The 56,598-nt window shown below is 66.6% G+C and carries 49 protein-coding genes and 2 riboswitches (2 of these 51 only partly in view); of the genes, 30 read left to right on the top strand and 19 right to left on the bottom strand.

Translation table 11 applies throughout. The features are described 5' to 3' along the window. Together DTPSY_RS08885 and DTPSY_RS08880 are read left to right on the top strand one after the other, a co-directional pair. Positions 1–1,318 carry the 3' portion of a DUF4384 domain-containing protein gene (locus DTPSY_RS08885; RefSeq protein WP_015913301.1) on the top strand. It extends 428 nt beyond the left edge of the window, so the window shows 1,318 of its 1,746 coding nt (coding positions 429–1,746); the start codon falls outside the window, past its left edge; the stop codon is at positions 1,316–1,318. A 35-nt stretch (positions 1,319–1,353) separates the two neighbouring features. Then, positions 1,354–2,607: an SEL1-like repeat protein gene (locus DTPSY_RS08880; RefSeq protein WP_015913300.1), complete on the top strand. Its 1,254-nt coding sequence runs from the start codon at positions 1,354–1,356 to the stop codon at positions 2,605–2,607. Positions 2,608–2,670: 63 nt separating this feature from the next. Here the strand turns inward: DTPSY_RS08880 and DTPSY_RS08875 are convergent, their stop codons facing one another. The 6 genes from DTPSY_RS08875 to DTPSY_RS08850 form a co-directional block, all read right to left on the bottom strand. Further along, positions 2,671–5,856 carry an error-prone DNA polymerase gene (locus tag DTPSY_RS08875; RefSeq protein WP_015913299.1) on the bottom strand — a complete coding sequence of 1,062 codons (3,186 nt, stop codon included), beginning with the start codon at positions 5,854–5,856 and terminating at the stop codon, positions 2,671–2,673. Beyond that, a complete protein-coding gene (locus tag DTPSY_RS08870) occupies positions 5,853–7,262 on the bottom strand; it encodes a Y-family DNA polymerase (protein WP_015913298.1) in 1,410 nt (469 codons plus the stop codon). Before DTPSY_RS08870 ends, DTPSY_RS08875 begins: the two co-directional genes overlap by 4 nt. Continuing rightward, positions 7,228–7,995, bottom strand: a complete 768-nt coding sequence (imuA, locus tag DTPSY_RS08865; RefSeq protein ID WP_015913297.1) for a translesion DNA synthesis-associated protein ImuA — start codon at positions 7,993–7,995, stop codon at positions 7,228–7,230. The genes DTPSY_RS08870 and imuA overlap by 35 nt, the downstream gene beginning before the upstream one ends. A gap of 115 nt (positions 7,996–8,110) precedes the next feature. After that, positions 8,111–9,424, bottom strand: a complete 1,314-nt coding sequence (locus tag DTPSY_RS08860) for an HD-GYP domain-containing protein (RefSeq protein WP_015913296.1) — start codon at positions 9,422–9,424, stop codon at positions 8,111–8,113. Between the two features lie 150 nt (positions 9,425–9,574). Beyond that, positions 9,575–10,213, bottom strand: a complete 639-nt coding sequence (locus DTPSY_RS08855) for a 3-oxoacid CoA-transferase subunit B (protein WP_011805210.1) — start codon at positions 10,211–10,213, stop codon at positions 9,575–9,577. A 3-nt stretch (positions 10,214–10,216) separates the two neighbouring features. Next, the gene (locus DTPSY_RS08850) at positions 10,217–10,924 is read right to left on the bottom strand and encodes a CoA transferase subunit A (protein ID WP_011805209.1); all 708 of its coding nucleotides are present in this window, start codon (positions 10,922–10,924) and stop codon (positions 10,217–10,219) included. A gap of 82 nt (positions 10,925–11,006) precedes the next feature. On the opposite strand from DTPSY_RS08850, the gene DTPSY_RS08845 reads away from it, so the two are divergent. Then, positions 11,007–11,552, top strand: a complete 546-nt coding sequence (locus DTPSY_RS08845) for a PAS and helix-turn-helix domain-containing protein (protein WP_011805208.1) — start codon at positions 11,007–11,009, stop codon at positions 11,550–11,552. 119 nt (positions 11,553–11,671) lie between these two features. Here DTPSY_RS08845 and DTPSY_RS08840 read toward each other — a convergent pair whose 3' ends face one another. Beyond that, positions 11,672–12,952: an NAD(P)/FAD-dependent oxidoreductase gene (locus DTPSY_RS08840; protein ID WP_015913295.1), complete on the bottom strand. Its 1,281-nt coding sequence runs from the start codon at positions 12,950–12,952 to the stop codon at positions 11,672–11,674. 175 nt (positions 12,953–13,127) lie between these two features. Between DTPSY_RS08840 and DTPSY_RS08835 the strand changes: the two genes are divergently transcribed. The 3 genes from DTPSY_RS08835 to DTPSY_RS08825 all read left to right on the top strand — a co-directional run bounded on the left by DTPSY_RS08835 (position 13,128) and on the right by DTPSY_RS08825 (position 15,967). Next, positions 13,128–14,579: a catalase gene (locus DTPSY_RS08835; protein WP_015913294.1), complete on the top strand. Its 1,452-nt coding sequence runs from the start codon at positions 13,128–13,130 to the stop codon at positions 14,577–14,579. A 106-nt stretch (positions 14,580–14,685) separates the two neighbouring features. Continuing rightward, on the top strand, positions 14,686–15,369 hold the full coding sequence (locus tag DTPSY_RS08830) for a tRNA-uridine aminocarboxypropyltransferase (RefSeq protein ID WP_015913293.1): 684 nt from the start codon (positions 14,686–14,688) through the stop codon (positions 15,367–15,369). A 16-nt stretch (positions 15,370–15,385) separates the two neighbouring features. Next, a complete protein-coding gene (locus tag DTPSY_RS08825) occupies positions 15,386–15,967 on the top strand; it encodes a peroxidase-related enzyme (RefSeq protein WP_015913292.1) in 582 nt (193 codons plus the stop codon). Positions 15,968–16,030: 63 nt separating this feature from the next. On the opposite strand, the gene DTPSY_RS08820 is transcribed toward DTPSY_RS08825, so the two are convergent. After that, positions 16,031–17,683: a phosphoethanolamine transferase gene (locus DTPSY_RS08820; protein ID WP_015913291.1), complete on the bottom strand. Its 1,653-nt coding sequence runs from the start codon at positions 17,681–17,683 to the stop codon at positions 16,031–16,033. Between the two features lie 163 nt (positions 17,684–17,846). Next, positions 17,847–18,548 carry a phosphatase PAP2 family protein gene (locus DTPSY_RS08815; protein WP_015913290.1) on the bottom strand — a complete coding sequence of 234 codons (702 nt, stop codon included), beginning with the start codon at positions 18,546–18,548 and terminating at the stop codon, positions 17,847–17,849. Between the two features lie 141 nt (positions 18,549–18,689). Here DTPSY_RS08815 and DTPSY_RS08810 point away from each other — a divergent pair, with 141 nt between their 5' ends. Together DTPSY_RS08810 and DTPSY_RS08805 are read left to right on the top strand one after the other, a co-directional pair. Then, complete coding sequence (locus tag DTPSY_RS08810) at positions 18,690–19,370, top strand: response regulator (RefSeq protein WP_011805201.1); 681 nt, start codon at positions 18,690–18,692, stop codon at positions 19,368–19,370. After that, positions 19,367–20,722, top strand: a complete 1,356-nt coding sequence (locus DTPSY_RS08805; RefSeq protein WP_015913289.1) for a sensor histidine kinase — start codon at positions 19,367–19,369, stop codon at positions 20,720–20,722. The genes DTPSY_RS08810 and DTPSY_RS08805 overlap by 4 nt, the downstream gene beginning before the upstream one ends. A gap of 68 nt (positions 20,723–20,790) precedes the next feature. On the opposite strand, the gene DTPSY_RS08800 is transcribed toward DTPSY_RS08805, so the two are convergent. Next, entirely contained in the window at positions 20,791–22,362 is a 1,572-nt protein-coding gene (locus tag DTPSY_RS08800) for a methyl-accepting chemotaxis protein (RefSeq protein WP_015913288.1), read from the bottom strand. 516 nt (positions 22,363–22,878) lie between these two features. Between DTPSY_RS08800 and DTPSY_RS08795 the strand changes: the two genes are divergently transcribed. The 4 genes from DTPSY_RS08795 (at position 22,879) to DTPSY_RS08780 (ending at position 27,576) form a co-directional block, all read left to right on the top strand. Continuing rightward, the gene (locus DTPSY_RS08795; protein WP_015913287.1) at positions 22,879–24,585 is read left to right on the top strand and encodes an electron transfer flavoprotein-ubiquinone oxidoreductase; all 1,707 of its coding nucleotides are present in this window, start codon (positions 22,879–22,881) and stop codon (positions 24,583–24,585) included. Positions 24,586–24,803: 218 nt separating this feature from the next. Beyond that, the gene (locus DTPSY_RS08790) at positions 24,804–25,772 is read left to right on the top strand and encodes an ABC transporter substrate-binding protein (protein WP_015913286.1); all 969 of its coding nucleotides are present in this window, start codon (positions 24,804–24,806) and stop codon (positions 25,770–25,772) included. Between the two features lie 105 nt (positions 25,773–25,877). Next, on the top strand, positions 25,878–26,765 hold the full coding sequence (locus DTPSY_RS08785; RefSeq protein WP_015913285.1) for an ABC transporter permease: 888 nt from the start codon (positions 25,878–25,880) through the stop codon (positions 26,763–26,765). Between the two features lie 16 nt (positions 26,766–26,781). Continuing rightward, entirely contained in the window at positions 26,782–27,576 is a 795-nt protein-coding gene (locus DTPSY_RS08780) for an ABC transporter ATP-binding protein (protein ID WP_011805195.1), read from the top strand. A 90-nt stretch (positions 27,577–27,666) separates the two neighbouring features. On the opposite strand, the gene DTPSY_RS08775 is transcribed toward DTPSY_RS08780, so the two are convergent. Further along, positions 27,667–28,611 (bottom strand): helix-turn-helix transcriptional regulator, encoded by a 945-nt coding sequence (locus DTPSY_RS08775; protein ID WP_238526588.1) that lies wholly within the window; start codon positions 28,609–28,611, stop codon positions 27,667–27,669. Between the two features lie 182 nt (positions 28,612–28,793). On the opposite strand from DTPSY_RS08775, the gene DTPSY_RS08770 reads away from it, so the two are divergent. Next, positions 28,794–30,800 carry a TonB-dependent receptor domain-containing protein gene (locus DTPSY_RS08770; protein WP_015913284.1) on the top strand — a complete coding sequence of 669 codons (2,007 nt, stop codon included), beginning with the start codon at positions 28,794–28,796 and terminating at the stop codon, positions 30,798–30,800. Positions 30,801–30,822: 22 nt separating this feature from the next. Here the strand turns inward: DTPSY_RS08770 and DTPSY_RS08765 are convergent, their stop codons facing one another. Then, a complete protein-coding gene (locus DTPSY_RS08765; RefSeq protein WP_041836275.1) occupies positions 30,823–31,281 on the bottom strand; it encodes an Lrp/AsnC family transcriptional regulator in 459 nt (152 codons plus the stop codon). Between the two features lie 293 nt (positions 31,282–31,574). Here DTPSY_RS08765 and DTPSY_RS08760 point away from each other — a divergent pair, with 293 nt between their 5' ends. The 12 genes from DTPSY_RS08760 to DTPSY_RS08705 all read left to right on the top strand — a co-directional run bounded on the left by DTPSY_RS08760 (position 31,575) and on the right by DTPSY_RS08705 (position 46,004). Then, positions 31,575–32,546, top strand: a complete 972-nt coding sequence (locus DTPSY_RS08760; RefSeq protein WP_015913283.1) for a TRAP transporter substrate-binding protein — start codon at positions 31,575–31,577, stop codon at positions 32,544–32,546. A gap of 77 nt (positions 32,547–32,623) precedes the next feature. Next, complete coding sequence (locus DTPSY_RS08755; RefSeq protein WP_015913282.1) at positions 32,624–33,118, top strand: TRAP transporter small permease; 495 nt, start codon at positions 32,624–32,626, stop codon at positions 33,116–33,118. Positions 33,119–33,200: 82 nt separating this feature from the next. Beyond that, positions 33,201–34,478 carry a TRAP transporter large permease gene (locus tag DTPSY_RS08750; protein WP_015913281.1) on the top strand — a complete coding sequence of 426 codons (1,278 nt, stop codon included), beginning with the start codon at positions 33,201–33,203 and terminating at the stop codon, positions 34,476–34,478. A 10-nt stretch (positions 34,479–34,488) separates the two neighbouring features. Continuing rightward, a riboswitch (glycine riboswitch) is annotated at positions 34,489–34,585 on the top strand. A gap of 15 nt (positions 34,586–34,600) precedes the next feature. Next, a riboswitch (glycine riboswitch) is annotated at positions 34,601–34,715 on the top strand. Positions 34,716–34,759: 44 nt separating this feature from the next. Then, entirely contained in the window at positions 34,760–35,890 is a 1,131-nt protein-coding gene (gene gcvT / locus DTPSY_RS08745) for a glycine cleavage system aminomethyltransferase GcvT (protein ID WP_015913280.1), read from the top strand. Between the two features lie 103 nt (positions 35,891–35,993). Then, on the top strand, positions 35,994–36,368 hold the full coding sequence (gene gcvH, locus DTPSY_RS08740) for a glycine cleavage system protein GcvH (protein WP_011805186.1): 375 nt from the start codon (positions 35,994–35,996) through the stop codon (positions 36,366–36,368). 68 nt (positions 36,369–36,436) lie between these two features. After that, a complete protein-coding gene (gene gcvP / locus DTPSY_RS08735) occupies positions 36,437–39,331 on the top strand; it encodes an aminomethyl-transferring glycine dehydrogenase (RefSeq protein WP_015913279.1) in 2,895 nt (964 codons plus the stop codon). A 70-nt stretch (positions 39,332–39,401) separates the two neighbouring features. Next, positions 39,402–39,803: an FKBP-type peptidyl-prolyl cis-trans isomerase gene (locus tag DTPSY_RS08730; protein WP_015913278.1), complete on the top strand. Its 402-nt coding sequence runs from the start codon at positions 39,402–39,404 to the stop codon at positions 39,801–39,803. A 75-nt stretch (positions 39,804–39,878) separates the two neighbouring features. Then, positions 39,879–42,041 (top strand): PAS domain-containing hybrid sensor histidine kinase/response regulator, encoded by a 2,163-nt coding sequence (locus tag DTPSY_RS08725; RefSeq protein WP_015913277.1) that lies wholly within the window; start codon positions 39,879–39,881, stop codon positions 42,039–42,041. Positions 42,042–42,096: 55 nt separating this feature from the next. After that, entirely contained in the window at positions 42,097–42,765 is a 669-nt protein-coding gene (locus DTPSY_RS08720; RefSeq protein WP_015913276.1) for an RluA family pseudouridine synthase, read from the top strand. Between the two features lie 31 nt (positions 42,766–42,796). Beyond that, complete coding sequence (locus DTPSY_RS08715) at positions 42,797–43,579, top strand: SDR family NAD(P)-dependent oxidoreductase (RefSeq protein ID WP_015913275.1); 783 nt, start codon at positions 42,797–42,799, stop codon at positions 43,577–43,579. A 109-nt stretch (positions 43,580–43,688) separates the two neighbouring features. Beyond that, positions 43,689–44,873 carry a beta-ketothiolase BktB gene (bktB, locus tag DTPSY_RS08710; protein ID WP_011805180.1) on the top strand — a complete coding sequence of 395 codons (1,185 nt, stop codon included), beginning with the start codon at positions 43,689–43,691 and terminating at the stop codon, positions 44,871–44,873. Positions 44,874–45,011: 138 nt separating this feature from the next. Next, complete coding sequence (locus DTPSY_RS08705; RefSeq protein WP_015913274.1) at positions 45,012–46,004, top strand: Bug family tripartite tricarboxylate transporter substrate binding protein; 993 nt, start codon at positions 45,012–45,014, stop codon at positions 46,002–46,004. A gap of 93 nt (positions 46,005–46,097) precedes the next feature. Here DTPSY_RS08705 and DTPSY_RS08700 read toward each other — a convergent pair whose 3' ends face one another. The 3 genes from DTPSY_RS08700 to DTPSY_RS08690 form a co-directional block, all read right to left on the bottom strand. Further along, the gene (locus DTPSY_RS08700) at positions 46,098–46,538 is read right to left on the bottom strand and encodes a universal stress protein (protein ID WP_015913273.1); all 441 of its coding nucleotides are present in this window, start codon (positions 46,536–46,538) and stop codon (positions 46,098–46,100) included. A 94-nt stretch (positions 46,539–46,632) separates the two neighbouring features. Then, entirely contained in the window at positions 46,633–47,385 is a 753-nt protein-coding gene (locus DTPSY_RS08695) for a 2OG-Fe dioxygenase family protein (protein WP_015913272.1), read from the bottom strand. 135 nt (positions 47,386–47,520) lie between these two features. Further along, entirely contained in the window at positions 47,521–48,033 is a 513-nt protein-coding gene (locus DTPSY_RS08690) for a hypothetical protein (RefSeq protein WP_015913271.1), read from the bottom strand. Between the two features lie 261 nt (positions 48,034–48,294). Here DTPSY_RS08690 and DTPSY_RS08685 point away from each other — a divergent pair, with 261 nt between their 5' ends. Continuing rightward, on the top strand, positions 48,295–49,302 hold the full coding sequence (locus DTPSY_RS08685) for a D-2-hydroxyacid dehydrogenase family protein (protein ID WP_015913270.1): 1,008 nt from the start codon (positions 48,295–48,297) through the stop codon (positions 49,300–49,302). Between the two features lie 84 nt (positions 49,303–49,386). Here the strand turns inward: DTPSY_RS08685 and DTPSY_RS08680 are convergent, their stop codons facing one another. From DTPSY_RS08680 to DTPSY_RS08665, 4 genes are all read right to left on the bottom strand, one after another. Further along, the gene (locus tag DTPSY_RS08680; RefSeq protein ID WP_015913269.1) at positions 49,387–50,514 is read right to left on the bottom strand and encodes a branched-chain amino acid ABC transporter substrate-binding protein; all 1,128 of its coding nucleotides are present in this window, start codon (positions 50,512–50,514) and stop codon (positions 49,387–49,389) included. A gap of 139 nt (positions 50,515–50,653) precedes the next feature. Continuing rightward, positions 50,654–51,085, bottom strand: a complete 432-nt coding sequence (locus tag DTPSY_RS08675; RefSeq protein WP_011805173.1) for a hypothetical protein — start codon at positions 51,083–51,085, stop codon at positions 50,654–50,656. Beyond that, the gene (locus DTPSY_RS08670; RefSeq protein WP_015913268.1) at positions 51,082–51,522 is read right to left on the bottom strand and encodes a DNA polymerase III subunit chi; all 441 of its coding nucleotides are present in this window, start codon (positions 51,520–51,522) and stop codon (positions 51,082–51,084) included. Before DTPSY_RS08670 ends, DTPSY_RS08675 begins: the two co-directional genes overlap by 4 nt. A gap of 25 nt (positions 51,523–51,547) precedes the next feature. Beyond that, positions 51,548–53,038: a leucyl aminopeptidase gene (locus DTPSY_RS08665; RefSeq protein ID WP_015913267.1), complete on the bottom strand. Its 1,491-nt coding sequence runs from the start codon at positions 53,036–53,038 to the stop codon at positions 51,548–51,550. A gap of 23 nt (positions 53,039–53,061) precedes the next feature. Here DTPSY_RS08665 and lptF point away from each other — a divergent pair, with 23 nt between their 5' ends. The 4 genes from lptF to DTPSY_RS08645 form a co-directional block, all read left to right on the top strand. Continuing rightward, positions 53,062–54,153 carry an LPS export ABC transporter permease LptF gene (gene lptF / locus DTPSY_RS08660; protein WP_015913266.1) on the top strand — a complete coding sequence of 364 codons (1,092 nt, stop codon included), beginning with the start codon at positions 53,062–53,064 and terminating at the stop codon, positions 54,151–54,153. Then, complete coding sequence (gene lptG / locus DTPSY_RS08655; protein WP_015913265.1) at positions 54,150–55,259, top strand: LPS export ABC transporter permease LptG; 1,110 nt, start codon at positions 54,150–54,152, stop codon at positions 55,257–55,259. The genes lptF and lptG overlap by 4 nt, the downstream gene beginning before the upstream one ends. Positions 55,260–55,277: 18 nt before the next feature. Continuing rightward, the gene (locus DTPSY_RS08650; protein WP_015913264.1) at positions 55,278–55,661 is read left to right on the top strand and encodes a sirohydrochlorin chelatase; all 384 of its coding nucleotides are present in this window, start codon (positions 55,278–55,280) and stop codon (positions 55,659–55,661) included. 74 nt (positions 55,662–55,735) lie between these two features. Beyond that, on the top strand, positions 55,736–56,598 hold the 5' portion of the coding sequence (locus tag DTPSY_RS08645; RefSeq protein WP_015913263.1) for a CysB family HTH-type transcriptional regulator. It continues 79 nt past the right edge of the window; only the first 863 of its 942 coding nucleotides appear in the window; its start codon is at positions 55,736–55,738; its stop codon lies beyond the right edge, outside the window.

Raw genomic sequence — 56,598 nt, 5'->3', positions numbered from 1 at the left:
CATCTTGCTCAACAACAACCTCATGCAACTGCAGCGCCCCGCGCTGTACGTGTCGGGTGCCATTGCGTTCGTGGACCAGAACGTGGCCACCAACCGCTTCGACGCCGGCACCTCCGCCAGCCGCCTGGACACAGGCTACAGCCGCAACCGCTCGGCCACCGTGATCGGGCTGGAGATGCACCTGGGGGACTTTCGCACGCGCACGCTGATTCCCGGACTGGACTCAGCCAATGAGGTGGTCATCGGCAGCGGCAGCCAGGGCCTGGACGTGGCCGGGCGCATCGGCAGCTACGGCGTCAACTTCAACGTGGGGCGCGACTACGCGCTGGGCGCCGGCGGCGCCATGCGCACGCTGATTGACCTGGCCACCATCGAGCTGGTGGGCAAGTGGGCGCGCGTGCCCTACTGGCAGTGCCTGACGCTGGAACAAACGCATCCCGACTTTCAGCGCCAGATGCGCGACTGGTTCGACGAAAGCGGCGGCGTAGGCCAGGCCACGCTGGTGCAGAACTCGCTGATCGCCCAGGGCTACCTGCAGGCGGGCACCGACCTGCTGGCGCTGGACTCGCCTGCGCTGCGCACCGCGCTCACGCAGTTCCAGATCGACAGCCTGCTGGTGCCCACTGGCGTGCTGGACTTCTCCACCTACGAGCGCGCGATGCGCCACTTCGTGACGTTGGCACCCGACGGCTCCCTGCAACGGGTGGGCTGGGGCCCGTCGGGCCCCACCGGCAGCATGGCCGAGAACAAAGGGGATTCCACGCCGGTGCGCACCTCGGGCCTCGTGCTCACCTCCACCACGCCCCCGCCACGGCGCATCGACATGCAGATCGAGAATGCGCTGCCCCCGGGCATGGAGCCTACTTTCGAAGTCGGCGAGCAGGTGTTCGTGTCGGCCACCGTGTCGCGCACCTCACACATGTACTGCTACTTTGCCGACCCCTCGGGCAACGTCATGCGACTCACGCCCAACCAGGTCACGCCGCATTCGCTGGTGGCGGCGAACCAGGCGCTGCGACTGCCCGACTGGCTGGTGCCCAACCCCGCCTTCATCATGGACGCGAGCCGCCCTGGCACCGAGCGCGTGGCCTGCTTTGCCGCCGAAACCGACGTGCTGCCCCGGCTGCCCGCGCCACTGCAAGGCGCAGGGCTGGTCAACATTCCCGGCTACCGCACCATCGAGGACATCGACAAGGCCTTCCAGCAGGGCGTGGGCACCAGTGGCTACGTGAAGTCCGAGGTGTACTGGAAGACCCAACCCAAGAAGGCCCAGCCCTCGGTGGCCGCACCTGCCGCCCCGCAGCCCGCCAAGCGCTGAGGGCGCGGCCCGCCCCACTTCGCCAGGACGCCGCCATGACGCCCCTGCTCCGCCCTTTCGCGCCCCGGGCCGGTGCCGCCCTGCCGCCCGGCGGCAGACGGCTGGCCCTGCCGGCCGTGCTGCTCCTGGCGTGCACGCTGCTGGCTCCGGCCCAAGCGCGCATCGAAGCGCTGCCGCAGCCCGCCATCCAGCCCAGCCAGGGCGGCGGCGACTTCACGCCGCCGGCGGTGCAGCCCACGGCCCCGCTGATCGAGCCATCCGGCTCCTCCAGCGTGCCGCGCATCCAGCCCTCCGGCCAACCTCAGGCCGAACCGTTGCGCCTGCCCCAGCCCGAGGACGAGGCCACCCTGGCGCAGTTGCGCCGGTTGCGCGCCACGGCCCTGGCGCCAGCGCGCAAGGGCAGCGCAGCGGAAAAGGCCGCCGCGCGCAGCGCCTGGGTCCTGGGCTTGCTGTACCTGCACGGCGAGCGTGTGCCCCTGGACCGCACGCAGGCGCGGTACTGGTTCGAGCGCGCCCGCACGCTGGGTGAGCCCCACGCCAGCGCCGGCCTGGCCTGGTGCGAGATCGATGGCTGCGTGGGCCCGCCGCAACCTGCGGCCGCGCGCCCGTGGATCGCCCAGTTGCGTGCGGTGGACGCGCCGCTGGCGCTGCTGCTGGAATGGTGGGCGCAGGAGCGCCTGGCCCCGCTGCCGCCATCCGCCGCCGCACCGCGCGCGCCGGATGCGCCCCCGCAGGAGAACGGACACGCAGCTCTGCTGCAGCGCGCCGCCCAGGCCGGCAGCGCCCAGGCGCTCAACGAACTGGGCCTGCGCCAGATCGCCGCGGCGCGCCTGCCCGATGCGCTGGCACAGTTCCGCGCGGCGGCGCCGCGCTCGCCCGCGGCAGCCTCCAATGCCCGGCTGCTGGCCAGCCGCATGGAGCAGACCATCAGCGCACAGCCCGCCCCACACACGGCCGACGAATGGCTGGCGCAGGCGCGCCGCTACCACCGCGGCGACGGCGTGCCGTCCAATTACACCGAAGCCATCCGCCTGTACCAGATCGCCGCCGCCAGCGGCAGCCGACCCGCCAAGCGCATGCTGGAGCTGATCTACTCCCGCCCCGCGCCCGACGGCACGATCGATGTGGCCTGGATGCGCCAGCTCTCCACCATGGAGCTGTCGCCCGAGGGTTCGGTGCTCACCCTGCAGCCGCCGCCCACACCGCAGCTGTTCGTGCGCGACCCCACGCCGCTGTACGCGCTGATTCCACAGGAATGGCGCTCGGGCCGGCCCGTGGGGCCACGTTGACTATTGTTTTGATAGCTGCCAGCGCTTGTCAAATAAGCGCCAGAGCCCGATTTCTCTTGAAACTCAATGGAAATCGCGGCTGCCGTCCAGCGCCTGCGCCAGGCGGCCCAGCAGCGGCGTGAGGTCCTTGAACCGCTCGCCCACCAGGTGGCGCACGGCCGTGTCCGCACCCGGTGAGCGGGCACACTGCCACACGCCCTCCACCGCCAGCAGGCGCGAGCGCAGCAGCGCGCTGCGCCAGCGCTCCAGCCGCGCGGGCCACACGATCACATTGACCGAGCCCGTCTCGTCCTCCAGCGTGACGAACATCGTGCCGTTGGCCGAGCCCGGCCGCTGGCGCACGGTGACGATGCCGCAGGCACGCACGCGCCGCCCATGGGGCGCCGATTGCAACTGCTGCGCCGTGGCCAGCCGCCAGCGCTGCAGCTTCTCGCGCAGCAGCGCCAGGGGGTGGCGCCGCAGCGTCAGGCCCGTGGCGGCGTAGTCCCACAAGATGTCTTCGCCCTCTGGTGCGGCGGGCAACTGCGGGGCGGCCTCATGCACGGGCGCGTCCTGCAGCAGCGGCGGAGCACGCAGCTGGGCCGCGGCGTCCCACATCTGCTGGCGCCGGTGGCCCGCCAGCGCGCGCAGCGCATCAGCCGCGGCCAGAGCCTGCAGATCCTGCCTGTCCAGCCGCGCGCGCAGGGCCAGGTCTTCGCTGTTGACAAAGGGGCCGCTGCCGCGTGCCTGCACCAGCCGCTCGGCCGCCGCCGCGCCCAACCCCGCCACCAGCCGCAGGCCCAGGCGCACGGCCGGCTGCGCCAAGGACACGCCGGCAACGGGTGCCAGGGGCTCCTCCAGCGTGCAGTCCACGTCGCTCGTCGCCACGTCGATGGGCAGCACGCACACGCCATGGCGGCGCGCGTCCTGCACCAGTTGCGCCGGTGTGTAAAAGCCCAGCGGCTGCGCATTGAGCAGCGCGGCCAGGAAGCACGCAGGCTCGTGCCGCTTGAGCCAGCTGCTGGCGTAGGCCAGCAGCGCAAAGCTGTAGGCATGGCTTTCGGGAAAGCCGTATTCGCCAAAGCCCAGGATCTGCTGGAACAGCCGGTCGGCAAATTCCGGCGGGTAGCCGTTCGCCAACAGACCGTCCTTGAAGGGTTTCTCGAAGCGGTGCACCTCGCCCTTGCGCCGCCAGGCGGCCATGGAGCGGCGCAGCTCGTCGGCCTGGCCCGCGCTGAAGCCCGCGCCGTCGATGGCGATCTGCATCACCTGTTCCTGGAAGATGGGCACGCCCAGCGTGCGCCGCAGGGCGTTGCCGAGCCTCGGGTATTCAATGGGGAACGGCTCCTCGCGCTTCGTGCGCTGCCACTGGCGCCGGCGCTCGCGCGCCTGCAGGTAGGGGTGCACCATGCCGCCCTGGATGGGCCCGGGCCGCACGATCGCCACCTGCACCACCAGGTCATAGAACTCGCGCGGCTGCAGGCGCGGCAGCATGCTCATCTGCGCGCGGCTCTCGATCTGGAACACGCCCACGGTGTCAGCGCGGCAGACCATGTCGTAGGTGGCCGGGTCTTCGGGCGGGATGTCGGCCAGGTCCCATGATTCGCCCCGCAGCGCGGCACGCATTTCCAGGCAGCGGCGCAGCGCGCTGAGCATGCCCAGCGCCAGCACGTCCACCTTCAAGAGGCCCATGGCGTCCAGATCGTCCTTGTCCCACTGGATGATGGAGCGCCCGTCCATGGCGGCCGGCTCCACGGGCACCAGGCGCGTGAGCTTGCCCTCGGTGAGCACGAAGCCGCCCACGTGCTGGCTCAGGTGGCGCGGAAAGCCGCGCAACTGGCGCGCCAGTTGCAGCCACAGCGCGGCCGTGTGCGCGCCCAGCGGCTCGCCCAGGCGCTCGGCCAGCGCCAGCAGGTGCTCCGTGGCCAGCACGTCGTCGAACCAGTGGTGCTCCTTGGCGAACGCATCCACCAGCGCCGGCGCCACACCCAGGGCCTTGCCCACGTCGCGCAGGGCGCTGCGCGTGCGGTAGCTGATGACCACCGCGGTGATCGCGGAGCGATCGCGCCCGTACTTGTCGTAGATGTACTGGATGACGGTCTCGCGCCGGTCGTGCTCGAAGTCCACGTCGATGTCGGGCGGCTCGCTGCGTTCGCGGCTGATGAAGCGCTCGAACAGCAGGCGCGTCTTCTGCGGGTCCACCGCCGTGATGCCCAGGCAATAACACACCGCCGAGTTGGCCGCCGAGCCCCGCCCCTGGCACAGAATGCCCTGGCTGCGCGCATAGCGCACGATGTCGTGCACCGTGAGAAAGTACATCTCGTACCCGCACTCGGCGATCAGCGCCAGCTCCTTCTCGACCTGCGTCACCACCGCTTCTGGCACGCCATCGGGGTAACGGACACGCGCGCCCTCCCAGGTGAGGCAGGCCAGCGTCTGGCTTGCCGTCATGCCGGGCTGCACGGTCTCCAGCGGGTAGCGGTACTTGATCTCGTTCAGGCTGAAGGTGCAGCGCGCCGCCACCTGCAGCGTGGCCGCCAGCAGCGCGGGCGGGTACAGGCCCGCCAGCCGGCTGCGCGGGCGCAGGCGCTTCTCGGCATGCGGCTGCAGCGCGAAGCCGCACGCGGCCACGCTGCGGCCCAGGCGCACGGCGGTCAGTACGTCCTGCAGCGGCTTGGCCGCGCGCGAGTGCATGTGCACGTCACCCGCGGCCACCAGCGGCAGGCCCAGCTGTGCGCCGGCCTGCGTGAGCGTGCGCAGCCACAGGCCGTCGTCCGGTGCGGTGTGCAGCTCTACCGCCAGCCAGCAGTTAGAGGCAAATAGGCCTCTAACGCTTTCCAGACAAGCGCTGACAGCTATTAAATCAGAAGCATCGACAAACGCCTCGCGCCGCGGCGCCAGCAGCACCTCGCAGCCCTGCAGCAGCGCCCAGGGCGACTGGGCATCCACGCGGTAGCCGCCCTTGCCGGCACGCTGGCGCGCGGCGGTGATGAATTCGCACAGGTCGCCCCAGCCCTGCACGTCGCGCGCCAGCGCCACGATGCGCACGTCGCCCCAGCAGAACTCGCTGCCCACGATGAGCGGCAGTCCCAGCGCCTGCGCCGCGCCATGGGCGCGCACCACGCCGGCGACGGAGCATTCGTCGGTCAGCGCCAGGGCGCTGTAGCCCAGTTTGTGCGCGCGCTGCACCAGTTCCTGCGGATGCGAGGCGCCGCGCTGAAAGCTGAAGTTGCTCAGCGCGTGCAGCTCTGCGTAGGCGGGCAGCATCATCCGTACACCCCCTGCAAGAACCAGCCGCCCGTCGCCCGGTCGCGAAAGACCCAGACGGTGCCCGCCGCCGGGTTGTGGGCAATGAAATAGTCGCGCCGCACCAGGGCCGAGCCACCGTCCTGCGCGCCATTGTGTGCACTGACCTGCACATCGCTCTCGTCGTCGTTCAGGTCCGCTGCGGCCTCCCACCAGCCGGTTTCCACGCGCTGCGGCCCGTCCAGCAAGCGCAGCGGCTGGCCGTGCAGGCAAGGCCGGCTGCCGCGCAGGGCCAGCGGCCGCGGAGGCCGCACGAGCCAGGGCGGAAGCAAGGGCGCGAGGGTGCAGTCCTGTGCGGGCGCCGGCGGCGCGGCGCGGGCCGCCAAGGCCGGTTGCCACTGTTGCATGCATTCGGGACGGTGGTCTGCCTGGGACCGCGGCACCCGCAGACTGTCCGCGCCCAGGCGGGCCGAGAGGCGCTCGACGAACTGGTGCCAGGGCTCGCCCTGCCCCGCCCCCGCGTCGCCTGGCTGGGGCGGCAGCAGGTCCGCGCTGGCCTGTGGCATGGGCGCGGTTTGCAGGCTGCGCAGCGCCAGCCGGCTCACGGGCGCGGCCAGGCGCTGGTGCGCCAGGCGCTCGGCCAGCAGGCGGCGCAGGTGCGCCATGCCCTGCAGCGGCTCGGCCGTGCGCAGCGTGAGGCTCTGCCAGGGGGGCAGGTCCACGCCGTCGATACGGCGCAGGTCATGGCGCCAGGCCAGCTCCAGCGCCTGCACGCCCTGGTGGCGCGCGCGCAGCCAGCCCTGCAGTGCATCCAGCAGGCGCTGGCCGGCCCACAGCAGCGCGGGGGCCGATTCGGCCAGCGCGGGCAGTTCCAGCTCCAGCGCGAACTGCTCGGGCAGCGTGATCCAGTCCAGGCCATGCGGTGCGTCGCCCCAAGCGCGGTCCAGCGCCGCCAGGGGTTCGGCGCCGAAGCGCCGCGCCACCCCGGCGCGCGGCAGCGCACGCACGGCGCCCCAGGTGCGGCAGCCCAGCTGCTGCAGCGCCTGGGCATGCGGGCGCAGCGCCGAGAGGGTGGCAACCGGCAGATCGTGCGGCAGCCGCCGCGGCACGGGCCGGCCCTGGCGCTGCAGGCGCAGCAGGGCCAGGGCTTGCAGCGCCGTGGGCGCACTGGCCCAGAGAGACCCGCCCTCCAGGGTTTCGGGCCCGGGGGGCGCGTGGTCACGCAGCAGGCTTTGCAGAGCGGCGCGCCCGCCCCACAGGCGTTCGGTACCGCTCACCTCCAGCAGCAGCGCTTCGTCCACAAGGGCCACGCGCGGCGTGAAGCGCAGCGCCCACCAGCCCTGCGCGGCAGGCGGCAGGCCGATCACGGACCCGGTGGCGGGCCCGGTCGTGGCCTCAATGGGTGGCAAGTGCCAGGCAAGCCAATGCATCCTCCACCTCCTGCGGTGTGCGGCCCCCCATGCCCCAGGCGGCCGCCTGCACCTGGCGGCGCCATTGGGCCTGTGCCTGCAGCGCCGCGGCCAGTACCGGCGTGCGTGCGGGCAGTGCCACGGGCTGCGCCAGCGGCGGGCCGCGCCGCTTGACGACATGGACGTGCAGCTCCTCGCCCTGCGGTTGCAGCCACAGGCGCAGCGGCGCGGGCGATGCCTGCGCGCGCGAGCGCTCGGGGCGCATCACCCACAGCAGTTGGCGGTGCTGCGCGGCCGCCAGCTGCAGCCGCCGCAGCACGGCGGCAGGCACCTGCGGCAGCCAGGCCAGCACGGCGCGCACGTCGCGGCAACGCAGCGCCTGTTCGCAGGCCCATGCCGCGGCCATGTCCGCACGCGGGCTGGGCGGGTGAATGCAGCACAGCCGGTCGGCGGCAAGCCCCAGGGGTTGCAGCGCCGGCAGGAAGGGCTCCAGCGGCGGCGTGACCAGTACCGCGCGTCCCGGGCCTTGCGCCAGGTGCGCGGCCAGGGCCGGCATCACCAGGGTCCACTCGGGATGGGCCTGGGGAGGCAGCAGCAACTCGCTCATGCACCCCAGCGGCCACCCCCCACCGGGCAGTTGCGCATCCAGCGGCGCATGGCCCGTGGCCACCGCCGGCTGCGGCGCGTGCGCCCAGGCATCGCCCTGCCAGACGCCGGGCAGCGCGTTCAGGGAAGAGGAAAGAAAAGCCGCCATGCGAACCGCCGATGAATACTGTTCAAATATACAGTAATCATCGGCGGTTGGCGGCTCCAACCCAGCCGGCGTCAGGGCTTAGCGTCTGATCCGGGGGTGCGTCAGGGAACGAATCTCAGCGCTGCGCCAAGCGCACCGCACAGGCATCGCGCCACTGCACGACCGCCTGGTCGCCCACCTGCGGGCTGTGTTGCAGCGTGAGCCAGCGGCTGTGGGTGGCATCCACGATGCCCTGCAGTTGCCACAGGGCTTCCCGCCCCAGCAGAGCCAGTTCGGCCAAGCCTTGTTCATCGCCCTGCAGGTATTGCAGGGCCTCAGCCTGCTGCTGGGGATGGGAGCCAGCCTCGAACAGGGTTTTTTGCAGCGCGGAAAGCCGCTGCTCCACGAAGGCGCAGGCCTCGGATTCCGCAGCCTCTGGCTGCAGCCCGGCGCGGCGGGTGTCCCAGTCGCCGAAGGCCGTGGACAACTGCTCAATCAGCCGCTCCACATCTGCCGGCGTGACCTGTACATCGGTTTGCACGGCGCGTATCTGCAGCACGGGCAGCAGACAGGCGATGAGCGCTGCGGGGAACTTGCGGTGGTTCAGGCGCAGCGTGAGCGACAGGCGCTGGGCCGCAGCCTCGTTGGCGTATTTCTCGAAGAAGGCGGCCACCACCTCGGCCACCATCAGGATCTGCCCCATGAGCGAGATCTGGTCCCCCTGCAGGCCGCGCGGATAACCGCTGCCATCCATGCATTCATGGTGTTCCAGCACGGCCTGCTCCACCAAGCGCGGAAACATGTTCTGCCCCCGGATGATCAACATGGCCGTGATGGGGTGCGCCATGAGCTGCTGGCGCCCGACGGCCGTCATCTTGTTGGCCGGGTCGTGCCAGACGGGGTCCATGTGCAGCACGCCGATGTCGTGCAGCAGCGCCGCCGTCGCCAGAGGCACGCATTCGCGGTCGCTCCAGCCGCTCTTGATGCCCAGGTACACGGCCGCCAGCATCATGCGCACGCTGTGCTCGAACAGCACCGGATGCTGCTCGCGCATGACGGTGAGCTTGAAGGCCAGCGACGGCGGCAGCAGCAAGGCGCGCACGGGCGCGAGCAGCTTCTCGGCGGTCATGCCCTCCAGCGTGTGCACCAGCAGATAGGCCAGCGTGTCGTGCTCGCACTGCGACGCGGCCAGTTGCACGATGGACTGCACGTTGACCATGTCGTCCATGGCCAGATGCTCGTCGATGCTGCCGCGCAGCTTGTGCTTGACCAAGCGGTCGTAGAGCCGGCTGTCCACGCGCGCGCCCTTGTCCACCAGCTTGATGCCCCGGTCGGTGTAAAGCGCTTCCTGCGTGACCACGGTGCGGCGATCGGCCATGTCGGTGATGGCGCGCAGGTAATGGCTGTCTCCGTCGGCAAAAGCTGCGGGGCTGAGGTCGGGTGCGTTCATGCGCAGACGAAATGTTAAAAAATGTCACGCGCACTATACGGCGCTTTGCCTTGCGCAAAAAGACAAAAAAGCCGGGTGATCCCACCCGGCCCGTAGTTTTGGCCCCGCGCCCCCGCCGTGCATGCGCATGCGGCCTGGCGGTGCCTGCCCTCAGCGCAGCAGCGGCACGCCGGTCTTGGACTGGATGTCCTCGAAGCTCACGCCCGGCGCCAGTTCCACCAGCTTCAGGCCTTCGGGGGTGACGTCCATCACGCCCAGGTCGGTGATGATGCGGTCCACCACGCCCACGCCCGTCAGCGGCAGCGTGCAGGCCGGCAGGATCTTCAGGTCGGTGGTGCCGTCCTTCTTGCGCGCCACATGCTCCATGAGCACGATCACGCGCTTGACACCGGCCACCAGGTCCATGGCGCCGCCCATGCCCTTGACCATCTTGCCGGGGATCATCCAGTTGGCCAGGTCGCCCTTCTCGCTGACCTGCATGGCGCCCAGGATGGACAGGTTGATCTTGCCGCCGCGGATCATCGCGAACGACTGGTCCGAACTGAAGATGGACGAACCGGGGATGGTGGTGACGGTCTGCTTGCCGGCGTTGATGAGGTCGGCATCCACCTTGTCCTCGGTGGGAAAGGCACCGATGCCCAGCATGCCGTTCTCCGACTGCAGCCACACCTCTTTATCGCCGGTGAAGTTGGCCACCAGCGTGGGAATGCCTATCCCTAAGTTGACGTAGAAGCCGTCTTCGAGTTCTTGCGCGGCGCGGGCCGCCATCTGGTCTTGGGTCCACGGCATGGTTCAGGCTCCTGCTTTCTCGGTGATGGTGCGCTTCTCGATGCGCTTCTCGGGGTTCGGGTTGTGCACGATGCGGTGCACGTAGATGCCGGGCAGGTGGATCTGGTCGGGGTCCAGGGCGCCCGTCTCCACCACCTCCTCCACCTCGACGATGCACAGCTTGCCCGCCATGGCGGCGGCCGGGTTGAAGTTGCGTGCCGTCAGGCGGAACTGCAGATTGCCCGACTTGTCGGCCCGCTGCGCCTTGACCAGCGAAACCTGCGGCACCAGCGAGCGTTCCATCACGTAGGTCTCGCCGTCGAACTCGCGCAGCTCCTTGCCCTCGGCCACGATGGTGCCCACACCGGTTTTGGTGAAGAAGGCCGGGATGCCCGCGCCGCCGGCGCGCAGCTTCTCGGCCAGCGTGCCCTGCGGGGTGAACTCCAGCTCCAGCTCGCCCGCGAGGTACTGGCGCTCGAACTCCTTGTTCTCGCCCACGTAGGAGCTGATCATCTTCTTGATCTGGCGCGTCTCCAGCAGCTTGCCCAGGCCGAAGCCGTCAACGCCCGCGTTGTTGGAAATCACCGTGAGGTCCTTCACGCCGCTGGCCTGCAGCGCATCGATCAAGGCCTCTGGAATGCCGCACAGGCCGAAACCGCCAACGGCCATCAGCTGGCCATCGGCCACGACGCCCTTGAGCGCTTCGGCCGCCGAGGGGTAAAGCTTGTTCACTACAGTCTCCTGGTTTGCTGGGTGGATACGCTACGATACTACGTAGTTTTTTAAGTAGTTTTCCCTAAAGACTTGCACCACTATGAATGTTGCCGACTACCGCTTGGCCTTCGAGATGGCACCCGTGGGCCTGGTGATTTCGCGCAACCGCACCATGGTGGATTGCAACCGACATGTGTGCGAGATATTCGGCGCCTCGCGCGAACTGCTCATCGGCCAGTCGTTCCAGATCCTCTACCCCAGCCCGGACGAATATGAGCGGCTGGGCGCACGCATGGCGCCCATCCTGAACGCACGCGGCCACTATGCCGACAACCGCATCATGAAGCGCGCCAACGGCGAAACCTTCTGGTGCCACGTGTCCGGTCGCGCGCTGGATCGCAACGATCCGCACGCCTCGGGCATCTGGAGCTTCGAGGACCTGAGCGCGCAGCGCCCCGTGCGCGCCGAGCTGACGGCGCGCGAACGCGAGGTGGCCGCGCGGCTGCTGGACGGCATGACCTCCAAGGAGATCGGCCGCGCGCTGGACATCAGCCACCGCACGGTGGAGATCTACCGCGCGCGGCTCATGCGCAAGTACGGCGCGTCCACGGCCGCGGACCTGGTGCAGAAGCTGTTGGCGGGATAAGTCATCAAAAAAGTGAGCTGTTGGCGCTTGCTAATCAAGCAGTTCAAGGCGTTTATTGCCTGAAATCCAATCGCAGCAAGCGCTGCCAGCTATGGTTTTTGAAGCCGCCGTCGCGCCGGTCAGTGCAGTTTGAGCCGCCCCGACACGCGTTGCTGCAGCAGCCGCGCCAGCGCCAGCACCGCCGTCTTGCCTAGACCCAGGATGGCGCGGTGGTGCATCAAGTGCAGCGACATGTACATCCACTTGGCGATCAGCCCTTCCACGAAGAAGTTGCGCCCCGCCAGGCCGCCCATCAGGTTGCCCACGCCCTTGTTCTCGCCCAGCGACACGAGTGAGCCGAAGTCGCGGTAGACGAAGGGCTGCGTCACCTCGCGCTCGCGCAGCAGCGCCAGCAGCACGCGCGCCAGGTAGTCGGCCTGCTGGTGCGCGGCCTGCGCGCGTGCCGGCACCATGCGCCCGCCCTCCCACACGCAGGCCGCGCAGTCGCCCAGGGCCAGCACGTCAGGGGCCGAGGTGCGCAGCCGCTCGTCCACCACGAACTGGTTGAGCCGGTTCACTTCCAGGCCCAGCGCGGCGTTGGCGTCCGCGGCCTTGATGCCCGCGGCCCAGACCATCATCTCGGCCGCGATCTCTCCGGCCGAGGTGACCAGCACGCCCGGACGCAGCTCCAGCACACGTGTGCCCGTCATCACCCGCACCTGCTTGCGGCGCAGGGCCACGGCGGCCTGGGCAGAGATGCGCTCGGGCAGGCCGCCCAGAATGCGGTCGCCCGCCTCCACCAGCGTCACGTCCAGCCGAAAACGCTGGCTGCTGCCCAGGCTCTCCAGCAGTTCGGCATGGGCTTCCAGCAGCTCGGCGGACAGCTCCACCCCCGTGGCGCCCGCGCCCACGATGGCGATGGACAGGGCGCGCTTGTCCGTGAACGATGCCCGCGCGCAGGCGCTCAGCCAGTCGGCATGAAAGCGCTGCGCATCGCGCACGTTTTCCAGCAGATAGGCGTGTTCGATGCCCGGCGTGCCAAAGGCGTTGGAGCCGCTGCCCAGCGCCAGCACCAAACGCGTGAAGCTCAGCGTGCGCGCGGGCACCACCTCCTCGCCATGTGCATTGCGCTGAGGGGCCAGGGCGATGGTCTTGCGCGCGGCGTCCAGCCCGGCCAGTTCGCCCATGGTGAAGCTGAAATGGTTGCGCCGTGCGAGCACGGGGTACGACAGACCCTCCTGATGGGCGTCTAGCGTCCCGGCCGCGACTTCGTGCAGCGTGGGCTTCCAGATGTGGAACGCAAAGCGGTCCACCAGCAGCACCCGCTCACGCCCTTGGCGCGGCCCCAGCGCGCGGCCCAGGCGCGCAGCCAGTTCCAGGCCGCCGGCCCCACCCCCCACGATCACGATGTCGTAATGCATGTCAAACCTTCTTCCAGGTTACCGCTCTACAGTGTAGGCAAGCCTGCGCCTATTGCCGCGTTGCGGAAATTCAATGGGTTTTGGCTTGCCCTTTAAATAGATTAGAACAATAATTCTTCAAAACAAATAGTTCGTATCTATTTAACCCTGTAGCAGTCCAGAAAGGAGCTCTCCCATGACCCATCGCCTCACTACCGCCGCCGGCGCACCCGTGGCCAATAACCAGGATTCGCTGACCGCGGGCCCGCGCGGCCCCATGCTCCTGCAAGACCTGTGGCACCTGGAAAAGCTCGCCCACTTCCACCGCGAGGTGATCCCCGAGCGGCGCATGCACGCCAAGGGCTCGGGCGCCTTCGGCACTTTCACGGTGACCGGCGACATCACCCGCTACACCCGCGCCAAGGTGTTCTCGGCGATCGGTAAGCAGACCGAGCTGTTCGCGCGCTTTTCCACGGTGGCTGGCGAGCGCGGCGCGGCCGACGCCGAGCGCGACATCCGCGGCTTCGCCGTGAAGATGTACACCGAGGAAGGCAACTGGGATCTGGTGGGCAACAACACGCCGGTGTTCTTCTTCCGCGACCCGCTCAAGTTTCCCGACCTGAACAAGGCCGTCAAGCGCGACCCCTACACCAACATGCGCAGCGCCGAGAGCAACTGGGACTTCTGGACCGGCCTGCCCGAGGCGCTGCACCAGATCACCATCGTGATGAGCGACCGCGGCATTCCGCGCGGCTACCGCCACATGCACGGTTTTGGCTCGCACACCTACAGCCTCATCAACCACGCGGGCGAGCGCCACTACGTGAAGTTCCACTGGGTCTGCCAGCAGGGCATCGAGAACCTGTCCGACCAGGAGGCCGCCGCCGTGGTCGCCCATGACCGCGAAAGCAGCCAGCGCGACCTGCTGCAAGCCATCGACCGCGGCGACTTTCCGAAGTGGAAGCTGTGCGTGCAGATCATGACCGAGGAAGAGGCGCAGACCTACCGCTTCCACCCCTTCGACCTGACCAAAGTGTGGAGCAAGAAGGACTTCCCGCTGATCGAAGTCGGCGTGATGGAGCTCAACCGCAACCCCGACAACTACTACGCCGACGTGGAGCAGGCCTCGTTCGCGCCCAGCAACCTGGTGCCCGGCATCGGCCCGTCGCCCGACCGCATGCTGCAGTCGCGCCTGTTCTCGTACGCCGACGCCGCGCGCTACCGCCTGGGTGTGAACCACCACCAGATCCCGGTGAACGCCGCGCGCTGCCCGGTCAATATCTACCACCGCGACGGCGCCATGCGTGTGGACGGCAATGCCGGCCGCACCATTGCGTACGAACCCAACACCCAGGGTGCGTGGCAGGAGCAGCCCGCGTACGCCGAACCGGTGGAAAAGCTCTACGGTGACGCCAGCCGCTGGAACTACCGCGAGGACGACGATGACTACTTCACCCAGCCCGGCGACCTGTTCCGCCTGATGACGCCCGAGAAACAGCGCCTGCTGTGCGAAAACACCGCGCGCAACATCAACGGCGTGTCGCAGCACATCATTGACCGCCACATCGCGCACTGCACCCAGGCCGACCCGGCCTACGGCGCCGGCGTGAAGGCTGCCCTGGAAGCCGTGCGCGCCGGCACGCTGTAATAAGCACCGCCGCCGCCCTGCCCAGGCCCGCACCCGGGCCAAGCATCAAAATACCGCCCAGCCCTTACCTGACAAGCGCTGGGCGCTTCTGTTTTTGACAAGCTCGATGCCCTCCTGCACCCACCTGCCCCGCCGGCCCGTATGCCCCCGCTGCCAGCGCCCCGCCGCAGCCTGCATCTGCGCCGCCGTGCGGCCCGTGGCGCACCAAGTGCAGGTACTGATCCTCATGCACCCGCTGGAGCAGCACCAAGCCAAGGGCACGGCACGGCTGCTGCACCTGTGCCTGCCGGGCAGCCGCATCGTGGTGGGCGAGACGTTCGATGCCGCCGCGCTGGCGCAGGAAATCAACGCCCCCTGGGTTGATGGCGACCGGCAGGCACCGCGCCGCGCAGTGCTGTTGTACCCGCCCACGCCGCCCGACCCGCAGCACCCCATGCTGCCCGCACCGCCGCTGTCGACCGACTGGCTGGCAGCGCCCGAACGGCTGCGCCTGGTGGTGCTGGACGGTACCTGGCGCAAGAGCCGCAGGATGCTGTGGGCCAACCCTGCGTTGCAGGCCCTGCCGCGCCTGGCCCTGCAGCAGGTACCGCCCACGCGTTACGCCGTGCGCAAGGCGCACGCGCCGCACCAGCTCAGCACGCTGGAGGCCGCGCAGTGCGCACTGCAGCAACTGGAACCCGCCAACCCGCACATCGCCGCACTGGGTCAGGCCATGGACGCATTGATGGCGCTGCTGTGCTCGCGCGAAGGTGCAGCACGCTCGGCTATGCTCGGACCAGACCTTTCATAAAAAATCGGAGACACCCATGGCCGAACGCTATCCCTTCCCCGACCTGAACACATTGCCCGAGGACATCCGCGCCCGCATCCTGGAGGTGCAGGAAAAGGCCGGGTTCATCCCCAACGTGTTCCTGGCGTTCGCCCGCCGCCCGGCCGAATGGCGCGCGTTCTTCGCCTACCACGATGCGCTGATGCTGAAGGAAGAAGGCAGCCTCACCAAGGGCGAGCGCGAGATGATCGTCACCACCACCAGCGCCGCCAACCAGTGCCTGTACTGCGTGGTGGCACACGGGGCCATCCTGCGCATCTACGAGAAGAAGCCGCTGGTGGCCGACCAGGTAGCGGTGAACCACCGCAAGGCCGACATTCCGCCGCGCCAGAAGGCCATGCTCGACTTCGCCATGAAGGTCTGCCAGCGCGCGCACGAGATCGAGGACGCCGACTTCGAGGCGCTGTACCCCCACGGCTTTGACGATGAAGACATCTGGGACATCGCCGCCATCACCGCGTTCTTCGGCCTGTCCAACCGCATGGCCAGCTTTGCCGGCATGCAGCCCAATCCCGAGTTCTACCTGATGGGCCGCCTGCCGCGCGAGAAGAAGGCCTGAGCGCCAAGATGCTCTTAAAAAAATAGCTGCTCGCGCTTTATAGATAAGCGTTGGCGGCTGTTTTTATTTGGATGCCAACACGGTGCTCCGGCAGCCGCTGAAGGCATCCAGCGGGCGCTGGTAGGAAGGCGACTGCACGTCCAGCAGGCCCAGCACGGTGTGGTAGAGGTTGTCGTGCGTCAACGGCGCATCGCCGCTGGCGCGCAGGCAGTCGGCCGCTAACCCGTCACGGCGCATGAAGGAGGTGTCCATCCACGCCACCATGGGCACGTGCTTTTGCATGTCGGGCGCCACGCCGTAGGGCATGCCGTGCAGGAACAACCCGTACTCGCCCAGCGACTCGCCATGGTCGCTCAGGTACAGCAGAGCCGTGTCGTACTTGGCGCTCTGGCCACGCAGCCAGTCGATGGTCTTGCCCAGGAAGGCGTCCGTTGCGGCGATGGAGTTGTCGTAGGCGTTCACCAGTTCGCCGTGGGTGCAGTCGGCCAGCACTTCCGTGCGGCATTCGGGTATGAAGCGCTTGCCTGCATCGGCCGAACGCTTGTAGTAGGCCGGCCCATGGCTGCCCATCTGGTGCAGCACCAGCAGCACGCCGCGCTCGCGCTGCGCCGCAGGCAAGGCGGCCAGGCGCGCATCCAGGTTGTGCAGCATGGCCTCGTCGCGGCATTCTCCGCCATCGCACAACTGCTTGCGCGCCTCGGCATCCAGGCCTTCGGCGGCCGATGCGTGCGGCACGCGGTCGCACACGCCCTTGCAGCCGGACTGGTTGTCCAGCCACAGCACGCCCATACCCGCGGCCTGCGCCACGTCCAGCAGGTTCTCGTAGTCGTTGTCACGCGACTCGAATGCACTCTTGCCCAGTGGCGAGAACATGCAAGGCAGCGACGCCAGCGTGCTGGTGCCGCACGAGCGCACTTCGCGCCAGCTCATCACGTTGCGTTTGGTCAGTTCCGGCGTGGTGTCGCGGCCATAGCCGTTGATGCCGAAATGGTCCGCGCGCGCCGTCTCGCCCACCACCAGCACGAACAGCGTGGGCCGCGCCCCGGCCGCATAGCTGGCGCCCAGCGCGGCGCCCTGGGTCATCGGCACCAGCGTGCGGCTGCGCGCGAACACCGGTCGCAGGGCCGACACGGAGGTGGAGTACAGACTGGCCAAGGGGTTCATCAGGTAGCGCAGGTGCGGGTGGTTGCGCATCAGCGGCGCCAGGTCCCGCGACATGGCCGCCACCGTGCCGGCGGCCAGGCCCAGCGCCAGCACCAGCAGCGCCAGGTTGCGGCCCACCTGGCGCAGCGGCCGCATGGCGGGAATACGCACACGCAGCAACCACCAGGAGGGAAGCGCCGCGACGGCCAGCACCGCAGCCAGCATGCGCAGGCTCAGCAGGTCGGCCACCTCGCGCGCATCCGTCTGCAACACGTTGGCGGCCATGCTGGGGTCCATGACCACGCTGTAGGTCAGCATGTAGTACTGCGACAGCGCGGCCACCATGACCACCATCCACCACAGCAGCTTCATGCCGCGCGTCCAGGCGGTGAACGCCAAAATGGCCACCGTGCCGCACGCCGTCAGCACGGCCAAGGCAGCCGCTGAACGCAGGTACAGGCTGGGCGCGCCGCCAATGCGCGTGATCTGCAGCCACAGCGGCCAGTTGGCCGCCAGTACCAAGTACAGCGACAGGCGCACCACCACCTGCTGCGCCGACAGCGGGGTGGTCATCCAGCCATCCAGCCGGCGCAACGCACCACGCAAGAGGCCTTCGTCGGCAGGGCTGGAAGATGACACAAGCGGCACGGAGGCCGAGGAGGCAGAGGCAATGGAGGCGCGCGAAGACATGCCGCCATCGTGGAACCTGCCACTGAAGCCAAGCTGAAGACGCCGCTCAGGCTTCGTTCAGCTTTGTATCTGCCGCAACTCCCAGGCGCACGTGCAGCTGCGCCAGACTTTCCCACGCAAGGCCCACGGTCCAGCAGGTCCAGGCGGACCACAGAGTGTGGCTCATGAAATGTGCACCGCGCATCTGCTGGACCCAGCCCAGTGCCAGCCCAGCCATCAGAGCGCCGGGCAGCCAGAGGCGCGCCACGTTCGGCGCCGCGCGGCGCAGTACGAACCAGCCCGCTACAAAACCAAACGCGGCCGAGGCATGCCCTGCAGGGAAGCAGTGCCCCGGCCCCAGGTCGCGCACGCCCCACACCCAGTGCGAGACGTACTGCGCCACCCCGCCGAACTCGGCCAGATCCCAGGGACAGCTGGTGGTGTTCAGGCGCTTGAACACCGAAACCGCCAGCATCGCACCGATGACGGACAGCACCAGTTGCGCGCGCTGCGCCGGCGCCATGACGCGCAGGAATCCCCAGGGCCGCCACACCCCCACCGCCAGTGCGGCCAGCAGCACGCCGCTGGCATAGCGCGGACCCTCATGCGTCAGCAGGGCAAAGGTATGGTGGTCACGCCAGGCAAAGCCCTGCGCCCCCCCAAACAGGCGGGCCAATGGCAGATCCAGGCCCGAAGCGTCCCACAAGACGAGCAACAGGAAAAGCAACAACGTCACCGCATACAGGCGGCGCAAATTCCAGAAGGGCATGGCAAAGGATGGCGGCACAACACCGCCATGGGCAGAAAACGGCACCCCGTCAGGCTACGCCCGCGGCCTGAATGCACCATGAACACCAGACCGCCCGCAGCGCCCTACACTTTCGGCCTCACCCACCTTAGAGAAATCTGCATGCGCGTGCTGCTGGTAGAAGACGACGAAGCCCTGTCCGAGGCCGTGTGCGGCTATCTGCGCGCCAAGGCCTTCGTGGTCGATGCCGTTCCCAGCCTGGCGCAGGCCGGCGCCGCCCTGCGCGCGGCCCAGTACGCCGCGGTACTGCTGGACCTGCACCTGGCCGACGGGGATGGCCTGAGCCTGCTGCCGCAGATCCGTGCCCTCAAGGACCGGCCCATCGTCATCGTGCTGACGGCGCGCGACCAGGTCAGCGACCGCATCGCCGGCCTGGACGCTGGAGCGGACGACTACCTCGTCAAGCCCTACGACCCCGGTGAACTGCTGGCCCGCCTGCGCGCAGTGGAACGCCGCCGCAACGCCGCCTATGTACCGGTATTGGCGCTGGGCGACCTGCAGATCGACCTGTCGCGTGAGCAGGTGCGTCGCGCCGGGGTGCCGATCGCGCTCACGCAGAAGGAATGGGCGCTGCTGCGCGTGATGGCAACCCGCCCCGAGCGCATCCACACGCGCGAAAGCCTGCAGGACGCGCTGTATGGCTTTGACGACGAGGCCGACAGCAACACGCTGGAGGTGTTCATCAGCCGGCTGCGGCGCAAGCTGGGGCGCGAACATATCGAGACCCTGCGCGGGTTGGGCTACCGCCTCGTGCACCGTCCTGACGAAGGCGCAACGGCATGAGGACACACCGCGGGCCATTGCGCACGCAGACCCTTGCGGGGCGACTGACGCGCAGCCTGATCCTCTGGGTGGGCGGCGTGTGGCTGCTGTGCGTGCTGGGCGTGGTGTGGTACACGGACCGCGAGATCAGTTACAACTTCGACAGCGAATTGGTCGAGGTCTCACACCGTTTCTTCGATATTGCCCTGGACCACCTGGACGCGGCCGGCCCGCGCGACGCGACCGAGGGGCCGCTGGTCCTGCCCTCTCCGGGATCGTTTGCCGATGCCGACCTGCTCTACCAGATCGTCGCGCCCGACACGCGCGTGCTGGCGCGGTCGGCCGAGGCCCAGCCCGAGCAGTTCGACGTACCGCTGGCGCCGGGCTTCGAGAACACGCACGGATGGCGTGTCTACACCCTGTCGCACCCCACTCGCCCTCTCTTCATGCAGGTGGCCGACCCGCTGCACGAGCGGCGCGAGGCGGTGAACCGCACCCTGGTCGGCCTGGGCATCGTCATGGTGGCTATGCTGCCCCTGCTGGCGCTGCTGTTGCGGCGCATCGCACGGCGTGAATTGCAGGTGCTGGACGCTCTCACGCACGAAATCAGCCTGCGCGACGGGCAGCAGCTCACCCCGATCGCCCTGCCCGGCCTGCCGCGCGAACTGCGCAGCGTGGAAGACCATGTGAACCGGTTGCTGGACCGCCTGTCCCGCGCGTTGGACGTGGAACGCGCCCTGGCCGCCAACGCTGCGCACGAACTGCGCACCCCGCTCACCGCGGCCCGCCTGCGGTTACAGACCGCGCTGGAACATGGCCTGCACCGTGACGACGTGCAGGCCGCCATCGCCGCGCTGCAAACGCTGAGCCGCCGCACCGAAAAGCTGCTGCAGCTGTCGCGCGCCGAGTCCAGTGCTCCCTATACCCGGGAGCCCGTGGACCTGGCCCAACTGGCCACCACGGTGGCGCAGGAGTTTTGGCAGGATGATCGCGCCGCCGACCGGCTGGATCTGGTAACCGCTTACGAAGGGCCCGCTCCCGTAGCGCGGGGCGATTTCGACGCGCTGGCCATTGCCCTGCGCAACCTGCTGGAGAACGCACTGAGCTATGCCGGCGACAGCGCGGTGGAACTCATCGTGGGCCCCGGCTGCGCTATCGCCGTGCGCGACCACGGCCCGGGTGTGAGCAGCGACCGCCTGCAGACCCTGCAGCAGCGCCATGTGCGCCAGAGCGCGGACCGCACGGGGTATGGGCTGGGTCTGTCCATCGTCGCGACCATTGCGGCCAAGCACGATGCCCAGCTACAACTCACGTCACCCCTGGCTGGCGAGACTGGAGGGTTCGAGGCGCGGCTGTTGCTGACGCCCAGGTAAGCCAGCCGTTGCCCTTACGCCAGCGCCAGGCCCCGGGGGCCCGCCGGGGTGTGCGGTGGTATCCAGGATCAGGCCTGCGGTGCCGGCAACGCGACTGCCGAGGAATCAACGCGAAAGACCCCTACGGCCTGGGCCACTTGCGCCGCCTGGCCCTGCAGCGATTGCGTCGCAGCGGTGGCCTCTTCGACGAGCGCGGCATTCTGCTGCGTCGCCTGGTCCATGTGCGCCACCGCGATATTCACCTGCTCGATGCCCGAGCTCTGTTCACGGCTTGCCGCACTGATTTCGCCCACCAGCGCGCTCACCTGGTCAACGCTGCGAATGATGTCCTGGATGGATGTGCCGGCCTTCGCCACGAGTTGGTTACCCGCCTCGACGGTATCGACCGAACGTCCGATCAAGTCCTTGATTTCCTTCGCCGCTTCGGACGAGCGGCCGGCCAATGAGCGCACTTCGGAGGCCACCACGGCAAACCCCCGCCCCTGCTCGCCGGCCCGTGCCGCTTCGACCGCCGCGTTGAGCGCAAGGATGTTGGTCTGGAAGGCAATGGAGTCGATCACGCCAATGATGTCCACGATCTTGCGCGACGACGCGTCGATAGCGCGCATGGTCTGCATCACATCGTCCATCACCTGGCCGCCCTGCTGTGCCTGGTCTGCCGCCGTGCGCGCCAGCTGGTTGGCTTGATGGGCGTTGTCGGCGTTCTGACGCACCGTCGACGTCAGCTCTTCCAGGGAAGCAGCCGTTTCCTCCAATGAACTGGCCTGCTGTTCCGTGCGCCGGGACAGGTCCATGTTGCCTGCGGCAATCTCTGCCGACGCGCCCGCGATGCTGTCGGCGCCCTGGCGCACTTCGCCCACGATGGTACGCAAACGGTCGGTCATGGCTTGCAGCGCTTGCAACAGCTGGGCACCTTCGTCCCGGCCGCTGGAGTGCACGGCATGCGTGAGGTCTCCTGCGGCGACCACCTGCGTTGCTTGGACAGCGCGGGCCAACGGCGCAGTGATGCTGTGGGTAAGAATCCAGGCCACGCCGATGCCCGCCACCAGGACCACCAGCCCGATGCCGCCCATCAGCCAGGAGCTTGCGGTAGCGCTGCTGTCGATGTCTTGCCCGGTGCGATCGATACTGGCCCGCTGGAAGTCGCGCAGCGCCGCCAGGCTTTCCAGATAGCCACGGGAGGCAGGAACGAACTGGCGCTCGAACAGGGTGGTCACCTGCTCTGCCTGCCCGCCCTTCTTGGCGGCGATGATGGAGTCACGGGCCTGGATGTATGCCTGACGGTGTCCGCTGAGAGTGTCAAAGAGGGCTTGCTCTTCGCTGCCGGAAATGAGCTTGACGAACTGGGCCTGCCGTTCGTTGGTTTCCTTGCTCGACGCGGCGTTCTCTGCGGCGAACAACTCCGTCAGCGAGTCGTCGCTGCTGCGCGCGACAGCAGTGGCACGTTGGATGCTGGCGCGAATCACTCCGTACCAGTCGGTCACCAGCCGTTCCTTCTGGAGCGGCACAGAAAGGATTTGCCGCGTGCTCCCGGCCACCCCCTGCAACTGCCACACCCCCACTGTGAGCATGAGCATCGCAAACAGGATGAGCAGGCCAAACCCAGCCGTCAGGCGGGTGCCGATACGAAAGTTTTCCATATGTCCCTCGGAACGTGAACGGCTGACTTACCGTCTGTGAAGCAAGCACGAGAAGGAAAAACCGCCAAATGTAAATAAGTGTGACTTTATTCGGAAGTGGCTGGTAACAAGCATCTCCCGCAGAATGTCCCTGCTAGAACTAAGTGTTTACCCTAGTGTCCCGTCCAATTTTCGCCAGGTTGCCACAGCGCTGGCCGTTGCGGTGCCAGACTCGGGTTTTGCCGTGGCCTTCACTTTCACATAACGAAAGTGCTGCCAAATTACGGAATGCGGGATTCGAAAAAGCGGGCATCGCTTGCCGTTTTTCAGTTCACTCCCCCATAAAGCGAAGGTACGCGAACGCCCCGTTTGCGCTTGTGCACTGCACAAAATGAAGTGTCTGGACGGCATCGCGAGAAGTGAACGACCGTGCGATTCCTGTGCGACGGCCTGAATACAATCGGTCACCACACAGGGCCTTCGCTCCCACAGGCCGGCACCCTGCCTTTTTCCACTATCGAAGCAGAAGAGACACCCATGACGAACGACGAAATTCTGAGCACCTACGGTCCCCGGGAAGCCATGGAATATGACGTGGTGATCGTCGGCGGCGGCCCCGGCGGGCTTGCCACCGCCATCCGCCTGAAGCAACTGGCGGCCGAGAAGGGCCAGGACGTTTCCGTCGTCGTGCTCGAAAAAGGCTCCGAGCCGGGCGCGCACATCCTGTCCGGCGCCATCATGGACCCGAAGGCATTGACCGAACTGATCCCCGACTGGAAGGCCAAGGGCGCGCCGCTGAACCAGCCCGTGACCGACGACGCCATGGTGTTCCTGGGCGAGAAGTCCTCCCTGCGCACGCCCAATTTCCTGCTGCCTCAGTGCTTTCAGAACCACGGCAATTACATCGTCAGCCTGGGCAACGTGGTGCGCTGGTTGGCCGAACAGGCGGAAGGCCTGGGCGTGGAGATTTTCCCCGGCTTTGCCGCCGCTGAAGTGCTCTACAACGAAGACGGCTCCGTCAAGGGCGTGGCCACCGGCAACATGGGGGTGGGCAAGGACGGCGAGCCCACGGGCGAATTTCAGCTGGGCATGGAATTGCATGCCAAGTACACCATCTTTGCCGAGGGTGCGCGTGGTCACCTGGGCAAGCAGATCATCGCCCGCTACAAGCTGGATGCGGAGAGCGACCCCCAGACCTACGGCATCGGCATCAAGGAGTTGTGGGAGATCGACCCCCAGCGCCACCAGCCCGGCTTCGTGCTGCACACCGCCGGTTGGCCCATGGACAACAGCACCTACGGTGGCGCCTTCCTCTACCACCTGGAGGACAACAAGGTCACGCTGGGCTTCATCACCGGCCTGGACTACAGCAACCCCTACTTGAGTCCGTTCGAGGAATTTCAGCGCTGGAAGACCCACCCCAACATCCGCTGGTACCTGGAGGGCGACGAGGCCAAGGGCATCAAGCCCGCCAAGCGCCTGGGCTACGGCGCACGCGCCATCACGGCCGGCGGCCTGATGAGCCTGCCCAAGTTCGTCTTCCCGGGCGGCGCGCTGGTGGGCTGCGAGGCGGGCTTCCTGAACGTGAGCCGCATCAAGGGCAGCCATGCCGCCATCAAGACCGGCATGCTGGCCGCAGAGGCGGCATATGACGCCATTCAAAGCGGTCGCCAGCACGATGAGCTCTCGGCCTATCCCAAGGCCTTCGAGGGCAGCTGGCTCTACACCGAACTGAACAAGGCACGCAACTTCAAGGCCTGGTTCAAGAAGGGCCTGGTCACGGCCACGGTGATGAACGGCATCGAGCAGTTCGTGCTCAAAGGCCACATTCCATGGACGCTGCACCGCGACAAGCCCGACCACGCTTACCTGAAGCCCGCGGCCGAGTGCAAGCCCATCGTGTATCCCAAGCCGGACGGCAAGCTGACCTTCGACCGCCTGTCCAGCGTGTTCATCAGCAACACCAACCACGCGGAGGACCAGCCCGCGCATCTGACGCTCAAGGACGCCAGCGTGCCGGTGAATGTGAACCTGGCCAAGTACGCCGGCCCCGAGGCGCGCTACTGCCCGGCCGGCGTGTATGAGTTCGTGCCGGACGAAGCCAAGGGCGGCAGCGCACAACGCCTGCAGATCAACGCCCAGAACTGCGTGCACTGCAAGACCTGCGACATCAAGGACCCGACGCAGAACATCGTCTGGGTCACGCCGGAAGGCGGCGGCGGTCCGAACTATTCGGGCATGTAACCAAGGGGTTGCTGCGCAATGCTATATTTTTAATAGCTGTTAGCGCTTGACTGAAAAGCCGTGGAGGCACTTTCCACCCCAAAGTGCCGCAGCGCCCGTTCCGTCCACGGACGGCAGGCAAACGGTAGACTCCCCACAAGGCCGCGCGTGGTTCCTGCGCCGGCCTGGTACTACAAACACAGGAAAACACCGCACGTTCAATTGGAGAGTGAACCGTTATGAAGAGTTTGTCTTGGGCGCCCCTGGGCGCTATCGCCCTGGCCGCAGCCGCCCTCGCGCCCGCGGCGCATGCGCAGCAAAAGTCCGTTGCCGTGACCGCCATCGTGGAGCACCCCGCCCTGGACTCGATCCGCGACGGCGTGAAGGCCCAGTTGCAGGCCGCCGGCTTTGAAGAGGGCAAGAACCTCAAGTGGCAATACCAGAGCGCGCAGGGCAACACGGGCACCGCCGCGCAGATCGCGCGCAAGTTCGTGGGTGACAAGCCTGACGCCATCGTCGCCATCGCCACGCCCTCCGCCCAGGCCGTGGTGGCCGCCACCAAGACCGTGCCCGTGGTGTTCTCTGCCGTGACGGATCCCGTGGCCGCCAAGCTGGTGAAGAACTGGGAGCCCTCCAAGACCAACGTGACCGGCGTGTCCGACATGCTGGCGCTGGACAAGCAGATGGACCTGGTCAAGCAGGTCGTGCCCGGCGCCAAGCGCGTGGGCATGGTCTACAACCCCGGCGAGGCCAACTCCGTCGTCGTGGTCAAGGAACTCAAGCAACTGCTGCCCAAGATGGGCATGACGCTGGTGGAAGCCTCCGCCCCGCGCTCGGTGGACGTGAGCAGCGCCGCGCGCAGCCTGGTGGGCAAGGTGGATGTGATCTACACCAACACCGACAACAACGTCGTCTCGGCCTACGAGTCGCTGGTGAAGGTCGGCCAGGAGGCCAAGGTGCCGCTGGTGGCATCCGACACCGACAGCGTCAAGCGCGGCGCCATCGCCGCCCTGGGCATCAACTACCGCGACCTGGGCGAACAGACCGGCCGCATGGTGGTGCGCCTGCTCAAGGGCGAAAAGCCCGGCGACATCAAGCCCGAAGTCAGCACGAAGATGGAACTGTTCGTGAACCCCGGCGCCGCCGAGAAGCAGGGCGTGAAGCTCTCCGACGCGCTGGTGAAATCCGCCACGCAAGTGGTCCAATAAACCTTCGCGCCAAGGCCGGGCCGCCGCGGCAGCCCGGGCCACTGGCACCCCACGCAGGAGCCATGGCGCCATGGCTCCTGCTTTGTTTTCTATCCGCCACTGTCCATGTCACTCTTTTCCCTGCTGGGTGCCGTCGAGATCGGCCTGATCTTCAGCCTGGTCGCGCTGGGCGTCTTCATCTCGTTCCGGCTGCTGCGCTTTCCCGACCTGACGGTGGACGGCAGCTTCCCGCTGGGCGGCGCGGTCTGCGCCATCCTCATTTCCACCGGCCATAACCCCTACGTGGCCACGGTGGCCGCCACCGCTGCAGGGGCTGTTGCCGGTCTGGTCACGGGCTGGCTGAACGTGCGCCTGAAGATCATGGACCTGCTGGCGTCCATCCTGATGATGATCGCGCTGTATTCCATCAACCTGCGCATCATGGGCGGCCCCAACGTACCGCTGATCAACGACGAGACGCTGTTCACCTTGCTGCAGCCGCCGGGCCTGGACGACTACTGGTCGCGCCCGATGATCCTGCTGGTGATCGTGATCGCGGCCAAGCTGTTCATGGACTGGTTCTTCGCCACCGAGCGCGGCCTGGCCATCCGAGCCACCGGCTCCAACGCGCGCATGGCCCGCGCACAAGGCATCAACACCGGCGCCATGGTGCTGCTGGGCATGGCCGTATCCAACGCGCTGGTGGCACTGGCGGGCGCGCTGTTCGCGCAGACGCAGGGCGGCTCGGACATTTCCATGGGCATCGGCACCATCGTCATCGGCCTGGCCGCCGTGATCGTGGGCGAGAGCATTCTGCCCTCGCGCCGCCTGGTGCTGGCCACGCTGGCCGTGATCATTGGCGCCATCGTGTACCGCTTCTTCATCGCGCTGGCGCTCAACAGCGACTTCATCGGCCTGAAGGCGCAGGACCTCAACCTGGTGACCGCCGTGCTGGTCACCATCGCCCTCGTGATTCCGCAGCTCAAGCGCAAGCTGGCCGCACGCGGCCGCTGAAAGGAAGGCTCTCCCCATGCTGAGCGCACAAGACCTCTTCATCACCTTCAACCCCGGCACGCCCATCGAGACGCGCGCGCTGCGCGGCATGTCGCTGGACATCCCGGCGGGTCAGTTCGTCACCGTCATCGGCTCCAACGGGGCAGGCAAATCCACCTTCCTGAATGCCATCTCGGGCGACCTGTCGGTGGACACCGGCCGCATCGCCATCGACAACCAGGACGTGACGCGCCAGCCCGTGTGGGAGCGCGCCCGCCGCGTGGCGCGCGTGTTCCAGGACCCCATGGCCGGCACCTGCGAAGACCTCACCATCGAGGAGAACATGGCCCTGGCCCAGCAGCGCGGCACGCGTCGCGGCCTGCGCGGCGCCGTCAAGCAGTCTGAACGCGCCATGTTCCGCGAACGCCTGGCCACGCTGGGCCTGGGTCTGGAGAACCGCCTCACCGACCGCATCGGTTTGCTGTCGGGCGGCCAGCGCCAGGCCGTGAGCCTGCTCATGGCGGCATTGCAGCCCTCGCGCATCCTACTGCTGGACGAGCACACCGCCGCGCTGGACCCACGCACGGCCGATTTCGTGCTGCAGCTCACGGCCCGCATCGTGGCCGAGAACCAGCTCACCACCATGATGGTCACGCACAGCATGCGCCAGGCGCTGGACGTAGGCCAGCGCACCGTCATGCTGCACCAGGGCCAGGTGGTGCTGGACGTCTCGGGCGACGAACGCGCGCGTATGGACGTGCCCGACCTGCTGCAGATGTTCGAGAAGGTGCGCGGCGAGAAGCTGGCCGACGACGCGCTGCTGCTCGGCTGATGCTTCTCTATTAATAGCTACTAGCGCGTTTCAGGAAAGCGCTAGAGGGCAATTTCGCTTCAAATACGGGAAGCGTGCGCCGCGCGGTAGTCACCGCTTCGCGCGGAGATTCTTGGGCGAAAAGCCGTAGAGCCGGCGAAAGGCGGTGGAGAAATTCGCAGGGCTGCGGTAGCCCGCCAAGTCCGCCGCCTGCGCCACGGTGATGCCCTGTGCCGTGATGGCATCGGCCGCCCTGCGCAAGCGGCCTTCGCGCAAGTGTTCGAAGATGGGCTTGCCGAATGCCTGGCGGAACTGCGTTTGCAGGGTGCTGGCGTTGCAGCCCATGTGTCGCGCGATTGCGCCCATGGTGAGGGAGTCAGCGGCGCCGCTGTCGAGCCAGTCGCGCAGATGGCATGCCCGCTGGTACGCGGTTGGCCGCAATCCGGCTGCCTCGCATGCGGCGGCGGAATTGGCGGGCGCGACCCACTGCGCCAGCGCCTCGATGACCAGTTCGAGCGTCAGGCACTCCTGCTGCAGCCCCCTGAGCGGCCCGTACTGCACCTGGCCCTCTGCCAACAACTGCTCGGCAACGCACACCGCCCTGGGCGAAGGCGCCCACGCCGTCATGGTCAGGTGGGGCAGCGCATTCAGGTGGCCCAGCCCCGCCTTGTCCAGCCAGTGCGGCGCCAGCGTGAGAACCAGCATGCGCTCGCGCGACGGCGCGCGGCAGCGGTGCTCGTACGGCGCCGGCCCGCGCAGTGCCACCACCGCCGCCCGGGCACCCCCGCCCGGGGGCACCTCCACCGGCAGGACCAGGGGGCCGATGCGCAGCCTGCCGCCGCCCTGCAGCTTGAGCACGATCTTGATCCCGCTCTTGGTCAGCGGGAAGCGGCTGGTCAAGCCACGCAGGTACGCGATGTCCGTGCGGTGCAGGAAGAACCCGTCGCGCAGTTCGGCCAGGGACAACGTGCCGTTGAACACGGAACCGCCGACGGCCTGCTCGGGCCCGCTCAAAGCCCCACCGTGCGCCAGCCGGTCCAGCAGCAGGGCCGTCATTTCCCCCGCCTGGGGCTCGGCCTGCCGGCGATTCACGATCGAGGCAAAGGTTTTTGTCGCGGCAAACATATTCCCTGTCAGCGCAAAAGAAGAAGAACGGAGCTGTCCCGATACTACACGCCAGTTGATAACCATTCTCAATCTCAGCGGTCTCGCCACACCTACCAGGCGCTCCCTCTTCCATGTTCGTGAAACACCCTTGCCCCTACCCCTTGCTTCTGGCCCTGCCCGGCCTGTTCTCGGCCTCTCTCGCGCTGGCGCAGGAGCCCACACTCGCCACTGTCAGCGTGCAGGAAAAACTCGTGTCCGACGTGACCACCACCGTCACCAGCGAAGCTGTGCAGACCCACGCGGCGCGCAGCCTGGGTGAGATGCTGCGCGACGAGCCCGCCGTGTCGGTGGGTGGCGGTGCGGCCATCGCACAAAAACTCTACATCCGGGGCGTGGAGGATTCCATGCTCAACACCACGCTGGACGGCGCGGCGCAGAGCGGCCGGGCGTTCCACCACCAGTCCCGCCTGCTGATCGACCCGGAACTCATCCACAGCGTGGAGATTGACCGCGGAGCCACACCCGCGAGTGCCGGGCCGGGGGCCCTGGCAGGCTCCATCCGCATGACCACCAAGGATGGCCGGCAGCTTCTGCGCGACGGCCAGACCTTTGGCGCCAGCGTGCGCGGCGGCGTGGCATCCAACGACGGGCACCGCTGGGGCGCGGCGCTGTACGGCCTGGCGGGCGAGAGCGTGGACTTTCTGGTGTCCGCCAACCGTGACGACAACGATGATTACCAGGCGGGCGACGGCATCCGGCAGACGCACAGCGGCTCCAAGCAAAGCAGCGGGCTGGGCAAGCTCAACTGGCGCATCGCCGCCGGCCACCGCCTCACGCTGGGCTATCAGGCCGTGCAGGACGAGGGTTCGCGCTACCTGCGCCCCAACTTCTGGCAGGGCCAGGGAAATTCGCTCATGCCCCAGAAGACCACGCGTGACACGCTCACCGTCACCTACCGCTATGACGGCACGCGCACCCTTCCGGCCATGGAGTTAGGACTGTTCTCCGACACGATGAAGGTCACGCGCATCACGACGGCCGCGCAGCCGCAGTTCAACAAGCCGCTGGGTCATCAGTTCGGCGAAGAGATCGCCTCCAGCGGGCTGAACCTGAAAGCCGCCACCCGCGTGGCGGACGCCACCGTACGCTACGGACTGAACATCCATCGCTTCGAGATGAACGCCGTCCATGCCCGCCCGCCCGCCGCATCCACCAGCAACGGGCGCGAAGAAAGCAGCGTGAAGGGACTGTTCGCCGAAGGCAGCGTCCCACTGGGCGACCAGTTCCTCCTGGGGGCGGGCGCGCGCTACGACTGGTACGGCTACACCGACAACCACGCGCAGCGTATCTCCAGCCGCGGCTTGAGCCCCAACATGTCTCTGACCTGGATGGCGACCGACGCGCTGAGCGTGCGCGCGTCCGCAGGCACCGCCCTGCGCGGCGCGGGACTCAAGGAGGCGTTCTATGTGGACAACACCCGCTGGCGGAACGACCCCGGACTGCAGCCAGAAAAGGCCCGCAACGTCGAGCTGGGCGTGAACTACAACGAGGGCCCGTGGAGCGCTAAAGCCACCGTGTTCCGCCAGCAGATCCGCAACTTCATCTCCACCACCACCGGCGCAACCTGGGCCGTGGCCAACGTAGGTACGATGAAGTCCTCAGGCTACGAGGTCGGTGTGGCATGGAATCGCAGCGTGTGGCGCAGCGGTCTTGCTGTGGCCAGCGCCAAGCCCCAGCTCAACGGCTACGACCTGGGCGACGAGGCCTACGGGCTGGGCGTGTCCACCGGCCGCAGTTGGAACCTGAACCTGGGCTACCGCATCCCCACGTGGAACCTGGACCTGGAATGGTTTGGGCGCTTCGTGGAATCCAAGACCTCGACCGAATATCTGATTTCCGAAAGCCGCACCGCCACCAAGCACAAGCCCGGCTTTGGCGTGCACGACGTCTACGTCAACTGGCTGCCCTACGGCAACGACCGCTTGCGCGTGACCTTCGGCGCGCGCAACCTGCTCAACAAGTTCTACTACGACCAGGGTAGCTACGCCTACTACGTGAGTACCGCTGGCGCCATCAGTGGCCGGGGCTTCGCCGAGCCGGGCCGCAACGTACGCCTGGACGTGACGTGGAAGTTCTGACGGCCAATCGCCGCGAGAAGTGTTAACCCGGGAACAGGGGCAGGTCCGCCTTCTTGAGCGTGCGCAACACGAAGCTCGAGCGGCTGTGGCGTATACCCTTGATCCTGTAAAGCTTCTCGCGCAGCAGGCGCTCGTAGTCGCGCGTGTCTTTGACCACCACGCGCAGCAGGTAATCGTAGTCGCCAGAGACCAGGTGCGCCTCCACCACTTCCGGGATACTGGCAAGCATCTCGCCGAACTTTTCCAGCGTGTTGTCCGAATGGCTGTCCAGCGTCACCTGCACCAGCACCGTGTCGCCCAGGTCCAGCGCCAGCGGGTTCAGGCGCACGGTATAGCCTTCGATCACGCCGGCCTCCTCCATCTTCTTGATGCGGCCCCAGCACGGCGAGGGGCTCAGGCCGACGGCGGCGCCAATCTCTTGCAGGCTGGCGCGTGCATTGCCTTGCAGGACGGAGAGAATTTTTCTGTCTAGGCGATCCATGTGCTGCATTATTCGTGAAACCTAGATACTGCAGAAAATTTTTCTTCAATGTAGGTTTTTATAGAGAAATTCAGCAAATTCATCCACAACCCGCGGCGCATACTTCTTCTCCATCAAGGCGCTCTTACCGGGGCGCACGACATTGACGAGACCCCGCCCGGTTACCGCTGGGCGGGGACTTGGCAATACGGGCCAAGGCGGCCTTCTCAAGTCCCCGCGCAAACCCCTATGACCTGCGTCATGTTGCATTGCCATAATTTTTCGGCAGCACCCGCAGATTCACAGGAGACAACATGCAGCTGACCAAACTTGCGCTGGGCCTGGGCTTGGCACTGGGCATGGCCGCAACGGCCTTGGCACAAACCACAATGCGCATCAGCATCTCGACGGCGCAGAACTCCCACCAGGGCGTCGCCATCGACAAGTTTGCCAAGGAGGTCGAGAAGCGCACCGGCGGGCGCTACAAGGTGCAGACCTTCTACAACGGCGCGCTGGGCGGCGAGCGCGAATCCATCGAGGCGGTGCAGTTGGGCACACAGGAGTTGGCCTTCAGCTCCACCGGTCCGGTGCCCAACTTCGTGCCCGAGACCAAGATCCTGGACGTGCCCTTCCTGTTCCGTGACAAGGCCCACGCCCGCGCCGTGCTCGACGGCCCGATCGGCCAGGACCTGCTGACCAAGTTCGATGCCAAGGGCTTCAAGGCGCTGGCCTGGGCGGAGAATGGCTTTCGCCACATGACCAACAGCAAGCGCGACGTGAAGACGCCTGAGGACTTGAAGGGCCTGAAGATGCGCACCATGGAGAACCCGGTGCACATCGCCGCGTACAAGGGCTTCGGCATCATCACCACGCCCATGGCCTTCCCCGAAGTGTTCACCGCCCTGCAACAAGGCACGGTGGACGGCCAGGAAAACCCCCTGCCCGTGATCATCTCGGCCAAGTTCGACCAGGTACAAAAGCACCTCTCGCTGACGGGTCACGTGTACTCACCCTGCCTCTTCGTGATGAACAAGGCGGTGTTCGACAAGCTCTCCCCTGCGGACAAGCAGGCCTTCATCGACGCCGCCAAGGAGGGCACCAAGGCCAACCGCGCTCGCGTGGACGAGGACGACGCCAAGGGCGTGGCCGACCTGCGCGCCAAGGGCATGACGGTGATCGACGATCTGGACAAGTCCAAGTTTGTCGCCGCGCTCGCGCCCGTGAACGCGCAGTTCGAGAAAGAGTTCGGTAAGGCCAACCTCGACAAGATCCGCAACTACAAGTGACGCTCACTTTTCAGTAGCTGCTACCGCCCGTGGATCATGCGCCACGGGCGTTTTTATTCATATTTTCGTGAGTGCGCATGAAAACCTTCTTCCTCTCCTGCGAGCGCTGGAGCACCGCCGTCGCCATGTGGGGCGCCTGCGCCATGCTGGCGCTGGCCTCGGCGCTCGGCATGTTCCAGATCCTGATGCGTTTCGTTTTCGAAGAGCCGGCCGAGTGGACCGAGGTGCTGATCCGCTTCAGCCTGATCTGGATGGTGTTTCTGGCGATTCCCATGGCATTCCGGCAGGGCGCCATGGTCAGCGTCGACGTGCTCTACCGCTGGAGCCCGCGCCCGCTGCGCCGCGTGCTGGACTGGGTGGTGTGCCTGGCAGCGCTGGCGCTCATCGCCGTGATCATCTGGTGGGGGTGGGACTACGCGCGCCGCGGCGGCGTGCAGTCGATGGCAGGGCTGGAGTCGGTTTCCATGTTCTGGGCCTATCTGGCCATGCCCGTGGGTGGGCTGTTCAGCATCCTCGGCATCGTGGGCAATCTGATCGACCCGCAGCGCCATGAACTGGAGACTGCCCAATGAGCGCCGCGCAGAGCCACCTCAAGCAAGCGAGCGCCCCCCTCGGGGGACGACGAGTACATGAAATGACGCGCGTGGGGGCCCTATGACCACGGTCATGATCTCCACCATGGTGCTGTGCTTCGCGCTCACCATCTCCGTGGCCGTCTCCATCGGGCTGGCCTCCATCCTGGGCATCCAGGTGGCGAACGCCAACATGCTGATCTCCGTGAAGGAGATGTTCGCCTCCATCAACAAGTTTCCGCTCGCAGCCATTCCGTTCTTCATCCTGGCGGGCAACCTCATGGAGACCGGCGGTATTTCGCGCCGGCTCGTGGAGTTTGCCAAGAGCATCGTGGGCGGCGTGCAGGGCGGCCTGCCCATGACCTGCGTGCTCACCTGCATGATCTTCGCGGCCGTCTCAGGGTCATCGGTGGCGACCACGTTCGCCATCGGCGCCATCCTGATTCCTGCGCTCATCAAGCATGGCTACCCCACCAGCTACGCGGCCGCGCTGCAAGCCACCAGTGCCGAGCTGGGTGTGATCATCCCGCCGTCCATCCCCATGATCCTGTACGGTGTGGCGGCCGAGGTGTCGATTGGCGAGCTGTTCATCGCCGGCTTCGGCCCCGGCATCCTCATCAGCGGTGCGCTGATGTTGTTCGTCTGGGCGTATTGCAAGTACAAGGGCTGGGGCAAGCATGACGGCGACGGGCGCATGCCCTTCGGCCGCGCGCTGCTGCAGGCGGGCTGGGCACTGCTGATGCCAGTCATCATCCTGGGCGGCATCTACGGCGGCGTGTTCACGCCCACCGAGGCCTCTGCCGTGGCCGTGTTCTACGCGCTGGTGGTGGGCATGCTGATCTACCGCGAGATCCGCGTCGCGGACCTGTTCGCCATCCTGCGCAAGTCGGCCATCTCGTCGGCAGTGATCATGTTCATCATTGCCAATGCGGGCCTGTTTGCCTTCCTCATCACGCGCGCTGGCGTGCCGGACGCCATCGGCCGCTGGCTGCAGGAGGTACTGCAGTCGCCCGCGCTGTTCCTGCTGGGCGTGAATGCCGCGCTGTTCGTGATCGGCATGTTCATCGAGACCAGCGCCGCCATCATCGTGCTGGCGCCGATCCTGGCGCCGGTGGCCCAGCACTTCGGCGTGGACCCGGTGCACTTCGGGCTGATCATGGTGGTGAACCTGGCGCTCGGCATGATCACGCCACCCTTCGGCGTGAACCTGTTCGCGGCGTGCACGGTGGCGCGCATCTCCCTGGATCGTATCGTCGCCCACCTGTTGCCGTTCGTGGGCGTGGTCCTGCTGTGCCTCCTGGTCATCACCTACGTGCCATCGCTTTCACTGGCCCTGCGTGATCTCGTGTACGCAAAATAAATAGATAGAATCCGTCCCGTCAGGAGAGAGTCCGCGCCCCTCAGGGCCGGGCCGCCGAAGGCGCAGGCAGCAGCCGAACGCTCAGGCAAAAGGACTGGCGACACGCCCGCAGGGATGCGGGTGTTTCCCTTGCTGGAGAGAGGCCGCAGCAGCATGCGGCCCACCGAAGGAGCAAGCCCCGTGACATGCCATGCAGGCGGGGTGAATCTCTCAGGTAAAGCGGACAGCGGGGCAAATCGGCGATCGAGAGATCGCTCCACCATTTGCCTTCGCCCATTGCCATGTCCGCCATGTCCGACCTGCTCACCACTCCCCTCAACGCCCTGCACATCGAACTGGGCGCCCGCATGGTGCCCTTCGCCGGCTACTCCATGCCCGTGCAATACCCCATGGGCCTGATGGCCGAGCACCACCACACGCGCACGGCGGCCGGCCTGTTTGATGTGTCGCACATGGGGCAGCTCAAGCTGGTCGGCCCTGACGCCGCAGCAGCATTCGAGACGCTGATGCCCGTGGACGTGGTCGACCTGCCCGTGGGCAAGCAGCGCTACGGCCTGCTGCTCAATGACGAGGGCGGCATCATCGACGACCTCATGTTCTTCCGCATGGCGCAGGACGAACTCTTCGTGATCGTCAACGGCGCCTGCAAGGTGGGCGACATTGCCCACATCCAGGAGCGCATCGGCCAACGCTGCCAGGTGATTCCCATGCCCGACCAGGCCCTGCTCGCGCTGCAGGGCCCACAGGCGGCAGCGGTGCTCGCGCGTCTGGCACCAGGCGTGGACAAACTGGTGTTCATGACCGGCGGGCATTTCGACATCGCCGGGGCGCAGTGCTTCGTGACGCGCAGCGGCTACACCGGAGAGGACGGCTTCGAGATCTCGGTGCCCGCCACGCAGGCCGAGGCCCTGGCGCGCACGCTGCTGGCCCAGCCCGAGGTCAAGCCCATCGGCCTGGGCGCACGCAATTCGCTGCGCCTGGAAGCCGGCTTGTGTCTGTATGGCAACGACATCGACACCACCACCACCCCACCCGAAGCCGGCCTGAACTGGGCCATTCAGAAGGTGCGCCGTACAGGCGGCGCGCGCGCTGGCGGTTTTCCAGGTGCTGACAAGGTGCTGGCCCAGATCGACAGCCCGGCCACTCTCACGCGCAAGCGCGTGGGCCTGGTGGCGCTGGAGCGCGTGCCCGTGCGTGAGCACACCGAGTTGCAAAACGAGTCGGGCGAGCGCATCGGCGAAGTCACCAGCGGCCTGCTGGCCCCCACTGCCGACAAGCCCATCGCCCTGGCCTACGTAATGCCCGCCCATGCCGCCCCCGGCACCCGTGTGAACGCCATGGTGCGCGGCAAGGCCGTGCCCATGGAAGTGGCTGCCACGCCCTTTGTTCCCACACGCTACTACCGCGGCTGAATTCACCACGGCGAACTGCCACCGCGCCCAGGTCAGCCCGGCTACAGTGCGGGCTGACCACTCTCAAACCTTTTCCTTCCACCTCTTCTTCCCGGAGCCCCTCATGAGCATCCAGTTTTCCAAAGACCATGAATGGATCAACGCAGCCGACCCGGCCGCGGCCGTCGTCGGCATCACCGTCCACGCGCAGGATGCGTTGGGCGACGTGGTGTTCGTGGACCTGCCCGCGGTGGGCACCACCTTTGCCCAGGGCGACGTGGCCGGCGTGGTCGAGTCCGTCAAGGCCGCTGCCGATGTCTACATGCCCGTGTCCGGCGAAATCGTCGAGGTCAACGAGGCCCTGCGCGCCGACCCGTCCCTGGCCAACTCCGACCCGCTGGGCGCCGGCTGGTTCTTCAAGGTCAAGCTCAGCGACGCCGGCCAACTCGCCGGCCTGATGGACGAAACGGCCTATACCGCCTTCGCCCAGAACGCCTGATGCACCCGCGGCGCCGTGCACACGGCGCCGCCGCACCGCCCCATCGCTCTTGAGACTGGTCCCTCGCCATGCAGATGCCCTCCCCCCTGCCCCTGGCGGCGCTTGAAAACGCCGCTGAATTCCTGCCCCGCCACATTGGCATCGACGCCGCCGACGAAGCACACATGCTGTCGGTGATCGGCGAGGCTTCGCGCCGCGCGCTCATTGATTCCATCGTGCCGCGCTCCATCGCGCGCCAGCGCCCCATGGACCTGCCCGCGCCGGCCACCGAGGCCGCAGCGCTGGCTGAACTCCAGGCCATTGCGTCGAAGAACCGCATCCTCAAGAGCTTCATCGGCCAGGGCTACTACGGCACGCACACGCCGGGCGTCATCCTGCGCAACGTGCTGGAAAACCCTGCCTGGTACACGGCCTACACGCCCTACCAGGCCGAGATCTCCCAGGGCCGCATGGAGGCGCTGCTCAACTTCCAGACCATGGTGTGCGACCTCACGGCCATGCCCATCGCCAACGCCTCCATGCTCGACGAGGCCACCGCTGCCGCCGAGGCCATGACGCTGGCCAAGCGCTCGGTCAAGTCCAAGAGCGACGTCTTCATCGTGGCCGGCGATGCGCACCCGCAGACCATCGAAGTCATCCAGACCCGCGCCGCCCCCATCGGCATCACCGTGGTGGTGGCCAATTCCCAGGAGGAATGGCAGGCGGCCCTGGCCGGCGACTTCTTCGCCGCCCTCATCCAGTACCCTGCCAGCAGCGGCTGGGTGCAGGACTGGCAGGCCGACGTGGACGCCATCCACGCCAAGCAGGCCGCCGCCATCTTCGCTACCGACCTGCTGGCGCTCACGCTGCTCAAGGCTCCCGGCGAGTGGGACGCCGACATCGTGGTGGGCTCCACCCAGCGCTTTGGCATGCCCATGGGCGCCGGCGGCCCGCACGCCGCCTTCATGGCCTGCCGCGACGAATTCAAGCGCAGCCTGCCCGGCCGCCTGGTGGGCGTGAGCGTGGACGTGCACGGCAAGCCCGCCTACCGCCTGGCGCTGCAAACGCGCGAGCAGCACATCCGCCGCGAGAAGGCCACGAGCAACATCTGCACGGCCCAGGTGCTGCCGGCCGTGATCGCCAGCATGTACGCCGTGTACCACGGCCCCGAGGGCCTCACGCGCATCGCCCGCCGCGTGGCGCGCTTCACCGCCATCCTGAGCCGCGGCCTGGCGCAGCTGGGGTTCACCAGCCGCCACCATGGCTCGGCCTTCGACACACTCAGCCTGCACACCAAGGATGCTACGGATTCAATAGCTGCTCGCGCAGTCCAGATGGGCGCAAACCTGCGAAAAGCCTGGAATGAATACCTGTGCATCTCGCTGGACGAGACCACCACCCGCGCCGATATCGAGCTGCTGTGGAAAATCTTTGCGCGGGACGGCCAGCAACTGCCCACCATCGAGGCGATGGACGCGGCCGGCGCACCGGCGCTGTTCCCGGATGCACTGGCACGCACCAGCCGCTTCATGGCGCACCCGGTGTTCAATACCCACCATTCCGAAACCGGCATGCTGCGCTACATCCGCCAGCTGTCTGACAAGGACCTGGCGCTGGACCGCACCATGATCCCGCTGGGCTCATGCACCATGAAGCTCAACGCCACCAGCGAGATGATCCCCATCACCTGGCCCGAGTTCGCCCACGTGCACCCGTTCGCCCCGGCCGACCAGCTCGAAGGCTACCGCCTGCTCGACGAGCAACTGCGCGCCTGGCTGTGCCAGGCCACGGGCTACGCCGGCATCAGCCTGCAGCCCAACGCAGGCAGCCAGGGCGAATACGCCGGCCTGCTGGCCATCAAGGCCTACCACGCGGCGCAGGGGCACGCCCACCGCAACATCTGCCTGATCCCCAGTAGCGCGCACGGCACCAACCCCGCCAGCGCTCAGATGGTGGGTATGCAGGTCGTGGTGACCAAGTGCGACGAGAACGGCAACGTGGACATGGCGGACCTGCAAGCCCAATGCGAGAAGCACAGTGCCAACCTCGCCTGCGTGATGATCACCTACCCCAGCACGCATGGCGTGTTCGAGACCCAGGTGAAGGCGTTGTGCGAGCTGGTGCATCGCCACGGCGGGCGCGTGTATGTGGACGGCGCCAACATGAACGCCCTGGTCGGCGTGGCCGCGCCGGGCGAGTTCGGCGGCGACGTGAGCCACCTGAACCTGCACAAGACCTTCTGCATCCCCCACGGCGGCGGCGGCCCCGGCGTGGGCCCGGTGTGCGTGGTGGAGGACCTCGTGCCCTACCTGCCCGGCCACGCCACGGGCGGCATTGCTTCCAAAACAGGAGCTGTCAGCGCAGCTCCCTTGGGCAATGCAGCCGTTTTACCCATTAGCTGGATGTACATCCGCATGATGGGTGCCGACGGTCTGCAGGCCGCGACCGAGACAGCGATCTTGAGCGCCAACTACATCAGCGCGCGCCTGAAGGACCACTATCCCACGCTGTACGCTTCCGCCAACGGCCATGTGGCGCACGAGTGCATCCTGGACCTGCGCCAGTTGAAGGACACCAGCGGCGTGATGGCCGAGGACGTGGCCAAACGCCTGATCGACTACGGCTTTCACGCACCCACGCTGTCGTTCCCCGTGCCCAACACGCTGATGGTGGAGCCCACCGAGAGCGAGACGCTGTTCGAGCTGGACCGCTTCATCGACGCGATGATCGCCATCCGGCGCGAGATCCGCCAGATCGAGGCCGGCACCTGGCCGCAGGACGACAACCCCCTCAAGAACGCGCCCCACACGGCCGAGTGCCTGCTGGCAGCCGACTGGCAGCACCCCTACCCGCGCGATGCGGCAGCCTATCCCGTTGCCGCCCTGCGCCAGAACAAGTACTGGAGCCCCGTGGGCCGTGTGGACAACGTCTACGGCGACCGCAACCTGTTCTGCAGCTGTGTTCCGGTGAGCGAACTGGGCTGACGGCCTTCTCCGCACAGGCATTCACAAAGGCCCTACCATCGGGCCTTTGTTGCTTCTGAACATTTGACCCATGCGCCCCCTTCTCGCACTGCTTGCATCGCTTGCCCTCGCCTCCGCAGCCCAGGCGCAGGCCCCTGCCGTCACCACCGGCAGCGGCCTGGTCTATGAGTCGCTCAAGGACGGCAGCGGTGAATCACCCAAGGCCACCGACACCGTCAAGGTGCACTATCGCGGCACCTTCCCCGACGGCAAGGAGTTCGACAGCTCCTACAAGCGCGGCGAGCCGACCGAGTTCCCGCTGAACCGCGTCATCCCCTGCTGGACCGAAGGCGTACAGCGCATGAAGCCGGGCGGTAAGGCCAAGCTGACCTGCCCGCCGGCGATTGCGTATGGCGCGCGCGGCGCGGGCGGCGTGATTCCGCCCAACGCCACGCTGAATTTCGAGATCGAGCTGCTGTCGGTGCGCCGCTGAACGAGGCAGCGGCACCGGCCTGTAGGGCACCAGGCAGACGCGTACACTGGCAGGCCTGCGGATTGCCCGATTCCCATGAGCCGCCCCGACCTGTCCCTGCTGTTTCCCGCCGCGGAGCCTGCCTCGCCCCCCCCTGAGCAGCCGGAGCGCCGCGGCCCTCAACGGGCCAGCGGCGACGTGGCCGAGCTGATTGCGCAGCTGCGCGCCTCACAGGCCGAGCTGGAGGCGCAAAACCAGGTGCTGCGCTACAGCCAGGCCGCGGCCGAAAGCGCTTCCGAGCGATTCGAGGCCCTGTTTTCCAGCGTGCCGCTGTCGCTCATGGTGGTGGACGAGCATGACATGGTGGTCCAGGCCAACTCCATGGCACAGCGCTCGTTCCAACCGCGCGAGACGGACCGCCCCCTGACGGCACTGATGCCCTTCGTGAGCGACAGCCACGCGCCGCGTGTACGCGAGGCTTTCGACCAGGCGCGGGCCATGGGCACGGCAGAGGCCACGGAGGTTGTGTTCCACATCAGCGAGGGCCGCCACATCACTGGCGACCTGCACATCGCGCGCATCGAGTCGCGCTCCGAGCAGGACGCGCCGCTCACGCAGTTTCTGTGCGCCGTGATCGACCAGGGGCCGCTGCTGGCCGAACGCCAGGCCCTGCAGCGCAGCGCACAGGAGCTGCAGGAGCGCAACGTGCAACTGCACACCAGCGAGCGCCGGCTGGAGGCGGTGATCAACTCCGCGCTCGACGCGATCATCTGCGTGGACCAGCACGAGCGCATCACCGTGTTCAACCCCACGGCGGCGATGCTGTTCCAGTGCGCCACCAGCGACGCGCTGGGCAGCCCGTTGAGCCGCTTTCTGCCCGAGGCCCAGCAGGTGCTGGCGTTCGCGCAACTGACCACGCAGGCGGCACTGGGGGAGATGACGGCGCTCACGGCATCGGGCCGCGAGCTGGCGGTGGAGATCAGCGTGTCGTTCGAGCGCCATGCGGAAGGCGAGACCACCACCGTGTTTGCCCGCGACCTCACGGCCCGCAAGCGCGAAGAAGCCCGCCGCAACGCGCTGGAGGGACAGCTGCGCGAGTCGCACAAGATGCAGGCCGTCGGCACCATGGCCGGCGGCATCGCGCACGACTTCAACAACATCCTGCATGCGATCCTGGGCAACGTGGAGCTGGCCAAAGCCGATTGCCCACCCGGCACGCCGATGTACGAAAGCCTGCTGGAAATCGACAAGGCCGGCCGGCGCGCCCGCGACCTGGTGCGGCAGATCCTCACCTTCAGCCGCAACGAGCCGCCCAAGCGTGCCGCCGTCACCCTGGCAGAGGTGGTGCACGACACCGAACGGCTGCTGAGGGTCACGCTGCCGCCCGAGATCGAGCTGACCGTGCATGTCCCCCCCGACCTGCCCCCCGTATTGGCGGATGCCACGCAGGTGGAGCAAGCGGTGCTGAACCTGTGCACCAACGCCGTGCACGCCATCGGCAGCCGCCGTGGCCGCATTCGCGTGGATGCTGCGCTGATCCAGCCCGACCAGCGCATGCGCGAAAGCCTGGGCCTGAGCGCGGGCGACTACGTGGCCGTGCGCGTGCATGACAACGGCCCGGGCATGGACGCCGCCACCCAGTCGCGCATCTTCGAACCCTTCTTCACCACCAAGCCCGTGGGCCAGGGCACCGGCCTGGGACTGGCGGTGGTGCACGGCGTGATGCGCACCCACGGTGGTGGCGTGGACGTGCACAGCGCACCCGGCGAGGGCAGCCGCTTCACGCTGTACTTTCCCGTGGCGTCGTACACCATGGTGGCCGCCCTGCCGGAGGTTCCCGCGCCGGTCGCGCCCGCCAGCCCGCCCGCCGTGGCGCCGGCAACAGACCGCCTGCTGCACGTGATGTACGTGGACGACGACCAGGCGCTGGTCTTTCTGGTGCAGCGCCTGCTGCGCCGCCGCGGCTACGAGGTCAGCGGTTTCACCGACCCGCACCAAGCCACAGACGCCCTGCAGGCCCACCCCGAGCGCTACGACCTGCTGGTGACGGACTACAACATGCCGGGCTACTCGGGCCTGGATCTCGTGCGCGCGGCCCGCACCATCCGCAGCGACCTGCCAGTGGCCCTGGCCTCCGGCTATGTGACGGCGGAAATCGAACAGGCCGCGCTGGCCGAAGGCGCACGCGCGCTGATCCACAAGCCCAATGACGTGGAAGAGCTGTGCGCGACCGTGGACCGGCTGGCCCATGGCGGTTGAGTTGACAGCACCGCAGGCCGTACAGACGGCGGGGGCGCATGCACCTTTGCAGGGTATGCCGGCCGGCCCATCAGAGGGCGTCCGCAGCGTGCACGTGGACGACACGCTGCTGGTGCTGGAGAAACCCTCGGGATTGCTGTGCGTGCCCGGACGGGGCCCCGACAAGCAGGATGCCTTGAGTACGCGTGCCCAGGCGCTGTGGCCCGACGCGCTCATCGTGCACCGGCTGGACCAGCCCACGTCCGGACTGGTGCTCATGGCGCGGGGCGCCGCGATGCAGCGGGCCCTCAGCCACAGCTTCGCCCAGCGGCTGGTGCACAAGCGCTACCGCGCCGTGGTGGCGGGCCGCATGCCGCCGCCCGACCCTGCGCACGCGGACGGCTGGGGCGAGATCGCGCTGCCCATCGCGGCGGACTGGGAACGCCGTCCGCTGCGCGTGGTGGATGCCACGCACGGCCAGCCCAGCCTCACGCGTTGGCGCGTGCTGGCGCACGACGCCGCCCGCGACACCACCTCCGTGGAGCTGGAACCCGTCACCGGTCGCACGCACCAGCTGCGCGTACACCTGGCGGCACTGGGCCACCCCATCCTGGGCGACCAGCTCTATGCCGATGCGCCCGTACAAGCCCGCGCACCGCGCCTGTTGCTGCACGCCTGCGTGCTGGAGTTCGCGCACCCGCTGCAGGGTGGCTGGTGCGCGTTTGCCTCGGCACCGCCGTTTTGATCGCCGCGTGCGTGGCCGTTACCATGCCCGCATGACGCAACACCTCTACATCCTCACCGGCGGCTCGCGCGGCATGGGCCTGGCCATGGCACACCAGTTGCTGAAACCCGGCAACACGCTGATCAGCCTGGCGCGCAGCACCTCTGCGCCGTTGTCCACGGCCGTGCCGCAGGGCGCGACGCTGGAGCAATGGAGCGTGGACCTGGCCCAGCCTGCGCAGGCCGCTCAGCGCCTGCGCGAATGGCTGGCCACGCAGCCTGCCAGCCGGTACGCCAGCGCCACGCTGATCAACAACGCCGGCGTGATCCCCCGCATCGCGCCGCTGTCGGCATGCACCAGCCCGCAGGACATGGCCGATCTGGCCAACGCGCTGCGCGTGGGTCTGGAGGCGCCGATGCTGCTGACGGCCGCCTTCCTGGGCGCGACCGAAGGCTGGGCTGCACCGCCCCACTCCGTGGTGCGCAAGGTACTGAACATCTCTTCGGGGCTGGGGCGTCGCGCCATGGCGTCCCAGTCGGGCTACTGCGCGGCCAAGGCCGGCATGGACCATTTCACGCGGTGCCTGGCGCTGGACGAAGCCGCCAAGCCCCACGGCGCCAAGGTATGCTCGCTGGCTCCCGGTGTGATCGACACCGACATGCAGATCCAACTGCGCGGCGCCAACCCGGCCGACTTTCCGGATGTGCAGAACTTCGCCGCCCTCAAGACGGGCGGCATGCTCACCTCGCCAGACGCCGCGGCTGCCCGCGTGCTCGCCTGGCTGCAGCGTACAGACTTCGGCGCCAACCCCGTGGCCGACGTGCGCGAGGCCTGATGCCGTGCCCCGGCGCAGTGTAACCATTACTATGCATTTTGTAGCTGCTAGCGCTTATCCAATAAGCGCTAGAGCCTGATTTGATTCAAAACCATTACAGGAGAAAACCATGTCCCGTGACGTCGTCGTAGTCAGTGCCGTGCGCACCGCCATTGGCACCTTTGGCGGTAGCCTGAAGGACGTTCCGCCCACCGAGCTGGGCGCGCTCGTGGTGCGCGCGTCGCTGGCACGCGCGCAAGTGGACGGCAAGGACGTCGGCCATGTGGTGTTTGGCCACGTGGTGAACACCGAGCCCAAGGACATGTACCTCTCGCGCGTGGCGGCCATCCAGGGCGGCTGCGCCGAGGGCACGCCCGCGTTCAACGTGAACCGCCTGTGCGGCTCGGGCTTGCAGGCCATCGTGTCAGCCGCACAGACCATCCAGCTGGGCGATGCCGACGTGGCCATCGGCGGCGGCGCGGAGGTGATGAGCCGCGCACCCTACGCGAGCCTTGCCAGCCGCTGGGGCGCGCGCATGGGCGACTTCAAGATGATCGACATGATGATCGGCGCCCTGCACGACCCCTTCCACAACATCCACATGGGCGTGACGGCCGAGAACATCGCCGCCAAGTGGGGCATCACGCGCGAAGACCAGGACCGCCTGGCCGTGGAGAGTCACAACCGTGCCGAGCGTGCCACGGCAGCGGGCTACTTCAAGGACCAGATCGTCCCGGTCACCCTCAAGAGCAAGAAGGGCGAGGTGCAATACGCCACCGACGAGCACTTCCGCGCCGGCGCAACGCTGGACGACATGGCCAAGCTCAAGCCCGTGTTTGCGAAAGACAACGGCACGGTGACGGCGGGCAATGCCTCGGGCATCAACGATGCGGCTGCCGCTGTCGTGCTGATGGATGCCAAGGCAGCGCAGGCCCGTGGCGCAAAGCCTTTGGCGCGCTTGGTGGCCTACGCCCATGCGGGCGTGGACCCGAAGTACATGGGCATCGGCCCCGTGCCCGCGACGCAGTTGGCGCTCAAGAAGGCAGGCCTCACGGTCAACGACCTGGACGTGATCGAGGCCAACGAGGCCTTTGCCGCGCAGGCCTGCGCCGTCACGCGCGACCTGGGCCTGGACCCGGCCAAGGTCAACCCCAACGGGTCGGGCATTTCGCTGGGCCATCCCATCGGCGCCACCGGTGCGCTGATCACCGTGAAGGCACTGCACGAACTGCAGCGCATCCAGGGCCGGTACGCGCTGGTGACCATGTGCATCGGCGGTGGGCAAGGCATCGCGGCCATTTTCGAGCGCCTCTGACACGCCCCGCCATCGCCGATGGCGATGGCATGCGCGCGCTTCGGCACGCTGCGGCCCACGATGGCTGGGCCATCATCCAGGCGGGCGCGCGCCAGATGCGCCATGTTCCATACCAGGTTCTCCAGGAGACTTTTCCCCATGCTTCGTCGACATATCCTTTCTCTTGCCACCCTCGCCTGTGCCTTGGGCGCTATGCCCGCCCATGCCCAGACCAGTGCACCCGCTGCCGGCACCTATCCCGCCAAGCCCATCCGTTTGATCGTGCCCTTCCCGCCCGGCGGCGGCACCGACATCCTGGCCCGCCTGGTCGCCGCCAAGCTGACGGAAGCCAACAAATGGACCGTGGTGGCCGACAACAAGCCGGGGGCTGGCGGCACCATCGGTATTACCGAGGCGGTGAAGGCCGCTCCCACAGGCTATGACATCGTCATGGGCCAAAAGGACAATCTGGTCATCGGCCCCTGGCTGTACAAGAACCTGCCGTGGGACCCCACCAAGGACCTGACGGCCGTGGCCCACGTGGCGTACACGCCCGTGGTCATCGCCACGAGTGTCAACTCCAAGTACAAATCTTTGGCCGATGTGGTGGCGGCCGCCAAGGCCGCGCCGGGCACCGTCACTTATGGCTCGCCCGGCAACGGCACCTCCATTCACCTGGCGGGCGACCTGTTCGAGAAAGCTGCCGGCATCAAGCTGAGCCACGTGCCCTACAAAGGCTCCAACCCGGCGCTCATGGATGCGTTGGCGGGCAATGTGGAACTGCTGGTTTCGTCGCTGCCCTCGGCCATGGGTCAGATCAAGGCGGGCAAGCTGCGTCCGTTGGCGGTCACCTCGGCCAAGCGCAGTTCGTCGCTGCCCGACGTGCCCACGGTGGCCGAGTCCGGCTTCAAGGGCTTTGACGTGAGCACCTGGTACGGCGTGCTGGCGCCGGCAGGCACGCCGCCAGCCGTGGTGAACACGCTCAACGCGGAAGTCAACAAACTGCTCGCCACCGCGGACATGAAGGCCGCCATCCAAGCGCAAGGCGCAGAGCCACAGGCCATGTCGCCGGAACAGTTCTCGACCCTGCTCAAAAACGAATACGTACAGTGGAAGGGTATCGTGGAAGCCTCGGGTGCACGGATTGAGTGACCCGTGCTCGCAGCGCCCCGTTCCGTGATCGGGGCGCGAAAAGAAAACGGCTCGCGTTGCGAGCCGTTTTCATGTGTGGCGATGTCCGCCCGGTCAATCCCGCACGACCAGTACCGGCACGTGGGCCACGCCCAGCACGCGCTGTGTGACGCTGCCCAATACCAATTTTTCCAGCCCGCGGCGACCGTGCGATCCCATCACGATGAGGTCCGCGCCCGTGCTCTCGACGGCGCGCTGGATGCCGTCGTGGATCGCATGCCCCTCGCCTACCATGGTGTTGACGCTGGCGACCCCTGCCTGGGTGACAGCGGCCTTGGCGGCGTCCAGGGCCGTGTTCGCCTCGGCCGTCGCGGCACTGAGGTATTGCGCCTGGCCGTAGGCGAAATCGGCGCCCACCCCCGTGAAGGGATAAGGGTCGATCACGTACAGCGCCGTCACGGCGCTGCCGAAGGTCTTGGCCAGCGCTGCCGCCTTGGCCACGGCCTTCATGGACGTCTCCGAGCCATCGACGGGAATCAGAATGTGCTTGAACATGGAACCTCCTTTTGGTTAGGGTGGCAGGCCTGGAAGGCCCGCAACAACAACGAGTGTGATGCGTACGCGGCCTCCAAGGCTTGATTCGCATCAATTATTGGGACGCATCCCCTTGAAAGCCACCGCCCCGGCAGGTAACCACCAGGGTATCGCGCCAGCCGCCATCTTCGGTGGGCTGGATGGGTGTGGTTTCATGGATCATGCGCGCATCGTCCAGCAGCATGACGGACCAGGGCTCGCTCAAGGTAAACCGCTGTCCATTCGGGCCCGTGGCTTCAAAGATGCGGGTCTCTCCGCCCTTGATGCCCTGGCGGCTTACCAGGAACACCGCCACCAGGTCCACGCCGTCGCGGTGCGCGCCTTCGGGTGTCGGACGGCCGATGCCGCCCTCGGTGTCAATGCGGAACTGATGTGCTTCGATGTAGCAGGGTTGAGACGGTTGCCCGCACATCGCTTGCGAGAGGCCAGCAGCCGCCTGCATGAGTTGCCGCCACACCGGTCGAGCCACCGTTTCGTCACACATGGGCGCAAACCAGCGCTGCAGTCCTCCGTGCAGCGCGTTGTACTCCACCGGCTGCCAGTGCGCGCGGTGCGGTGCTTGGTTCACGGCGGGGCCCTCGACAATGAAGCAGGAGTGGCGCCGCCTGCGGTACCGGCCTCCGTCCTTGAGGTAGTCATCCGGGGGCAGATCCGACCAGTCGGCCGCCAGGGCCTGCAAATCGTTCAAGGCACATCCCACCCATGTCGCTGTGTCCCGGGGTTGCAGCACCGCATAACCCCGGTCACGCAACTGCGCGACGACCTGTGAGGGCGGTGTATAGGGAGGGGAGAACGTCACATGTGCCATAGGCACACAAGCTTAAGGCAACACCGCCGAGCACACGCAGTGTTGGCGCGAAAACTTCGGGTGGGAAATGCCTCCCTTGAAAAGCCTGGACCCTCATCGTGCTGCGGCCATCAGATGCCAGGCTTTAGGCCTGACTCAGCGATCACCGCGCCCGTGGCCTCGGCCGTTGCCGTTGCCTTTTCCATTCCCACGGCCGCGATGGTCATCGTCCCGGTCGCGGCCGTTCCAGTGGCCGCGGCCATCGTCAAACGAACGGCCATCGAACCGGTCGTGGTCATCGCGAAATTTGCCGGGCCGGCGCGGGGGCTCCTTCACGAAATACACAGGTTGACCACAAGCAGAGTAGCGCGCGCAGTGCTTGGACCAGTTCTTGGCATGGCCCGGGGGAACATACATATAGATGGGCGAACGGGGAACATACACCGCGGGAGGTGCGATCACCACCGGCTGCGGGTACAGCAGCGCAGGCGCGCTGTTGCCGATATCCACGCGGCCATAGACGCCGGGAGCGATCTGCCCGCCCACCGTGGCGTTGATGTAGGTCTGGGCTGCCACGCCCCCGGCGGAGGCTGCCACGGCCAAGGCCATAGCCAAACCGCGGGCCAGTTGGAGGGTTGAGGAGAGGGAGTGAGGCTCGCGGTTTTTCATGGTGATTGCTGATGCCGAAAACAAACTTGTGGAATGCACGGCCATTTGTAACTGCACAAATGGGAAAAAGGCGCAGATACTCTCTGAAAGATGTAAGCAATAGCGTATTCGCCACGGTAATGCGCCTGGTGCTTGTCGGTGGAACTACGCTGCACAGGTTTTCTTATCAGCGACAATGATCCATTGAGACCGGCAATGCGCTCCGTTGGACCATTGCAGAGAAACAAAGCTGCGCCACTGTGTGCGCAGTAAGTGGACAAGATGAACATCGTAATACTCGACGATTACCAGGACGCCGTGCGCAAGCTGCATTGCGCGGCACGGTTGGACCCCTACTCCGCAAAGGTCTACACGAACACCGTCAAGGGGTTGGGGCAGCTATCGGTGCGCTTGCGGGACGCAGATGTCATCGTGCTGATCCGCGACCGCACGCAGATCACGCGCCAACTGGTGGACAAGCTGCCGCGCCTGAAGCTGATTGCCCAGACCGGCCGCGTGGGCGCGCACATTGACCTTGCTGCCTGCACCGAGCGGGGAATCGCCGTCGCTGAAGGCGTGAGTTCCCCCGTTGCGCCAGCGGAACTCACATGGGCTCTCATCATGGCCGCCATGCGCCGCCTTCCCCAGTACATCGCCAATCTCAAGCATGGCGCATGGCAACAGTCGGGCCTGCGCGCCGCATCCATGCCGCCTAACTTCGGGGTGGGCAATGTCTTGCGTGGCAAGACGCTGGGCATCTGGGGCTACGGCAGGATCGGGCAGATCGTGGCAGGTTATGGACGCGCTTTTGGGATGAACGTGCGCGTGTGGGGGCGGGAAGCCTCACGGGTCCAGGCACTGAGCGACGGCCTGCAGGTAGCGGCCACACGGGCAGAGTTTTTCTCCCAATGCGATGTGGTTTCACTGCATGTGCGTTTGACCGAGGAAACGCAGGGCATGATCACACTAGAGGACCTGTCGTGCATGCGGCCGACGTCCCTTCTCGTCAATACGTCACGTGCCGAGCTCATCGAGCCTGACGCCCTGATCGCCGCATTGAACAGAGGCCGCCCGGGCATGGCTGCTGTGGATGTATTTGAAAGCGAGCCCATTTTGCAAGGCCACGCACTGTTGCGGCTTGAGAACTGTATTTGTACACCGCACATCGGCTACGTCGAACAAGACAGTTACGAGCTCTATTTCGGAGCCGCCTTTGACAATGTGGTGAACTACATCAAAGGCACGCCCTCGAATATCGTCAACCCCGGCGCGCTGCAGGTCCGACGCTGAACGGTTGCTGATATCAAGAGAAAGGGCTCCCCAAGGAGCCCTTTTTTACGAGATCCGCACTCAAGGCGAGGCGGAACAGGTCGATCAGTTCAACGGCGTCTTCTTGCCTTCCTTGTAGGTGTACAGCGTAATGGCCGGGTTCTTCATTTCGCCATTGGGTTCAAACGCAATGTTCGCGGTCACGCCCTTGTAGTTGGACTTGAGCAACTCGGGGATATACACCTTCGGGTCCCAGGAGCCGGCGCGCTTCATAGCGTCCACCAGCAGCATGGTCGCGTCATAGGTGTACGGGCTGTAGACCTGGAACTGGTTGGGGTACTTGGCGTCGTATTTGGCCTTCCAGGCCGTGCCGCCAGGCATCTTGGCCAGGGATGCGCCACCCTCTGCGCAAATCACGTTAGCCAGCGTCTTGGCGCCTGCCGCCAGCTTGGCAATTTCCGTGGTGCATACGCCATCCCCACCGAAATACTTCGTGTTGGCCAAACCCAGTTGCTCCATCTGGCGCAACATGGGACCCGCCTGAGGATCCATGCCGCCGAAGAAGATCGCATCGGGGTTCTTGGCCTTGATGGCCGTCAGAATGGCCATGAAGTCCGTCGCCTTGTCCGTGGTGAACTGTTCGTCCACAACCTTCATGCCTTTCTCGGCTGCCACTCGCTTGAACACGTTGGCAACGCCCTGGCCATAAGCGGTGCGGTCATCCACGATGGCCACAGTCTTCAGCTTCAGGGTTTCCGCCGCGTAAGCCGCCAGTCCAGCACCCAGAGCGTTGTCGTTCGCAATGATGCGGAAGGTGGTTTTGTAGCCGGGGCGCGTCAGGTTGGGGTTGGTTGCGGCGCCAGTGACGTGAGGGATCCCGCAGTCGTTGTAGACCTTGGAAGCAGGGATCGTGGTGCCCGAGTTCAGGTGCCCGACCACCCCCGCGACCTTGGCATCGCACAACTTCTGTGCGGCCGCCGTGCCTTGCTTGGGATCAGCGGCATCGTCCTCCGCCACCAATTCCAGCTTCACCTTCTTGCCACCGATCGTGACGCCCTGGGCGTTCAGCTCTTCAATGGCCATGCGAGCGCCGTTTTCGTTGTCCTTGCCGTAGTGCGCCTGGGCGCCGGAGACCGGTGCCACGTGACCAATCTTCACCACCTCTTGAGCAGCGGCCACACCGGCAACCGCTGCGATCGCAGCAGCCACGGTCATTTTCAACTTCAGTTGCATATGGATCTCCAATTAAGAAAAGCGCTGGAAATATTGTTGTGAACCAACGCGGAGAAACATATCGCAATTTATGTTCCACATCACTAGGGAACACAAGGAGGTTCTGCGAAACGACACAGGGAAATACCCTGACGCAGCATCAATGGCCGCTGCGCTCGCCCGCCAGTTCCTCGGCCACGGCTTCGTAGACGGCCTGCCGCACTACCGATTCCACCTCCTCTCGCAGGCGAGGCACCATGGACCGTGTCTGCTCCTGTACCACCACTGCGATCGCCTCGCGCAAACGTTGGTCGAGCACGACGTCCACGCGCTGCATCACGCGATGCACCACGTACTCCTCAAACCCGTAGGGCAGCCCTGCAGGCAGCGGCGCAACCGGCGCGGGAACTGCGAGGGGCGGTGGTGAATGCGGAGCCGCTGGCAAAGGCACAGAGAGCGACGCAGCGGTGGTCGCAGGCCGTGTCACCGGAGGCGGCGACGGACGCGCCGAGCTCCCTTCGGCTTCGGGCATCTGCACCACGTCGGTGAGCGTGGGCACGAATCTGGGAGGTTTTTTGGTGGGTGTTGTCATCCCGCGCTTTCCTTGAGTACCAGATCGTGGCGAACGATGTCATACCCCAGCGCGGCATAGCCGCGCCAGCGCTCCCGCGCGCGCTTCCGATCATCCTCATCCGCCTGGCTGACCACCTCCACGACCCGAGCGTACTGCGCAAATCCCTCGGGCAAGACATTTCCCAGGTTGACCAACACGTCCCGATTCGGACTGGTACGAGGGTCTTGCACCAACACGGTGGGAGAGGCACGCAGAATTTCCTCGTCGGCGTCTCCCAGGCAATGGCCGACGAAATCCGAAGGCGCCAACGCCCAGAGCTGGCGATCGAGCCGCAGCAAGGTGTCTGCATCACCCGTGACCGTCACCCGCGCCTCCTGCCGGGTGGCTTTTCGCACCAGGCGACAGACATACGCCAGTTTGTCGGGTGCATTGAAGTGGAATGCCACCTGTGTCATGCGCGCACCTCCAACGACATGGCCCTCAAGCCACCGACTTGCGGCTGCGCGTCTTTTGCTTGGGTTTCACGGTACTCACCGTCGCCCGCTCCAGCAGATAGTGCACCAGCAGTCCCACAGGCCGGCCGGTGGCGCCCTTGGCGGCGCCGCCCTTCCAAGCCGTCCCGGCAATGTCCAGGTGTGCCCACGGCGTGTCCCCGACGAAGCGCTGCAGGAACTTCGCGGCGGTGATCGAACCACCGGCCCGGCCTGCGACATTGGCCATGTCGGCAAAATTGCTCTTGAGCCCTTCTGCGTACTCGTCATCCAAGGGCATACGCCAACAGGGGTCAAGCGCGGCATCGCCTGCCGATAGGAGCTGTTCCGCCAATAGGTCATCGGAGGCAAACAGTCCGCTGCGCAGGCCACCAAGCGCCACCACACAAGCGCCTGTCAATGTGGCAATGTCCACCACGGCGGCTGGCTTGAAGCGTGCCGCGTAGGTCAGCGCGTCGCACAGGACCAGACGCCCTTCTGCGTCTGTGTTGAGGATTTCGATAGTCTGGCCGCTCATGCTCGTCACGACATCGCCCGGCTTGACCGCTTTACCATCGGGCATGTTTTCGCACGCAGGAATGAGGCCCACCACGTTGATCGCCGGCCGGAGTTCCGCCAGCGCCCGGAACACGCCCAGGACGCTCGCCGCCCCGCCCATGTCGAACTTCATCTCGTCCATCTCCGCCGCGGGTTTCAGCGAGATCCCCCCAGTGTCGAACGTGATGCCCTTGCCCACCAGCACCACGGGAGCCTGCGTGCGGGCCGCGCCGTTGTAGCGCAATTCCACCAGGCGAAGCGGCTGATCGGATCCTTGAGCCACCGCCAGAAACGCCCCCATGCCCAGCTTGGCCACCTCAGTAGGGCCCAGCACCTGGCACTGGACGCCGGGGTATTTCGCAAGCGTCTTGGCGGCATTGGCCACCAGCGTGGGGGTCGCATGGTTGGCAGGGCGATTGGCCCACTCGCGCGCAAACTCTACACCGGCCGCCACGGCCGTGGCCGTGGCGAACTCCGGCTGCGCTGCACCCGCATCGGGCACGCCCAGGGTGACACGCAGCAGGGCACGCGGCTCAGCCTTGGTCTTGGTGGCCGTATAGACATAGCTCCCATCGGACACCGCACGCACCGCAGCGCCGATGGCGCCCCGCTGGGCCGAGGTTCCAAACACCAGCGCCACGCGCTTGACCGACGGCAACTTGAACGAGGGGGCCAAGGCTTGCATGGCCTGGCGCACCGCATGTGCATCGGCCGCACCGCACCCCAGCAGCACAACCCGACGCGCCGCAACACCGGCGGGGGCATAGCACTGCAGGAGCTTGCCCGGTTTAACCTCCAGATCGCCTTGCTTGAGCGCATGCGCCGTCAGGGTAGACAACACGTCGCTGCCCGGCAGGAAGCCTTCAGGCACCAACACCACCAGCAGGTCGCATTTGTACGCAGCAGCGGCAGCCAGCGAAAGCGTCTTCAGTTCGAAGTTCATAATCAGCGTTTTCCTTCGAGCCAATGTTATTCGATTCATCCATTCGCAAGGAGCTGGCCCGCACCTTCGGCGCGACCCTGGTGGTTCTGGTCACCGTCGTGATGACCATGATGCTGATCCGTACGCTGGGCCAGGCATCCCGGGGCAGCGTGAACCCTTCCGACGTGATGCTGGTCATGGGTTTCACGGTGCTGGGACAGCTGCCCACCATCCTCAGCCTGAGCCTGTTCGTCACGGTGGTGGGGGCGCTGTCGCGCATGTACCGCGACAGCGAGATGGTCATCTGGTTTTCGGCAGGGCGCGGACTGATGAGCCTGCTGGCACCGCTGTTCCGGTTTTCTTGGCCCGTCATGCTGACCATCGCCGCGCTGTCGCTCGTGGTCTGGCCCTGGGCCAACCGGCAGATCCAGGAGCTCAAGACGCAATACGAGCAGCGCAGCGACGTGGACCGTATCGCGCCCGGGGAATTCCAGGAATCCTCCAATGGCTCACGCGTGTTCTTCATTGACAAGGACGCACCGGATGCCAACTCGGCCAGCAACGTTTTCATTGCCACCAACGAACCCAACCGCGAAACCGTCACCTCCGCGCAAAGCGCTCGCCTGGAGATCCGCAACGGCGAACGCATGGCGCTGTTGAGCAACGGGCAGCGGCTGGAGACGCTGCGGGACAAGCCGGGCCTGCGCGTCAGTGAATTTGCCGAGTACGGCACGCTTGTGGGTGGCGGATCGCAGAACGACCCCGAGGCGGCCTCCATCAAGACCCGCGACACCTGGGAGCTGGTCAGCGACCCGCAGCCGCGCCACCAGGCGGAACTGGGCTGGCGCATCGGCATGGCGCTGGCCGCGTTGAACTTCGTCGTCCTGGGCCTGGCGGTGGCCGTCGTCAACCCGCGGGCGGGGCGCAGCACCAGCCTGGTGTTCGCACTGTTCGCCTTTGTCGTGTACTACAACCTCATGACCGTTGGACAGACATGGATCGGCGTGGGCCGGCTGGGCTTGCTACCGTTCATGCTGATGCTGCACGGCGGTACCCTGGCCCTGGGCCTACTGCTGCTGGCCGCGCGCCACAACCACTGGTCGCTGCGAAGCCTGCTGGGCAGGAGGACGGCATGAAAACCATCCGCCGCTTCATCTACCGCGAAGTCGTCGTGGGCGTGGCCTTCGTCACCCTCGCCTTCCTCGCGCTGTTCTTCTTCTTCGACATGGTGGACGAGCTACGCTGGGTGGGCCGTGCGGGCGCCAATGGCTACCAGCTCTCGCACGCGCTGCTGTTCGTGGCGCTGAGCCTGCCGCAGCACCTCTACGAACTACTGCCCATCACCGTGCTGATCGGCACCATCTTCGTGATGGCACGGCTGGCGCAGAGTTCGGAGTTCACCATCATGCGCACCAGTGGGCTGGGTCCCTGGCGGGCGCTGAGCACGCTGCTGATGCTCGGCTGCGCGTTCGTCATGGTCACAGTCATTGTCGGGGACTACATTGCCCCGGCGAGCGAAAAAGCGGCCTCCCTCGTGAAAGCCCGCCGGCTGGGCCAGATCAGCACTGGCGCCACGGGCGCATGGCTGAAGGAGCGCCAGGGCGACCATTCGATCGCTGTGAATGTGCGCGCCGTGGACCCCAATGGCGCCATGCGCGGCGTGCGGGTGTTCGAGTTCGATGCGCGCGGACGCGTCGCCGCCACCATCCAGGCGGAACAGGCCACCTTCGACGACGCCCGCGATGCGTGGAATCTGCAGCAGGTCGAGCGCACCCTTTTCGAGGCCGAGGCCGATGGCGGCATGCGCGTGTCGCGCCTGCAAGAGCCCACATTGCGTTGGCCCACGCGCATCAGCCCCGACATGGTGGCCGCGTCGCTGCTCAAGCCGGACAAGATGGCGACGATCGAACTGTTCCGCTTCGTACGCCACCTGGAGGCCAACGGCCAGTCGGCACAGCGCTACGAGATCGAGTTCTGGCGCAAGGTCTTCTACCCCTTGAGCTGCCTGGTGATGGTGGTGCTCTCCCTGCCCTTCGCCTACCTGCATTTCCGCTCGGGGGGCATTGCGGGCTATGTGTTCGGCGGGGTGATGGCGGGCATCAGCTTCTTCCTGCTGAACAATGTGTTCGGCTTCGCGGGCAATCTGCAGAACTGGTCGCCCTGGCTGACCGCGGCCGCGCCGGGCCTGATCTATTCCGTGCTTTCGCTGGCAGCGTTTGGATGGCTGGTATTGAGGCGCTAGACCCACCGCAGTAGACACATGACGAACCCTAGTACCAACGGCATCGTGCTGTTCGCGCACGGCTCCCGCGACCCCCTGTGGCGCCTGCCCATGGAGGCGGTGCTCGCGCGCATGCGCGCCGAGCAGCCCGCGCTGGATGTGCGCTGCGCCTACCTGGAGCTGTGCACGCCCGACCTGCCTTCAACGATTGCCGCGATGGCGGCGCAGGGCATCACCCAGGTGGGCATCGTGCCCATGTTTCTCGGCACCGGGCGGCATGCGCGCGAAGATCTCCCCCGCATGGTCGAGGAGTTGTCCCAGGCGTTTCCACAGATGCGCCTGCACCTCAGCCCTCCCATCGGCGAGGACGAACGCATGACGGCCCTGATGGCGCGCATTGCCGCCGAAGCATTGGTGCCTTAACGATATCTGCACCTTTCGCGCCCGCCGTTAGATTGATGCAGCATAATGATGCGACTTCTTAGCCGCATTTCAATATGAATCTGCACCAGTTTCGCTTCGTTCAAGAGGCGGCGCGCCGCAACCTCAACCTCACCGAAGCCGCCAAGGCACTGCACACCTCGCAGCCGGGGGTATCCAAGGCGATCATCGAGCTGGAGGACGAGTTGGGCGTGGACATCTTCGCGCGCCACGGCAAGCGGCTCAAGCGCGTGACCGAGCCCGGTCAGCACGTGCTCAAGAGCATCGAACTCATCATGCGCGAGGTGGGCAACCTCAAACGCATCGGCGAGCAGTACAGCGCCCAGGACAGCGGCACCCTCGCCATTGCCACCACCCACACCCAGGCGCGTTATGTGCTGCCCGTACCGGTGGTCAAGCTGCGCGAGGCGTATCCCAAGGTCAACATCAGCCTGCACCAGGCCACGCCGCACGAGGTGGCGCGCATGGTGATCGACGAAGTGGCCGAGATCGGCATGGCCACGGAGTCGCTGGCGGAGTATCCCGACCTCGTCACCCTGCCCTGCTACGAGTGGCAGCACGTCCTGGTGCTGCCACCCAGCCATCCGCTGGCGCAAAAGGAGCGCGTGGGGCTGGAGGACATCGCGCACGAGTCGCTCATCACCTACCACCCCTCATTCACCGGGCGCGGCAAGATCGACCAGGCCTTCGCCACCCGCAAGCTGCAGCCGCGCATCGTGCTGGAGGCCATCGACTCCGACGTGATCAAGACCTACGTGCGCCTGGGGCTGGGCATCGGCATCGTGGCGGAGATGGCGATGCGCGACGACCCGCTGGGCGACCTCGTCGTGCGCCCCGTCGGCCATCTGTTCGGTCAGAGCGTGGCGCGCGTGGCTTTCAAGCGCGGCGCCTACCTGCGCAACTTCGTCTACAAGTTCGC

The sequence above is a fragment of the [Acidovorax] ebreus TPSY genome, assembly GCF_000022305.1.
GTDB classification, from domain to species: Bacteria; Pseudomonadota; Gammaproteobacteria; order Burkholderiales; family Burkholderiaceae_C; genus Diaphorobacter; species Diaphorobacter nitroreducens.
The sequence above is the reverse complement of the archived record's forward strand: the minus strand, read 5'-3'. Positions and strand labels throughout refer to the sequence as shown.

Bases quoted from the DNA above. Each gene is read 5' to 3' on its own strand.
- DTPSY_RS08750 (WP_015913281.1), top strand. From the start codon at position 33,201: ATGACCACGGTCATGATCTCCACCATGGTGCTGTGCTTCGCGCTCACC.
- DTPSY_RS08825 (WP_015913292.1), top strand. From the start codon at position 15,386: ATGGCCGAACGCTATCCCTTCCCCGACCTGAACACATTGCCCGAGGAC.
- DTPSY_RS08725 (WP_015913277.1), top strand. From the start codon at position 39,879: ATGAGCCGCCCCGACCTGTCCCTGCTGTTTCCCGCCGCGGAGCCTGCC.
- DTPSY_RS08870 (WP_015913298.1), bottom strand. From the start codon at position 7,262: ATGCATTGGCTTGCCTGGCACTTGCCACCCATTGAGGCCACGACCGGG.
- DTPSY_RS08690 (WP_015913271.1), bottom strand. From the start codon at position 48,033: ATGAAAAACCGCGAGCCTCACTCCCTCTCCTCAACCCTCCAACTGGCC.
- DTPSY_RS08815 (WP_015913290.1), bottom strand. From the start codon at position 18,548: ATGCCCTTCTGGAATTTGCGCCGCCTGTATGCGGTGACGTTGTTGCTT.
- lptG (WP_015913265.1), top strand. From the start codon at position 54,150: ATGAAAACCATCCGCCGCTTCATCTACCGCGAAGTCGTCGTGGGCGTG.
- DTPSY_RS08785 (WP_015913285.1), top strand. From the start codon at position 25,878: ATGTCACTCTTTTCCCTGCTGGGTGCCGTCGAGATCGGCCTGATCTTC.
- bktB (WP_011805180.1), top strand. From the start codon at position 43,689: ATGTCCCGTGACGTCGTCGTAGTCAGTGCCGTGCGCACCGCCATTGGC.
- DTPSY_RS08855 (WP_011805210.1), bottom strand. From the start codon at position 10,213: ATGCCGTGGACCCAAGACCAGATGGCGGCCCGCGCCGCGCAAGAACTC.
- lptF (WP_015913266.1), top strand. From the start codon at position 53,062: ATGTTATTCGATTCATCCATTCGCAAGGAGCTGGCCCGCACCTTCGGC.
- DTPSY_RS08760 (WP_015913283.1), top strand. From the start codon at position 31,575: ATGCAGCTGACCAAACTTGCGCTGGGCCTGGGCTTGGCACTGGGCATG.
- DTPSY_RS08715 (WP_015913275.1), top strand. From the start codon at position 42,797: ATGACGCAACACCTCTACATCCTCACCGGCGGCTCGCGCGGCATGGGC.
- DTPSY_RS08720 (WP_015913276.1), top strand. From the start codon at position 42,097: ATGCCGGCCGGCCCATCAGAGGGCGTCCGCAGCGTGCACGTGGACGAC.
- DTPSY_RS08700 (WP_015913273.1), bottom strand. From the start codon at position 46,538: ATGTTCAAGCACATTCTGATTCCCGTCGATGGCTCGGAGACGTCCATG.
- DTPSY_RS08755 (WP_015913282.1), top strand. From the start codon at position 32,624: ATGAAAACCTTCTTCCTCTCCTGCGAGCGCTGGAGCACCGCCGTCGCC.
- DTPSY_RS08805 (WP_015913289.1), top strand. From the start codon at position 19,367: ATGAGGACACACCGCGGGCCATTGCGCACGCAGACCCTTGCGGGGCGA.
- DTPSY_RS08675 (WP_011805173.1), bottom strand. From the start codon at position 51,085: ATGACAACACCCACCAAAAAACCTCCCAGATTCGTGCCCACGCTCACC.
- DTPSY_RS08830 (WP_015913293.1), top strand. From the start codon at position 14,686: ATGCCCTCCTGCACCCACCTGCCCCGCCGGCCCGTATGCCCCCGCTGC.
- DTPSY_RS08840 (WP_015913295.1), bottom strand. From the start codon at position 12,952: ATGCATTACGACATCGTGATCGTGGGGGGTGGGGCCGGCGGCCTGGAA.
- DTPSY_RS08705 (WP_015913274.1), top strand. From the start codon at position 45,012: ATGCTTCGTCGACATATCCTTTCTCTTGCCACCCTCGCCTGTGCCTTG.
- DTPSY_RS08810 (WP_011805201.1), top strand. From the start codon at position 18,690: ATGCGCGTGCTGCTGGTAGAAGACGACGAAGCCCTGTCCGAGGCCGTG.
- imuA (WP_015913297.1), bottom strand. From the start codon at position 7,995: ATGGCGGCTTTTCTTTCCTCTTCCCTGAACGCGCTGCCCGGCGTCTGG.
- DTPSY_RS08880 (WP_015913300.1), top strand. From the start codon at position 1,354: ATGACGCCCCTGCTCCGCCCTTTCGCGCCCCGGGCCGGTGCCGCCCTG.
- DTPSY_RS08650 (WP_015913264.1), top strand. From the start codon at position 55,278: ATGACGAACCCTAGTACCAACGGCATCGTGCTGTTCGCGCACGGCTCC.
- DTPSY_RS08775 (WP_238526588.1), bottom strand. From the start codon at position 28,611: ATGACGGCCCTGCTGCTGGACCGGCTGGCGCACGGTGGGGCTTTGAGC.
- DTPSY_RS08765 (WP_041836275.1), bottom strand. From the start codon at position 31,281: ATGGATCGCCTAGACAGAAAAATTCTCTCCGTCCTGCAAGGCAATGCA.
- DTPSY_RS08835 (WP_015913294.1), top strand. From the start codon at position 13,128: ATGACCCATCGCCTCACTACCGCCGCCGGCGCACCCGTGGCCAATAAC.
- DTPSY_RS08665 (WP_015913267.1), bottom strand. From the start codon at position 53,038: ATGAACTTCGAACTGAAGACGCTTTCGCTGGCTGCCGCTGCTGCGTAC.
- gcvH (WP_011805186.1), top strand. From the start codon at position 35,994: ATGAGCATCCAGTTTTCCAAAGACCATGAATGGATCAACGCAGCCGAC.
- DTPSY_RS08860 (WP_015913296.1), bottom strand. From the start codon at position 9,424: ATGAACGCACCCGACCTCAGCCCCGCAGCTTTTGCCGACGGAGACAGC.
- DTPSY_RS08770 (WP_015913284.1), top strand. From the start codon at position 28,794: ATGTTCGTGAAACACCCTTGCCCCTACCCCTTGCTTCTGGCCCTGCCC.
- gcvT (WP_015913280.1), top strand. From the start codon at position 34,760: ATGTCCGCCATGTCCGACCTGCTCACCACTCCCCTCAACGCCCTGCAC.
- DTPSY_RS08795 (WP_015913287.1), top strand. From the start codon at position 22,879: ATGACGAACGACGAAATTCTGAGCACCTACGGTCCCCGGGAAGCCATG.
- DTPSY_RS08820 (WP_015913291.1), bottom strand. From the start codon at position 17,683: ATGACCACCCCGCTGTCGGCGCAGCAGGTGGTGGTGCGCCTGTCGCTG.
- DTPSY_RS08845 (WP_011805208.1), top strand. From the start codon at position 11,007: ATGAATGTTGCCGACTACCGCTTGGCCTTCGAGATGGCACCCGTGGGC.
- DTPSY_RS08730 (WP_015913278.1), top strand. From the start codon at position 39,402: ATGCGCCCCCTTCTCGCACTGCTTGCATCGCTTGCCCTCGCCTCCGCA.
- DTPSY_RS08790 (WP_015913286.1), top strand. From the start codon at position 24,804: ATGAAGAGTTTGTCTTGGGCGCCCCTGGGCGCTATCGCCCTGGCCGCA.
- DTPSY_RS08780 (WP_011805195.1), top strand. From the start codon at position 26,782: ATGCTGAGCGCACAAGACCTCTTCATCACCTTCAACCCCGGCACGCCC.
- DTPSY_RS08670 (WP_015913268.1), bottom strand. From the start codon at position 51,522: ATGACACAGGTGGCATTCCACTTCAATGCACCCGACAAACTGGCGTAT.
- DTPSY_RS08685 (WP_015913270.1), top strand. From the start codon at position 48,295: ATGAACATCGTAATACTCGACGATTACCAGGACGCCGTGCGCAAGCTG.
- DTPSY_RS08800 (WP_015913288.1), bottom strand. From the start codon at position 22,362: ATGGAAAACTTTCGTATCGGCACCCGCCTGACGGCTGGGTTTGGCCTG.
- DTPSY_RS08680 (WP_015913269.1), bottom strand. From the start codon at position 50,514: ATGCAACTGAAGTTGAAAATGACCGTGGCTGCTGCGATCGCAGCGGTT.
- gcvP (WP_015913279.1), top strand. From the start codon at position 36,437: ATGCAGATGCCCTCCCCCCTGCCCCTGGCGGCGCTTGAAAACGCCGCT.
- DTPSY_RS08875 (WP_015913299.1), bottom strand. From the start codon at position 5,856: ATGATGCTGCCCGCCTACGCAGAGCTGCACGCGCTGAGCAACTTCAGC.
- DTPSY_RS08695 (WP_015913272.1), bottom strand. From the start codon at position 47,385: ATGGCACATGTGACGTTCTCCCCTCCCTATACACCGCCCTCACAGGTC.